The organism is Zymomonas mobilis (assembly GCF_006715975.1).
Lineage (GTDB): Bacteria > Pseudomonadota > Alphaproteobacteria > Sphingomonadales > Sphingomonadaceae > Zymomonas > Zymomonas mobilis_B.
Genome location: NZ_VFOF01000001.1, coordinates 1,820,344 through 1,878,014 on the forward strand (window position 1 = coordinate 1,820,344; position 57,671 = coordinate 1,878,014).

At 45.9% G+C, this 57,671-nt stretch carries 55 protein-coding genes (2 of these 55 only partly in view); 21 read left to right on the plus strand and 34 right to left on the minus strand.

Going from position 1 to position 57,671, the window contains the following annotated elements; translation table 11 throughout:
* The 3 genes from serA to FBY58_RS07945 form a co-directional block, all read left to right on the plus strand.
* Window positions 1-1,097, plus strand: the 3' portion of a protein-coding gene (gene serA / locus FBY58_RS07935) for a phosphoglycerate dehydrogenase (protein WP_141920428.1). 487 nt of this gene lie to the left of the window's left edge; only the last 1,097 of its 1,584 coding nucleotides appear in the window; its start codon lies beyond the left edge, outside the window; it ends in the stop codon at window positions 1,095-1,097.
* Between the two features lie 196 nt (window positions 1,098-1,293).
* A complete protein-coding gene (locus FBY58_RS07940) occupies window positions 1,294-2,409 on the plus strand; it encodes an ATP phosphoribosyltransferase regulatory subunit (RefSeq protein WP_141920429.1) in 1,116 nt (371 codons plus the stop codon).
* A gap of 62 nt (window positions 2,410-2,471) precedes the next feature.
* Complete coding sequence (locus tag FBY58_RS07945; protein ID WP_141920430.1) at window positions 2,472-3,761, plus strand: adenylosuccinate synthase; 1,290 nt, start codon at window positions 2,472-2,474, stop codon at window positions 3,759-3,761.
* 107 nt (window positions 3,762-3,868) lie between these two features.
* Here the strand turns inward: FBY58_RS07945 and FBY58_RS07950 are convergent, their stop codons facing one another.
* Window positions 3,869-4,690, minus strand: coding sequence for a folate-binding protein YgfZ (locus tag FBY58_RS07950; RefSeq protein WP_141920431.1), 822 nt, complete (start codon window positions 4,688-4,690; stop codon window positions 3,869-3,871).
* Between the two features lie 43 nt (window positions 4,691-4,733).
* On the opposite strand from FBY58_RS07950, the gene FBY58_RS07955 reads away from it, so the two are divergent.
* The 5 genes from FBY58_RS07955 (at window position 4,734) to aroC (ending at window position 10,666) form a co-directional block, all read left to right on the plus strand.
* Window positions 4,734-6,074, plus strand: coding sequence for a dihydroorotase (locus FBY58_RS07955; RefSeq protein WP_141920432.1), 1,341 nt, complete (start codon window positions 4,734-4,736; stop codon window positions 6,072-6,074).
* A gap of 451 nt (window positions 6,075-6,525) precedes the next feature.
* Window positions 6,526-7,461 carry a DnaJ C-terminal domain-containing protein gene (locus tag FBY58_RS07960; RefSeq protein WP_141920433.1) on the plus strand — a complete coding sequence of 312 codons (936 nt, stop codon included), beginning with the start codon at window positions 6,526-6,528 and terminating at the stop codon, window positions 7,459-7,461.
* A gap of 291 nt (window positions 7,462-7,752) precedes the next feature.
* Entirely contained in the window at window positions 7,753-8,763 is a 1,011-nt protein-coding gene (locus tag FBY58_RS07965; protein WP_260432158.1) for a YihY/virulence factor BrkB family protein, read from the plus strand.
* A 20-nt stretch (window positions 8,764-8,783) separates the two neighbouring features.
* The gene (fabI, locus tag FBY58_RS07970; protein ID WP_141920667.1) at window positions 8,784-9,590 is read left to right on the plus strand and encodes an enoyl-ACP reductase FabI; all 807 of its coding nucleotides are present in this window, start codon (window positions 8,784-8,786) and stop codon (window positions 9,588-9,590) included.
* The gene (gene aroC, locus FBY58_RS07975; RefSeq protein ID WP_141920435.1) at window positions 9,587-10,666 is read left to right on the plus strand and encodes a chorismate synthase; all 1,080 of its coding nucleotides are present in this window, start codon (window positions 9,587-9,589) and stop codon (window positions 10,664-10,666) included. The genes fabI and aroC overlap by 4 nt, the downstream gene beginning before the upstream one ends.
* A 73-nt stretch (window positions 10,667-10,739) precedes the next feature.
* Here aroC and FBY58_RS07980 read toward each other — a convergent pair whose 3' ends face one another.
* The 3 genes from FBY58_RS07980 to FBY58_RS07990 form a co-directional block, all read right to left on the minus strand.
* Window positions 10,740-13,196: a TonB-dependent receptor gene (locus FBY58_RS07980; RefSeq protein ID WP_141920436.1), complete on the minus strand. Its 2,457-nt coding sequence runs from the start codon at window positions 13,194-13,196 to the stop codon at window positions 10,740-10,742.
* 264 nt (window positions 13,197-13,460) lie between these two features.
* Window positions 13,461-14,000, minus strand: a complete 540-nt coding sequence (locus FBY58_RS07985) for a L,D-transpeptidase (protein ID WP_141920437.1) — start codon at window positions 13,998-14,000, stop codon at window positions 13,461-13,463.
* 164 nt (window positions 14,001-14,164) lie between these two features.
* Window positions 14,165-15,181 (minus strand): zinc-binding alcohol dehydrogenase family protein, encoded by a 1,017-nt coding sequence (locus tag FBY58_RS07990; protein WP_141920438.1) that lies wholly within the window; start codon window positions 15,179-15,181, stop codon window positions 14,165-14,167.
* 114 nt (window positions 15,182-15,295) lie between these two features.
* Here FBY58_RS07990 and FBY58_RS07995 point away from each other — a divergent pair, with 114 nt between their 5' ends.
* On the plus strand, window positions 15,296-15,640 hold the full coding sequence (locus FBY58_RS07995) for a helix-turn-helix domain-containing protein (RefSeq protein WP_141920439.1): 345 nt from the start codon (window positions 15,296-15,298) through the stop codon (window positions 15,638-15,640).
* A 144-nt stretch (window positions 15,641-15,784) separates the two neighbouring features.
* Here FBY58_RS07995 and ribA read toward each other — a convergent pair whose 3' ends face one another.
* Window positions 15,785-16,879: a GTP cyclohydrolase II gene (gene ribA, locus FBY58_RS08000; protein WP_141920440.1), complete on the minus strand. Its 1,095-nt coding sequence runs from the start codon at window positions 16,877-16,879 to the stop codon at window positions 15,785-15,787.
* On the minus strand, window positions 16,872-17,681 hold the full coding sequence (gene xth / locus FBY58_RS08005) for an exodeoxyribonuclease III (RefSeq protein ID WP_141920441.1): 810 nt from the start codon (window positions 17,679-17,681) through the stop codon (window positions 16,872-16,874). Before xth ends, ribA begins: the two co-directional genes overlap by 8 nt.
* Before the next feature lie 656 nt (window positions 17,682-18,337).
* Between xth and FBY58_RS08010 the strand changes: the two genes are divergently transcribed.
* The gene (locus tag FBY58_RS08010; protein WP_141920442.1) at window positions 18,338-18,760 is read left to right on the plus strand and encodes a hypothetical protein; all 423 of its coding nucleotides are present in this window, start codon (window positions 18,338-18,340) and stop codon (window positions 18,758-18,760) included.
* A 3-nt stretch (window positions 18,761-18,763) separates the two neighbouring features.
* Here FBY58_RS08010 and FBY58_RS08015 read toward each other — a convergent pair whose 3' ends face one another.
* Window positions 18,764-19,333, minus strand: coding sequence for a LolA family protein (locus tag FBY58_RS08015; protein ID WP_409373540.1), 570 nt, complete (start codon window positions 19,331-19,333; stop codon window positions 18,764-18,766).
* 187 nt (window positions 19,334-19,520) lie between these two features.
* On the minus strand, window positions 19,521-21,920 hold the full coding sequence (locus FBY58_RS08020; protein ID WP_141920444.1) for a DNA translocase FtsK 4TM domain-containing protein: 2,400 nt from the start codon (window positions 21,918-21,920) through the stop codon (window positions 19,521-19,523).
* A 446-nt stretch (window positions 21,921-22,366) separates the two neighbouring features.
* Between FBY58_RS08020 and FBY58_RS08025 the strand changes: the two genes are divergently transcribed.
* Window positions 22,367-23,584 carry a UbiH/UbiF/VisC/COQ6 family ubiquinone biosynthesis hydroxylase gene (locus FBY58_RS08025; RefSeq protein WP_141920445.1) on the plus strand — a complete coding sequence of 406 codons (1,218 nt, stop codon included), beginning with the start codon at window positions 22,367-22,369 and terminating at the stop codon, window positions 23,582-23,584.
* A gap of 49 nt (window positions 23,585-23,633) precedes the next feature.
* Here the strand turns inward: FBY58_RS08025 and FBY58_RS08030 are convergent, their stop codons facing one another.
* A complete protein-coding gene (locus FBY58_RS08030; RefSeq protein ID WP_141920446.1) occupies window positions 23,634-24,278 on the minus strand; it encodes an LON peptidase substrate-binding domain-containing protein in 645 nt (214 codons plus the stop codon).
* The gene (locus FBY58_RS08035) at window positions 24,278-25,192 is read right to left on the minus strand and encodes a tetratricopeptide repeat protein (protein WP_141920447.1); all 915 of its coding nucleotides are present in this window, start codon (window positions 25,190-25,192) and stop codon (window positions 24,278-24,280) included. The genes FBY58_RS08030 and FBY58_RS08035 overlap by 1 nt, the downstream gene beginning before the upstream one ends.
* A 392-nt stretch (window positions 25,193-25,584) precedes the next feature.
* On the opposite strand from FBY58_RS08035, the gene pyrE reads away from it, so the two are divergent.
* The 5 genes from pyrE to FBY58_RS08060 are packed head-to-tail and all read left to right on the plus strand — an operon-like array spanning window position 25,585 to window position 29,413.
* The gene (gene pyrE, locus FBY58_RS08040) at window positions 25,585-26,172 is read left to right on the plus strand and encodes an orotate phosphoribosyltransferase (protein WP_141920448.1); all 588 of its coding nucleotides are present in this window, start codon (window positions 25,585-25,587) and stop codon (window positions 26,170-26,172) included.
* A 21-nt stretch (window positions 26,173-26,193) separates the two neighbouring features.
* Window positions 26,194-26,964 carry a pyridoxine 5'-phosphate synthase gene (locus tag FBY58_RS08045; RefSeq protein ID WP_141920449.1) on the plus strand — a complete coding sequence of 257 codons (771 nt, stop codon included), beginning with the start codon at window positions 26,194-26,196 and terminating at the stop codon, window positions 26,962-26,964.
* Complete coding sequence (gene acpS, locus FBY58_RS08050) at window positions 26,961-27,365, plus strand: holo-ACP synthase (protein WP_141920450.1); 405 nt, start codon at window positions 26,961-26,963, stop codon at window positions 27,363-27,365. Before FBY58_RS08045 ends, acpS begins: the two co-directional genes overlap by 4 nt.
* Before the next feature lie 44 nt (window positions 27,366-27,409).
* Complete coding sequence (gene lepB, locus FBY58_RS08055) at window positions 27,410-28,285, plus strand: signal peptidase I (RefSeq protein WP_141920451.1); 876 nt, start codon at window positions 27,410-27,412, stop codon at window positions 28,283-28,285.
* A gap of 9 nt (window positions 28,286-28,294) precedes the next feature.
* Complete coding sequence (locus FBY58_RS08060; protein WP_141920452.1) at window positions 28,295-29,413, plus strand: AI-2E family transporter; 1,119 nt, start codon at window positions 28,295-28,297, stop codon at window positions 29,411-29,413.
* On the opposite strand, the gene FBY58_RS08065 is transcribed toward FBY58_RS08060, so the two are convergent.
* The 6 genes from FBY58_RS08065 to FBY58_RS08090 form a co-directional block, all read right to left on the minus strand.
* Entirely contained in the window at window positions 29,414-29,971 is a 558-nt protein-coding gene (locus FBY58_RS08065; protein ID WP_141920453.1) for an FKBP-type peptidyl-prolyl cis-trans isomerase, read from the minus strand.
* A 293-nt stretch (window positions 29,972-30,264) separates the two neighbouring features.
* Window positions 30,265-30,471, minus strand: a complete 207-nt coding sequence (rpsU, locus tag FBY58_RS08070; RefSeq protein WP_011241460.1) for a 30S ribosomal protein S21 — start codon at window positions 30,469-30,471, stop codon at window positions 30,265-30,267.
* A gap of 327 nt (window positions 30,472-30,798) precedes the next feature.
* Window positions 30,799-31,221, minus strand: coding sequence for a biopolymer transporter ExbD (locus FBY58_RS08075; protein WP_141920454.1), 423 nt, complete (start codon window positions 31,219-31,221; stop codon window positions 30,799-30,801).
* Between the two features lie 65 nt (window positions 31,222-31,286).
* Window positions 31,287-31,766 (minus strand): biopolymer transporter ExbD, encoded by a 480-nt coding sequence (locus FBY58_RS08080; protein WP_141920455.1) that lies wholly within the window; start codon window positions 31,764-31,766, stop codon window positions 31,287-31,289.
* Window positions 31,767-31,892: 126 nt separating this feature from the next.
* A complete protein-coding gene (locus tag FBY58_RS08085) occupies window positions 31,893-32,639 on the minus strand; it encodes a MotA/TolQ/ExbB proton channel family protein (protein ID WP_141920456.1) in 747 nt (248 codons plus the stop codon).
* Between the two features lie 163 nt (window positions 32,640-32,802).
* Window positions 32,803-33,534 carry an energy transducer TonB gene (locus tag FBY58_RS08090; protein WP_141920457.1) on the minus strand — a complete coding sequence of 244 codons (732 nt, stop codon included), beginning with the start codon at window positions 33,532-33,534 and terminating at the stop codon, window positions 32,803-32,805.
* 613 nt (window positions 33,535-34,147) lie between these two features.
* Here FBY58_RS08090 and FBY58_RS08095 point away from each other — a divergent pair.
* Together FBY58_RS08095 and FBY58_RS08100 are read left to right on the plus strand one after the other, a co-directional pair.
* On the plus strand, window positions 34,148-34,747 hold the full coding sequence (locus FBY58_RS08095) for a hypothetical protein (protein WP_260432159.1): 600 nt from the start codon (window positions 34,148-34,150) through the stop codon (window positions 34,745-34,747).
* Window positions 34,748-35,486: 739 nt separating this feature from the next.
* The gene (locus FBY58_RS08100) at window positions 35,487-36,497 is read left to right on the plus strand and encodes a fructokinase (protein ID WP_141920458.1); all 1,011 of its coding nucleotides are present in this window, start codon (window positions 35,487-35,489) and stop codon (window positions 36,495-36,497) included.
* A gap of 94 nt (window positions 36,498-36,591) precedes the next feature.
* On the opposite strand, the gene rpoZ is transcribed toward FBY58_RS08100, so the two are convergent.
* From rpoZ to clpS, 7 genes are all read right to left on the minus strand, one after another.
* Window positions 36,592-36,969: a DNA-directed RNA polymerase subunit omega gene (rpoZ, locus tag FBY58_RS08105; RefSeq protein WP_141920459.1), complete on the minus strand. Its 378-nt coding sequence runs from the start codon at window positions 36,967-36,969 to the stop codon at window positions 36,592-36,594.
* Between the two features lie 181 nt (window positions 36,970-37,150).
* On the minus strand, window positions 37,151-37,537 hold the full coding sequence (locus FBY58_RS08110) for a VOC family protein (protein WP_141920460.1): 387 nt from the start codon (window positions 37,535-37,537) through the stop codon (window positions 37,151-37,153).
* A gap of 40 nt (window positions 37,538-37,577) precedes the next feature.
* A complete protein-coding gene (locus tag FBY58_RS08115) occupies window positions 37,578-38,687 on the minus strand; it encodes an S-(hydroxymethyl)glutathione dehydrogenase/class III alcohol dehydrogenase (protein WP_141920461.1) in 1,110 nt (369 codons plus the stop codon).
* Window positions 38,688-38,770: 83 nt separating this feature from the next.
* Window positions 38,771-39,535 (minus strand): peptidoglycan editing factor PgeF, encoded by a 765-nt coding sequence (pgeF, locus tag FBY58_RS08120; protein WP_141920462.1) that lies wholly within the window; start codon window positions 39,533-39,535, stop codon window positions 38,771-38,773.
* On the minus strand, window positions 39,532-39,975 hold the full coding sequence (locus tag FBY58_RS08125) for a hypothetical protein (protein WP_141920463.1): 444 nt from the start codon (window positions 39,973-39,975) through the stop codon (window positions 39,532-39,534). Before FBY58_RS08125 ends, pgeF begins: the two co-directional genes overlap by 4 nt.
* Before the next feature lie 97 nt (window positions 39,976-40,072).
* A complete protein-coding gene (gene murA, locus FBY58_RS08130; RefSeq protein ID WP_141920464.1) occupies window positions 40,073-41,353 on the minus strand; it encodes a UDP-N-acetylglucosamine 1-carboxyvinyltransferase in 1,281 nt (426 codons plus the stop codon).
* Window positions 41,354-41,455: 102 nt separating this feature from the next.
* Entirely contained in the window at window positions 41,456-41,779 is a 324-nt protein-coding gene (clpS, locus tag FBY58_RS08135; RefSeq protein ID WP_011241472.1) for an ATP-dependent Clp protease adapter ClpS, read from the minus strand.
* A gap of 333 nt (window positions 41,780-42,112) precedes the next feature.
* On the opposite strand from clpS, the gene FBY58_RS08140 reads away from it, so the two are divergent.
* Window positions 42,113-43,324 (plus strand): LL-diaminopimelate aminotransferase, encoded by a 1,212-nt coding sequence (locus FBY58_RS08140; RefSeq protein WP_141920465.1) that lies wholly within the window; start codon window positions 42,113-42,115, stop codon window positions 43,322-43,324.
* A gap of 3 nt (window positions 43,325-43,327) precedes the next feature.
* Here the strand turns inward: FBY58_RS08140 and FBY58_RS08145 are convergent, their stop codons facing one another.
* The 4 genes from FBY58_RS08145 to FBY58_RS08160 form a co-directional block, all read right to left on the minus strand.
* Window positions 43,328-43,813 carry a hypothetical protein gene (locus tag FBY58_RS08145; RefSeq protein WP_141920466.1) on the minus strand — a complete coding sequence of 162 codons (486 nt, stop codon included), beginning with the start codon at window positions 43,811-43,813 and terminating at the stop codon, window positions 43,328-43,330.
* A gap of 119 nt (window positions 43,814-43,932) precedes the next feature.
* Window positions 43,933-44,277 (minus strand): DUF2794 domain-containing protein, encoded by a 345-nt coding sequence (locus FBY58_RS08150; RefSeq protein ID WP_141920467.1) that lies wholly within the window; start codon window positions 44,275-44,277, stop codon window positions 43,933-43,935.
* The gene (gene epsC / locus FBY58_RS08155) at window positions 44,274-45,050 is read right to left on the minus strand and encodes a serine O-acetyltransferase EpsC (protein ID WP_141920468.1); all 777 of its coding nucleotides are present in this window, start codon (window positions 45,048-45,050) and stop codon (window positions 44,274-44,276) included. Before epsC ends, FBY58_RS08150 begins: the two co-directional genes overlap by 4 nt.
* A 338-nt stretch (window positions 45,051-45,388) precedes the next feature.
* A complete protein-coding gene (locus FBY58_RS08160; RefSeq protein WP_141920469.1) occupies window positions 45,389-45,931 on the minus strand; it encodes a peroxiredoxin in 543 nt (180 codons plus the stop codon).
* Window positions 45,932-46,122: 191 nt separating this feature from the next.
* On the opposite strand from FBY58_RS08160, the gene FBY58_RS08165 reads away from it, so the two are divergent.
* Together FBY58_RS08165 and FBY58_RS08170 are read left to right on the plus strand one after the other, a co-directional pair.
* Window positions 46,123-47,064, plus strand: a complete 942-nt coding sequence (locus FBY58_RS08165) for a LysR substrate-binding domain-containing protein (RefSeq protein WP_141920470.1) — start codon at window positions 46,123-46,125, stop codon at window positions 47,062-47,064.
* A 381-nt stretch (window positions 47,065-47,445) separates the two neighbouring features.
* Window positions 47,446-48,651, plus strand: a complete 1,206-nt coding sequence (locus FBY58_RS08170) for a hypothetical protein (protein ID WP_141920471.1) — start codon at window positions 47,446-47,448, stop codon at window positions 48,649-48,651.
* On the opposite strand, the gene FBY58_RS08175 is transcribed toward FBY58_RS08170, so the two are convergent.
* From FBY58_RS08175 to metH, 7 genes are all read right to left on the minus strand, one after another.
* Entirely contained in the window at window positions 48,646-49,728 is a 1,083-nt protein-coding gene (locus FBY58_RS08175; protein WP_141920472.1) for a glycosyltransferase, read from the minus strand. The two genes, FBY58_RS08170 and FBY58_RS08175, sit on opposite strands and share 6 nt — an antisense overlap.
* Before the next feature lie 346 nt (window positions 49,729-50,074).
* The gene (locus FBY58_RS08180) at window positions 50,075-50,875 is read right to left on the minus strand and encodes a LytTR family DNA-binding domain-containing protein (protein WP_141920473.1); all 801 of its coding nucleotides are present in this window, start codon (window positions 50,873-50,875) and stop codon (window positions 50,075-50,077) included.
* A gap of 1 nt (window position 50,876) precedes the next feature.
* On the minus strand, window positions 50,877-52,115 hold the full coding sequence (locus FBY58_RS08185) for a sensor histidine kinase (protein ID WP_141920474.1): 1,239 nt from the start codon (window positions 52,113-52,115) through the stop codon (window positions 50,877-50,879).
* A gap of 148 nt (window positions 52,116-52,263) precedes the next feature.
* On the minus strand, window positions 52,264-52,542 hold the full coding sequence (locus FBY58_RS08190; protein ID WP_141920475.1) for a DUF3297 family protein: 279 nt from the start codon (window positions 52,540-52,542) through the stop codon (window positions 52,264-52,266).
* Window positions 52,543-52,592: 50 nt separating this feature from the next.
* Window positions 52,593-54,401 carry a translation elongation factor 4 gene (gene lepA / locus FBY58_RS08195; RefSeq protein WP_141920476.1) on the minus strand — a complete coding sequence of 603 codons (1,809 nt, stop codon included), beginning with the start codon at window positions 54,399-54,401 and terminating at the stop codon, window positions 52,593-52,595.
* Between the two features lie 105 nt (window positions 54,402-54,506).
* A complete protein-coding gene (locus tag FBY58_RS08200) occupies window positions 54,507-55,415 on the minus strand; it encodes a metallophosphoesterase (RefSeq protein ID WP_141920477.1) in 909 nt (302 codons plus the stop codon).
* A 225-nt stretch (window positions 55,416-55,640) separates the two neighbouring features.
* Window positions 55,641-57,671 carry the 3' portion of a methionine synthase gene (gene metH, locus FBY58_RS08205; RefSeq protein ID WP_141920478.1) on the minus strand. It continues 582 nt past the right edge of the window, so the window shows 2,031 of its 2,613 coding nt (coding positions 583-2,613); its start codon lies beyond the right edge, outside the window; its stop codon occupies window positions 55,641-55,643.

A 57,671-nucleotide genomic window follows, 5' to 3' on the forward strand; every position in this document is an offset into this window, starting at 1 on the left:
AAATGAAAGTGGTTGCCTACGATCCTTTCTTAACGCCAGAACGGGCATTAGAACTGGGTATCGAAAAAGCCGATCTCGACACGCTGCTTCATAAAGCCGATTTCATCACGCTTCATGTGCCGTTGACTGACCAGACCCGTAATATTTTGTCCCGTGAGAATTTGGCTAAAACCAAAAAAGGCGTCCGAATTATTAACTGCGCTCGGGGTGGCCTTATTGATGAAGAAGCTTTGAAAGATGCTTTGCTATCGGGTCATGTTGCAGGGGCGGCTTTGGATGTTTTCTTAAAAGAACCCGCCAAGGAAAATCCATTATTCGGCGTTCCTAATTTCATCGCCACGCCTCATTTGGGTGCATCGACGACTGAAGCCCAAGTCAACGTCGCTATTCAGGTGGCCGAACAGATGGCGGATTACCTGTTAACGGGGGGCGTTTCCAATGCGTTGAATATGCCATCCTTGTCAGCAGAAGAAGCGCCACGAGTTAAACCTTACATGGCTTTGGCTGAACAATTGGGACGTCTAATTGGCCAGTTGAAAGGCGATAAGGTAAAGTCCGTTTCGATCGAAGTCGAAGGCGCCGCCGCCCAATTAGATCAAAAGCCGATTACCAGCGCCGTATTGGCTGGGCTAATGGGTGTTTATTCCCAATCCGTGAATATGGTGAATGCGCCTTTCCTCGCCCGTGAACGAGGTTTGGATGTCCGCGAAGTTCGCCATGACCGTAATGGGGCTTATCATACCCTGATCAGAGTTACCCTGCGCGATGACAAAGGGCAGGAAAAATCAGTTGCCGGAACATTGTTCGGTTCAGAGGGCACAAGATTGGTCGAAATCTTCGGTATCAAAATCGAAGCCAATCTGAAAGGCGATATGCTTTATATCGTCAATGACGATGCCCCTGGATTTATTGGTCGTCTTGGAACCCTTTTGGGTAAAGCCGGAGTCAATATTGGCACCTTCCATCTGGGTCGCCGGAATACAGGGGGCGAAGCCGTCTTGTTATTATCAGTCGATTCGCCAGTAACCGCTGGAAAGATGGCAAAAGTGTCTGAATTAGCCGGTGTTCGCGAAGTGAAATCGCTTCACTTCCTGTAAAATCAACAGGAAGCCCGAATGCTTTTATAAAAAATCAGGCCTGATATTACCGTTATTGAGTAAATTCTATCGGTAATATCGGGTCTGATATCTAAAAAATATGTCATGAAACGGTTTTTACGTAAGAAACAGGGTGGAATGTTGTCTCAACATGATTAGAAAGACCTTTGTCCTGATAATAAAAGCTTTTTGATCAATGACGATAGCGCATGGTTTGCTCCCCGAAGGATTACGAGACCGCCTTCCCCCCCAAGCTGAAGCAGCTTCCCGCTTGCTGCATCATGTTATTGTAGCCATCAACCGACATGGTTATGAACGGGTATCCCCACCTTTAGCCGAATTCGAAGAAAGTTTGCTTGGCCGTTTGAAGTCGGCACGCAAACAGGATTTGTTGCGTTTTGTTGACCCTGTTTCACAACGCAGCCTGGCTCTTCGCCCTGATATTACAGGACAGATCGGCCGCATTGCGACAACCCGATTAAATCATCGTCCACGGCCTTTACGTTTGGCCTATGGTGGCACCGTAATGAAATTACGGGCAACTCAGCTGCGGCCGGAAAGAGAATTGATGCAGGCTGGTGCCGAGTTAATCGGTAACGATTCAGTCGCTGGGGTCATTGAAATTTTAGGCATGGCCGTCGAGACCTTAAAAATCGCAGGTGTTGAAAAGATCAGCATTGATCTGACCTTGCCTGATCTGGTTGAAAAACTGGCTGAAACGACGCTGCCGATCGAAGCCTCCAAAAGAGAGAATCTCTTCACAGTTCTGGATGCCAAAGATGCAGGTGGTCTGGCCGAACTGAATGCAACGGGATATCGCCCCTTATTGGAAGCTGCGGGCCCGTTTGATCAGGCGATTGAGAAATTACAACCGATGGCTGAAAAGCTGGGCTTTGCCGATCGATTAAAAGCCCTGAAGACTATTCGGGATTCTCTTGATGAATCTGTGCATGTCACGCTCGACCCAACCGAACGGCATGGTTTCGAATACCAGACATGGATTGGTTTTTCGTTGTTTGGTTCCGGCATTCTGGGTGAAATTGGTCGCGGTGGCAGCTATACCATTATTCATCAGGATAAACGCGAAGAACAGGCCGTTGGCTTTTCTCTTTATATTGATCCTTTGGTCGATTCCGGTCTGGGACAGAAAAAATCCAGAAAGCTGTTCTTGCCGTTAGGTCATAATCCAGAACAGGCACGCGATCTGCGTCAGCAAGGCTGGATTACGATTGCAGCCCTTGATGAAGATGATGATCCTGTTATTCATCAATGCACAGATATTTTAACAAGCGGTGAAATCAAACCGCTCTGATTGAGTGATTCTTGAGGCGCATAACCTGCGCGAATAAAGCAACCAGCAGGAGCAAGAAAAATATGGCCAATGTTACGGTCGTCGGTGCCCAATGGGGTGATGAAGGCAAAGGCAAGATCGTCGACTGGCTCGCCGAACGAGCCGATGTCGTCGTCCGTTTTCAAGGCGGTCATAACGCCGGCCATACCCTTGTCGTTAATGGTGTTACCTATAAATTAAGCCTGTTACCTTCAGGGGTAGTCAGCGGCACGCTGTCAATTATCGGAAACGGCGTCGTTATCGACCCTTGGCATTTCCGTGATGAAATGGAACGCCTGAAAAAACAGGACGTCGTTATCACGCCAGAAACCTTGGCCATTGCAGAAACCAGCCCGTTAATCTTGCCGCTGCATAGCGAGCTGGACGGTTTCCGCGAAGATCGCTCCGGTGACAAAAAAATCGGAACAACCCGTCGTGGTATCGGCCCTGCTTATGAAGATAAGGTTGGCCGCCGTGCTATTCGTTTGTGCGACCTCGCCCATATTGATGAATTAGGCCCACGCCTTGATCGGTTAATCGCGCATCATAATGCGTTGCGGGTTGGCTTTGGCAAACCGCCTGTCGATCGTGAAAAACTGATTAGCGATTTGAAAGAAATCGCCAGTTCGATCCTGCCTTTTGCCAAACCAGCATGGCGGATTCTCGCTGAAGAACAGAAGAAAAATCGTCGTATCCTGTTTGAAGGTGCGCAGGGTGTGATGCTTGATGTTGATCATGGCACCTATCCTTATGTTACCTCGTCAAACACCATTGCAGGTTCTGCCGCTGGTGGTTCAGGTATGGGCGCTTCGGCCGTCGGTTTTGTTCTGGGTATTGCAAAAGCCTACACGACCCGCGTTGGCGCAGGCCCATTCCCGACTGAACTGGATGATGAAATTGGTCAGGCCTTGGGTGAACGTGGCCATGAATTTGGCACGGTTACCGGCCGTCGCCGCCGTTGTGGCTGGTTCGATTCCGTCTTGATGCGCCAATCTGTTGCTGTTGCCGGTATCACGGGCATTGCGCTGACCAAGCTGGATGTGTTGGACGGTTTCGACGAAATCAAAATCTGCACCGGCTATAAAATTGGCGACAAGGTTTTTGATTATCTTCCGCCTTATTATAAAGATCAGGCCGCCGCAAAGCCGGTTTATGAAACCATTGAAGGTTGGAAAGAATCCACCGCAGGCGCCAGAAGCTGGGGCGAACTTCCTGCACAGGCGATCAAATATATTCGCCGGATTGAAGAATTAATCGAATGTCCGATCACGCTGGTTTCAACCAGCCCAGAACGGGAAGATACCATTTTGGTAAAAGATCCGTTCCTCGGTTAATCAAAATCTATTTAGGAAAAAGCCGGAAGTATCTTCCGGCTTTTTTTATGTCTGCTTGGCAGGTTAGCCACGCAGAATTTAGTTTTGAGGAAGGCCATCTGAAAGGTTTATTTTTCGGCTTCTATTAGAGCCTCTTTTAACCATTCAGGTGTGATGATTTCTTGCCCAGCAGGGATAATGTCCCAATCAGATACACGACGTAAAGCAACGGCTATTTGTAAATCGCTATAATAGACTCTGCATTTAGCATCATCCAAGGGCTGTTCTGTCTTGATGACAGCCAGACGACGGTTGATTTTTTGCCGCCAATTCATTCGAGCAGTATTTTCCTGACCGACGTAACAACCCTTTGTAAAGCTAACGCCGTTTAATTCACGCGCATTGGCTTCTAGCCACAGCGTTTTATCTAACCCTAATTCGGCTTGGCCTTCGGTCACCCCCCATGACAAACGATGTTTTTTCCAGAGCAAACTGGCAGATGGTTTATTTTCAGAAACCCTCTCTAACCAGCGGAAACCCAGTTCTGGTAACCTTGGATCATTGAAGGCAGGATGACTATCATCCGGTTTTTCCAGCGACCAATGAACCTCTAAAGTCGGTTCGATTTCGATAAGAATAGCCCGCCGCAACCGATAGAGCGTTAGTCTCCGAATCAAATTATTGGCAATCGCGGCTTCGCAGTCGATAAGAATCGACGAGTCTTCTGCCCATAGAATGAAGTCGTATAAGACTTTTCCTTGGGCTGTAAGCAAAGCCGCCCAGAGAGGCGCGCTCTTCTCCAAGAGAAAAACATCCTGTGTTACAAGCCCTTGTAGGAAATCAAAGACTTCAGAAGACTTATCTTCTGCCATCGGAGATAAACGGATAACAGACCGATCAGCCAATAAAGTGGCTCTATCGGGCATAGTATTATTGTTCGCGGCGCTCATATTAGGATAGTAAAAAATTGGCAGACAAAAAGGAAGGCCGCTGATGCTATATGATCTGATTTTAAAAGGTGGAACGCTCTTTACGCCGGGTGGGCTGGTCTCGAAAGATATTGCTGTAAAGAATGGCAAGATTGCAGCCATCGGAGAATTCCACAAAGATCAGGCAGACTCCTTTTTGTCCTGTGATGGATTGACGGTTTTACCAGGGGCGATTGATACACAGGTTCATTTCCGTGAACCCGGATTGGAAGGCAAAGAAGACCTTGCCAGCGGTAGTAAGGCTGCGGTCATGGGTGGAATCACCGCCGTTTTTGAAATGCCTAATACCAATCCGCCAACGGATACCGCAGAAGCTTTGGCCGACAAAATTGCCCGCGCGCATCGCCGGATGTGGTGCGACCATGCCTTCTATATCGGTGCAACCGCCAATAATATTTCGAAATTAGACGAAATCGAAAGCTTGCCCGGTTGTGCTGGCGTTAAAGTTTTTATGGGATCATCAACCGGAAATTTATTGGTTGATGATGACGAGACCCTGCTTTCTGTTTTGCAATCGGGACGGCGTCGCGTGGCTATCCATGCCGAAGACGAAGCCCGTTTGAAAGCACGGCAAGAATATCGGGTAGAAGGTGACCCGTCATCCCATCCGGTGTGGCGCGATGATGAAACCGCCATGCAGGCAACCAAGCGTATTTTGTCTTTAGCCAAGAAGGCAGGCCGTCCTATCCATATTCTTCACGTAACCACGCCTGAAGAAATGGCTTTGATCGCCCAGCATAAAGATATCGCGAGTTGTGAGCTAACGCCGCAACATCTGACCTTAGCCGCTGAAACCGCTTATCCTGAATTGGGTACTTATGCCCAAATGAATCCGCCTATCCGTTCTGAAAAGCATCAATCAGGATTATGGGATGCCTTGCAGCAAGGTATCGCCGACGTCATCGGTTCTGATCACGCCCCACATACGATTGAAGAAAAACAACGTCCCTACCCTCAATCACCTAGTGGTATGCCAGGTGTTCAGACCTTGCTGCCTTTAATGCTGCATCATGTAGCGGAAGGCCGTTTAAGCCTTGCACGTTTGGTTGATCTCGTATCATCGGGGCCGCAGCGGTTATTCGGACTGTTGAATAAAGGCCGGATTGCGGTGGGTTATGATGCCGATTTTTCTATTGTCGATATGAAAGCATCATGGGTCATCGAAAATGAATGGTTGGCTTCCAAATGTGGATGGTCTCCCTTTGCGGGTAAACAATTGAAAGCCAAACCCGTTGGCACGATCATTCGAGGTCATCGCGTTATGTGGGAAGGTCAACTTTATGGCGAACCCGCAGGTCGCCCATTGCGTTTTCAGGATAGTGTACGGAATGAATTGAAAAAATAGCGGCTTCTATTTTTTGTCCAAGGCCAGTTATAATATAGGTAATTATATTGTAACTGGCCTAATCTTTACCTTCAATTATCTTCATTTCTGTTTAAATCTATAATCAAGTGCTTATAGAAAGCCGCCAGATTCAAGGCTTTTATAAAATAGTCTGGATATTTTTTGAACAAAGGCGGTAGTTAAAAATTCAGGATATAAATCTGTCACAGCAGATTTATTTTCAAAGTAAAAATTATTGTCGTGATGAAGTGTTTTTTAAATTTTGTTCCAATAATTTTATTTTTGAAATATTAGCTAGATAAATATGATTCCATCTTTTGATTTATCCTTTTAATATTCTGACAAAACAGCTTTTTATGGTCAGCCCCCTTGCGATTTTAAGGGGACATACACATTTATGTGGCATATTTGCTACATAAATGATTTCAGATAGAGTGGGCTTAAAGACATTATGGCTGATCTTTACGAAAAACTGGGAGTGACGCGGAACGCGGACGAGGCGGCTATTAAAAAAGCCTATCGCTCTCTGGCGAAAAAATATCATCCAGATCACAACAAGGATAACCCCCAAGCAGCCGAGCGCTTTTCCGAAGTATCAGCAGCCTATGATATTTTATCCGATAAAGAAAAACGCGGGCAATATGATCGTGGAGAGATCGATGAACAGGGTAATCCGCGCTTTAATGGCGCAGGTGGCTTCGGCGGTGCCGGTGCAGGCGGCAACCGTGGCGGTGGCGGCTTTGGCGGATTCAACTTTGGCGGCGGTGGCGGCGGCGACTTCGGTGATATTTTCGAAGGTATTTTCGGTGGTGGCGGCGGTGGTCGATCACAACGAGGCGGGTTCGGTGGAAGATCTGCGCCAAAAGGCAGCAATAACCTTTACCGCTTAAAGGTTCCTTTTGTGGATGCCGCCACGCTTCATCCTCAACGAATTACATTGGGCGATGGCAAAACGATCGACCTCAAACTACCAGCCGGTGTCGAAAATGGTACTCAGATGCGTCTAGCGGGCAAAGGACAACCTGGCCCCGGTGGTGCAGGTGATGCGATTGTTACTATTGATATTCAGCCTCATGCGTTTTTCCAACGCAAGGATGATGACATTATTTTAAATCTGCCAATTTCGCTTGCTGAAGCCGTTGAAGGTGGGAAAGTAAAAGTCCCAACCGCAGAAGGTGCCGTCATGGTATCGATTCCAGCCGGTGCCAGCTCGGGAAAAGTCTTACGTCTTAGAGGCAAAGGCTTTCATAAGAAATCCGGTGGGCGTGGAGATGAACTAATCACTTTGATGATTACTATCCCCGAAAACGATAGCGACTTGAAGCAATTGATCCAAAAATGGGCAGGAAAAGAGTCCTATAATCCAAGAGCAGCTTTGGGGTTGTAATATCCTAACGATAGTAATGATGTCTAAGATTTTAAGACCGGTCGAGATGGCCGGTCTTAATATTTTGACAAAACAGAATAGAATAAGGGGTAAATCCCTCCTCACCCTGTTGTTATTGGACAATAAAATATTTTATTGAGATGAGGTCATTTCAATTCATCTGAATTGAATATTGTAAGTCATCAGGCTGTTGCCAAATAACTCTATTAAAAATAGTTTTTTCTTTTAGCACCAGTGCGGCGTGATTATCTCTTGTTTAATGATGAACGTTAAGAGACCATGCCGGCAATTATGACAGAAGAAAAACAAAACAAGTCGCCGGATCATAAACGACGCAAAAGATATCTATCCATTTTCAGGATTATAAAGCAGGTCATCAGCGGCGTGATTGGCAATGGTTTTCCCCATGCCGGTAATTTTGCCTATATGGCCTTGCTAACGCTTTTTCCTTTTATGATTTTGACCATTATCGTGGCCAGTGCCATTGGGCGCGGCACAGCTGGTTTTGCGGCTGTTCATTCTTTTCTTTCGGCCTTACCTCCAAATGTTTCTACACAGCTTAGTGGGCCTATTTTTCAGGTATTATCAGCGCGTTCTGGGTCTTTGATCTGGTGGAGTGCGATTGTCAGCCTATGGTCTGTCAGTGGGTTCATCGCCAGTATTCGAGAGCTTCTTTATCGAACCTATCACATGGAACCGCCCACGGCCTTTATCCGCTATCGTCTAGGCGCTATGGCTATCAATATCGGTGCGGTTTTGCTCCTGTTTATTATTTTATCGGTGCAGGTGCTTATTGCGACTCTTCAAAATATTTTTGCACAGCGTTTTGGCTGGGTCATGCAATATGCAAAGGATGCTTTGCCGCATATTAGCCTTTCCGATAATCTTAATCTGATAGATCAGCTTAATCTCATTGGCCTTACTAGTGATCGCATACATGCTTTTTTAGATCATATTACTGTATTTTCTATAGTATCTCGGATTGTTTCAGGTGGGCTATTATTTTGTGCCCTCTATATTTTGTTTTATTCGATCACCCCGCCCCAATATAGACAAGCCCGCTATTATAAATGGCCAGGGGCTTTTCTTACCGCTTTTTGGTGGCAGATGGTTACCATGATTCTGCCTATCGCTCTTAATAATATGTTGGATTATAACCGCAGCTATGGCGGGCTTGCGGGCTCGGTCATAGTTTTGATTTATTTCTGGATCATTGGACTGGGCTTGGTTGTCGGTATTCATTTGAATGCAACACTGGCATTTGACAGGGCAACCTCTGTTGCCCCAAAAAGTAGTAAATAATTTTGATAGACGAGGTATGTATGGCCGGATTGATGGATGGGAAAAGAGGACTGATCATGGGGCTTGCCAATGATCGTTCTTTGGCATGGGGAATTGCCTGCGCTCTTAAAGAGCAAGGTGCTGAACTGGCTTTCGCATATCAAGGCGATGCCTTAAAAAAACGGGTGCAACCGCTGGCAGAAAAGTTGGGATCAGATATTCTGATCGACTGTGATGTCAGTGATATGGCGGCAATTGATAACGCTTTTGATAATCTGGCAGAACGTTGGCCAACGATTGATTTTGTGGTTCATGCCATTGGCTTTTCTGACAAAAATGAACTGCGTGGTCATTTTGCAGATACCAGCCTTGAAAATTTCCAGATGACGATGACGATTTCTGCTTATTCCTTGATTGCGGTAACCAGAAAAGCCCGTGACATGATGCCAAATGGCGGTAGCGTTTTGACGCTGACCTATTATGGCGCAGAAAAAGTCATGCCGAATTATAATATTATGGGTGTTGCAAAAGCCGCCTTGGAAACCTCGGTAAAATATCTGGCTGCAGATCTTGGTGACCAGAATATTCGGGTTAATGCTATTTCGGCAGGTCCAATCCAAACGATGGCAGCCCGTGGCATTGGTGATTTTTCTTATATCCTGAAATGGAATCAGCTGAACACCCCATTGAAGCGGACGGTTTCGATCGAAGAAGTCGGGAAGTCATCGCTTTATTTACTGTCCGATCTGGCTTCAGGCGTTACGGGCGAAATTCATCATGTGGATGCCGGATATAATATTGTCGGTATGAAGCGCATTGATGCGCCAGATATTGTGCTCGCAAAATGAGTTTCAACAGCTTTGGTCACCTCTTCCGCTTTACCAGCTGGGGAGAAAGTCACGGCCCTGCCCTTGGTGCTGTGGTGGATGGCTGCCCGCCCGGATTGGCCTTGTCTGAAAAAGATATTCAGCCTTGGCTAGACCGCCGGAAACCCGGTTCTTCTCGCTTTACAACGCAGAGACGTGAAGCGGATGAAGTGAAAATTTTGTCAGGTGTTTTCGAAGGCCAGACAACTGGCACGCCAATCAGCCTGATGATTGAGAATACAGACCAGCGTTCCCGTGATTACAGTAATGTCGCGCAACAATACCGTCCGGCGCATGGTGATTTCGCCTATGATGCAAAATATGGTTTGCGCGATTATCGCGGTGGTGGTCGGTCTTCGGCAAGAGAAACAGCCGCCCGTGTTGCCGCCGGTGCTGTAGCAAGGCTAGTCATTCCGGAAGTGAAAATTCAGGGATATCTAGTTGAACTGGGCGGTGACAAAATTGATCGTCAGGCGTTTGATGAAGCAGAGATCAACAATAATCCTTTTTTCTGCCCTGATAAAAAGGCCGTCGAAAGATGGGAACAAATTGTCGATAATGCTCGAAAAGACGGCAATTCTGTTGGTGCCATTGTTGAATGCGTTGCAACGCAGGTAGCTGCAGGCTGGGGGGCGCCCCTTTATGCCAAACTGGATTCAGAATTAGCCGCAGCCTGTATGGGCATTAATGCTGTTAAAGGCGTTGAAATCGGCGATGGCTTTGATGCTGCACGGTCAACAGGACGCGATAACGCTGATGCGCTGCGCCCTGCCTTAGAAGGACATGGTCAGGCACGTTTCGTATCCAATCATGCAGGCGGTGTGACAGCTGGTATTGCGACAGGACAACCGGTTGTTATCCGCTGCGCATTAAAGCCGACCCCTTCTATTCTGTCACCCTTGCCATCGATCAATCGCGATGGTGAGGCGGTAGAGATCAGCACGAAAGGCCGTCATGACCCTTGTGTCGGTATTCGAGCTGTTCCTGTCGTAGAAGCCATGGTGGCATTAGTTTTGGCAGATCAAAAACTTTTGCATCGCGCCCAGACGGGTCGCTAATATTTCTTTCAAATATAAAAAAAGCCGGAAGTCCTAAAACCTCCGGCTTTTTTTATAGGTTTTGAGTGTAAGCTTAGATACCGCGTTTCAGGGTAATGAAGAAACGACGAGGTGCACCAGCCTGTAAATTCTGAGCATCACCACTGGCAACAAAGCCGGTTGTGCCGATGGTCGAAACATAACGCTGACCCGTCATATTGGTGACGTTACCAATGACCGTCCAGCCCTTCAGATAAGGCACTTCATCACCGAAGTGATAACCGATAGCACCGTTCAAGATATACTGACCGGGGACATGGACGCTGTTCACGGCATCAGCCAAACGATGCACCATAAAGGTACCACCGACCCGCATTAACAAGTGATGGTCGTCATAAACGATATCAGCTTTGAACATGTTCCGCGGAATACCGGGAACCCATTTATTTTTGGTATCGTAAAGAACCGAACCGTTTTCGCCCATTATATTATTGGCATAGGTTGCATGGGTATAAGAATACCCGGCCAAGACAGATAATGGCCGCAAAATGCGATACATGGCGGTGACATCAACGCCATAATTCTTCACACCGCCGACATTATAAACATTGATAGGGGCGTTAGCGCTTTTAGTCGAAGTCGCCAGCAGATTATTGGTTATATAGCTGTAATAGGCAGCAATGCTGGTCTGGAAACGACCTTCATGATACCGCATACCGATTTCATAATTGGTCGATTTTTCAGGCCGAAGCTTGTGATCGCTGGATAAATTATTGAAATTAGCCTGCGAGGTGGCTGCCAAAAGATTGGCATTCATCGCCTGCATATTTTCGGAATAATTAAAGAACAAATCGATGCGGCTATCCGGTTTCCACAAGATACCGAATTGCGGCAAGAACCAATCCGTTGAGTTCAGCTTGCCCGTTGCACGATTGTAATCGGAAAGATTACCGGCGGCTTTATTCTGGCTGGTGGTCTGGAATCCTTTCCATCCACCGGACAAAGTCACCTTACCAAAGTCCATGCGATCAGACACATAATACATCGTCGTTTCGGAACCGATGGTATGCGCCCATTGTGAACTGAAAGGATTGCTTTGATATTGCAAGATATTACGGGATGGCCCGCTTTGATTGGCGGCTAAATCGTAATAATCAGTGGCCTGATGGCTCGTGCTGGATTCATACCAGCCACCGGCTTCCAAATGGTTTTTGAAGATTGAGAAATCATGATCCCATGCAACATGACCGGTAACGCCACCACGATTCTGGGTCGAGGTCACGCCCATAACGGATAATGAAGAGCCGCCCGGGGTTGCAACATAAGGATTATACATCAAATCCTGACCATATTCGCGGTTGTAATAACCAGTCAGGTCAACACTGATTTCTTTGGTCACATGCCGTTTGAAATGCAGACCACCAATATAATCACGTCTTAAAGTCGATGCACTGTAATAGGTGTCATTGACCGAATTGTAAGGCGATGGATAAGCATTGCTGCCATTCTGGTAGGCTGTTCCCATTTGCTGGGCGACATCCCAGTTATGGGTATAATCGGTATCGGTGCCCAAGCCTTTTTGCATGTCATAACTACTATTCATGTAGTTATTTTCACGAAGGCTGGAATAGTCGAAGAAGACACCGACTTCGCCATCATAGCCATCATGCAGATCCTGCGTGATTTTGGCGTTGACCTGATGCTCTTTTTCTTTACCCCAACCGCGGCTTTTACCGCTGGTTAAATAGCCATAGCTGAAAGATCCGCGCAAACCGTTTCCGGTGACGTCACCGCTTTCAACACGGGCAAAGCCACGCCATGTATTGTTAGAGCCATAGGTGCCTGAACCGACGATATCGAGTTTATCACCCGGACGGTGTGATGCGAACTGAACCGAGCCACCGACATTATTATTAGCCGCTAAACCAAGGCTGCCCGTCGAGGAATTGACCGTCACGCTGTCGATATTTTCAGGCATGATCATCCGGTTGATCGACAAGCCATTGCTGCTGTCCATCATATTACCAAGAGGCACACCATCAATCGTAAAACCGATCTGATCCTGTGAAAAGCCACGGATAGTCAGGTTACTGGATTTTTCATCCAGACCGAAAGAGTCAGCAGACTGGAAATTAACACTTGGCAAGGTGGCCATGACACTGAGTGCGGATGTACCAGGGGTCATCCGGCTGAAATTGTCTTGTGTTATAGTTATTTGCTGGCGGGTTTGTCCAAAACCGATATTGGCAATATCATCCCGTCCGACCCGACGGCTGATTAAGCCACCAGCGCCATCATCTTTGGCGGGCGGTTGCGTGATATCGACTTTCCGAAGCATGGGTCTATCAGGCACAGGATGCGAAACAGCGGTCGGCGTCTGGCCTCTTGTGCCGGCACCGGTTGTTTGCGCGGGCGCCGGATAAGCAGCGGAAGATGGCGGATTGCCCGTAGGATTATTCGGTTTCTTATATTGAACCCCCTGCGCGTAAGCTGATTGCACACAAGCAAGAAGGGCGGTACCTGCCAGTAACTGACAAAAATATCTTGTCATTCATCCTCTCCTTTACCGCAATATGACCGGATTTTTCCGGTTCCTGCAGATATTCTTTTAGTCTTTTTATTGTATCCAAGAGAATGGATGGATGACATTATCAGACCACCCCATTTCATTCCCCTGATAGATAACTGAAACGTCCTGTTCTGTAGGCTATATTAGCGAAAAAGCAAAAGCCTAACAGCGAACAAAATGTCCAGTGACAATTTGTTATAAAGCTGTGCTGTGATGTCTACATAGCTGTTATTAGGCTTGATAGCTTTAAAATATCTTAAGACTATCCCCTAATTGTAATCTGATGAGCAGATTCTCTAAGAAATCTGGCATAACAGCCACACATCCAGCCGTTTGACGACCAAAAATACGACAATGTAGGAAAATCGCACTGCCTAAATAGGGAAAAGCCGGTCGGTCGTTATAACCAAGCGTGATAATAATGTCGTAGAGAGAATCTTGACGCCACAAAGACTCAGCTGACCCTGAAAAAGGCAAAGTCACGGGTCGGTTATAGCAGGGATATTGGCTGTCATCGCACCAACCATCATTGGGACGAATCCAGCGCCATGGGATTTTGATATCCTGAACATTAAAAGGCGGATGAGCGGCGGTATTAAAACGGTCAGGCCGTAATAACGCTCCCCGAATAGGCCAACATCCAAGCGGGGTTTTATTGTCCCCTTCCCGTTTAGCCTCCGCTGCGACAACCCCGTTTTTCCCCAAGGCGCAGGAAGTCTGATAGCATTGACCCTTCCGGTTTTCGGTCAGGATTCGAGACTGACTGTCGATGTAGATTTCTACCATTATCGGGAAGAATGCCTTCTATTATCCTGCAACATTACGAGCTGTTTATTAAAATACCCCAAAATCTATTCAAGCACCGTTTAGAAACTAGCTGATTAAAATAAAGGTAGCGTTAAAAGATTAACGCTACCTCAAAATAGTTTAATTTAGAAAACGACTATCTTTTAGAAGCCTTCAAGAACGATCTTGCCTTTACTATGTCCCGCTTCGATAAATTGATGCGCCTGTTTAAGATTTTTGGCGTTAATAACCCCTAAATTTTTTGTAAGGGTTGTTCTGATGCACCCTTCATCCACAAGATCACTTAACTTATTCAAAATGGAATGCTGCTCGGACAAATCGGCAGTTTCAAACATTGAGCGGGTGAACATACATTCATAATGAAGAGACAAAGATTTTGCCTGAAAAATATCAATATTCAGGAGTCCCGGCTCATCAATCAGAGCAAAACGGCCTTGAGGTGCCATCAATTTGGCAGCTTCCTCAAAATGTTGATCGGTATGATTGGCTGAAAAAACAAAAGGTAGAGCGCCTTTGTTAAGTGCCTCTATCTGGGGAGATAAGGCTTTACTATGATCGATAACATAATGAGCGCCCATCATAGTAACCCATTCACTGCTTTCTGGTCGGGAGGCCGTGGCGATAACCGTTGCATCGCTTAACTGGCGCGCTAGTTGAATTGCGATCGAGCTGACACCACCACTGCCGCCGATAATTAAGATAGCGGGTTTAATACCGGCAACAGGTTGATGGATATTAAGCCGGTCGAATAAAACTTCCCAAGCGGTAAGTGTGGTTAACGGTAAGGCCGCCGCTTCTGCCCAGTTAAGGCTTTTGGGTTTTTTGCCTACAATTCGTTCATCGACAAGCTGAAATTCTGCATTACTGCCGGAGCGATTCAAAGTCCCTGCATAGAAGACTTCATCGCCCACTTTGAATAATTGTGCCTCATCGCCCGTTTCGACGACAACACCCGCAGCATCCCATCCTAAAATTTTCCATTCTTCCCCTGCCTTAAGAGGCATCTTCTGTCTTACTTTTGCATCAACCGGATTAACGGAAACCGCTTTTATCTCGATTAATAAATCACGGCCTTTGGATTTTGGCCTAGGAATCTCGATATCCACCAAGGAGTCAGGCTCTGTAAGGGAGAGCGGTTTTTGATAGCCAACTGCACGCATAATGTATTCCTTTTACAGTTTGAGGCTATCAATATCTATCTTACCTTCATAAAGAACAAGAACGCACATAAAAGGCCTATAGTATCTAAAAGGATACTGTAAAAGGAAATGATAATGCCTCGTATCCGACATAAAAGCTTTGAATGTAACGCGGGTTGCCCCGTGGAAGGGACGCTCAATTTGATTGATGGCAAATGGAAAGGCGTTATTCTCTATCATCTTTTTGAGAAAACATTGCGTTTCAACGAGTTACGCCGCAGACTTCCTGATATTACGCAGCGTATGCTCACCAAACAATTAAGAGAATTAGAGAAAAATAATCTAATTATCCGAACCGTTTATCCTGTCATTCCGCCCAAGGTTGAATATAGTTTGTCTGAATTGGGGCGTAGTCTTGAGCCTGTTATAGCGGCGCTTAAAACATGGGGTGACCGATATTTGAGCAGTAATGAGGTATAGATCGGAAGATGATAAGAGCCTCCAAAGGATTGTCTCTGCTAGGCCTTATCATTACCCCTTGAATAACAGATATGCGGCCATATTAAGAATGTAGCAAGGCAGCCAACACATCACCGCATATCCAAGATTAGAGAGCCTATTTTTTTATAGTTGATGACCGCTACGGTCGCGCTTGGTTTCAAGATAGGCCTGATTATGGGGATTGGGTTCGATTTTCAAAGGCAATCGTTCGACAACGTCAATGCCTGCGTTTTTGAGCCCCTGAACCTTATCGGGATTGTTGGTCAGCAATCGGATTTGTTTCACTTCTAATTCCTGCAACATTTGGGCAGCGAGCCTGAAATCACGGGCATCATTGACAAATCCCAATCGAACATTGGCATCTACCGTATCGAAGCCCTGATCTTGCAAGCTATAGGCGCGCAATTTGTTGATAAGTCCGATACCGCGCCCTTCCTGCCGTAAATAAAGCAGGATACCATAGCCGGAATTATCCATAATCCGCAAAGCCTGATGAAGCTGGGGGCCGCAATCGCATTTAAGCGATCCGAAAACATCGCCGGTTAAACATTCGCTATGCAGACGAACAACGGGTGGCTGTCCATCAGGATGACCGATAATGACGGCCACATGTTCAACAGCATCGGCATTATTTCGAAAAGCGACGATCTGACTGTTTTCGATCGCTTTACCATGATCGCCCAAGGAAATCGGCAACCGCGCTCTTGCTGCGATATAGACGCCCTGCCCTTGGAAAAAATCGACAATGTCTTCAGCGGGCACCGTTAAAAGCGCCTGATTGGAGTTACCTTCCTGCACAAAGAAAGCCGGTAAAAGACCCGCCATTCTGGCTAAATCTAAGGCAGAGGCCGCAGCTTGTTTGGCAGGAGTTTTTCTAACTTTGAAGGGGCCTTTCATAGGCTTTTCAAGATCCATAGAAGGATCAGCCAAAGCCAAAGCCGAAGAACAGTCAATCCAAGGCGTTCTGGCCAAGGTCACTGGCTGTTCAGGCGTGGCGGCTTCTTTGTCATTAGCGAGATTCAAGATGGCTGCCCGTGCCGCCGAAAGGAGCACATCTGCTTTTTTATCTGGATCAAAGACTTTTAACCGCTGATCGTCTGCCCGTTCGATAGCCAGCAAACTTAAGACATTTTCCTTATCCGCTATTGAGATAGGCCAGCCTCGACGCAAGGCATCAATGGCCTGTGCGATGACTATCGCTTTACGATCCTCAACCATTAAAATTAAACTCCGTTAGCAGAGGAACATGATCAGAAGGTTTTGTCCAACTGCGGCAAGATTCATAAACTTTATGGGCGACAAGATTTTCTAAGAGAGAGGGGCTTGCCCACATATGGTCGAGACGCCTGCCCCGATCAGATTTCGTCCAGTCTTTCGAACGATAACTCCACCATGTATATAAACGGTTGGGCGCTGGGTGAAAATGCCGGCCAAGGTCTATCCAGTTATGGCTGGATTGCAGACGTGTGAGATGATCGACCTCTATCGGGGTATGGCTGACCACTTTTAAAAGCTGTTTATGGCTCCACACATCAGATTCCAAAGGCGCGATATTAAAATCACCAACCAGAATAGTCGGTTTTTCCAAATGGGATGACCATTCGATCATACGGCTTATAAAATCGAGTTTTTGACCAAATTTAGGATTAAGATCCCGATCGGGAATATCACCGCCGGCTGGAATATAAACATTTTCGAGGCGCACACCATTTTCAAGCGTGATGCCTATATGGCGGGCTTCCTGATTATTTTGCCAATCATGACGGGTCATATCAGAAGGAGAAAAAGCAATCCGGCTGAGAATGGCTACGCCATTATATCCGGGTTGGCCATGCACGGCCTGATGAATATAGCCGAGATCATGGAAAAGACCGGACGGGAAAACATCATTTGTTGCCTTGGTTTCTTGCAAACAAAGAATATCCGGCTGTTCTTCTTTCAAGAAACGCTCAACATGCACCAATCTGGCACGTACTGAATTGATATTCCATGAGACTATACGCAAAATATTTCCTGCCATTTATGACCAACAGAATACCACGTTATGGCGTCTTGTGACGTGAAAGACAGCCTTTATCCGGCCAGTATTCAGCTAAAATGGGCATGATTTAAGCATAGAGAATGCTTGCCTAGCAAGCGGATATTCATATAGATTTTTCAACAAGATAAAAAAAGGCCCTCGCTTCGGGGGCGTGAAGCGAGGGCTGACCTACATATTGGTCACGCGAGGTGGCCTAGGCTGACAGACAACAGGGGGGAATTCTGCCAGCGGATTGACCACAGAAAAGTCACTACACCTTAAAAGCTGTCACTAAGATGAATAAAAGACAATCTTTTATTTAAATTTTCCAAATTTTTGCCGTTAATATATATCCTTAAATTTTACATATAAAAAAAATACAAAAATTATCTAAAATTAGACATCTAATTTCAAAAATATAGTTTGGAGTTAAGTCCTTTTAATAAGGCAATAAAAATCCTTGGATTTAGCGGTCAAGGATGTCAAAAGATAAGAATAGGCTTTCTGGATTATCCATTTTCATATTAAATATATTTATTTTTAAAATATAAACGAAAGTGAAATAATTTTATTATATTTTTATATTTTTGAAAATAATGTTTATTTTTTAATAAAAATACCAATATTTTTATTAGTTAAAAATAAATGGAAAAAAGATGAAAATAAAAACCACCAAAGAGATAAAAAGTATACTTTTGAACATGGTCGATATTCTTATCGAGAATAAAGACTATTGTCGGGGAAGAATTCTTTATCACTTTGCGGATAAAATCGAGAAAGAGCCTAACTACACCCGCCAGAACATAAAAAAATTATACGGGCATTTTGGCAATTTTTTTGACCTTGAAAATAATAATGAGTTCAAAATATTAAAAGATAGGCTTCACGCCTTCCTGTTCAGGGATTTCCAATTGGTTACCCAAACAGCCCATTCTGACGTGATACAGGAAGAATATAAAATGAAACCACTTAATCAGGACAACAAAAGCCCCATCTCGCCAGTCAATGCCGTAATAAACCGCATTGCGAAAATCAAAAATGACGTTCGCAGAACATATTCATTTCTTTTTAAAAAATAGCCTTTAGCGAGGGCCATTATTGCCGCGAGGATCATTCCAGCGGAACATATTGTTCGAAACAGGTTGATTAAACTTTTGTTCGGACAAAATAATTTGCGAGCGGTTATTCTGGGCATCAATAACCGTCCAGCCCATTAACATTAATTGTGCTGGTGCCGAGCGATCTCGTTGGAAATCAATCGCAATCGTTCCGAAATCAGGATGTTTCGGATCACGACCGGTAATGATAATATTTTTGCCGTCATCGGATGTCAGCGTCGCATAGCCAGCGATATCCTTTGAAGGATCAATCAAAATAGATAACGGGGAATCCCCGATCGGCCAGCGAGAAACCTGCCTGACCGAATAATCGATCATCACCAAAGCTTTACCGTCCCCGACGACGAGTAAGGGCACATCTTTTTGATATTGGAAACGGATTAAGCCCGGCTTTTTCAGGGTTAAGTTTCCTTCAAGCGCCTGCCCGTTTCTATCCACCTGAATAAAATGAGCGGTCATGGTAGAAACTTCCCGCAGATGTTTTTGTATCTGCGGAAAAATAGTAGAAGAGGCTTCATTTGCAGGCGCGGCCATCGCCGGAAGCCCTGATAGACAGAAGCCTGCTGTCAAAAACGTGGCAGCAACAGCCTTGCAAAAAAACCGTTTTGAATTTGACCGAACCAACTCTTCCACGTTTTTCTAACCCTTCAACGATAAAAGATTAAAGACCTTTATCTTTCTTGCTCATGAGCAGAATTCAGGTGAACTCAACGTTAATTAGCTACAGTAACGAAACAAGTTCATCCGCCTGAATAAGCACTTCCCGCCGTCCGACATGGTCAGCCGCCGAGACGATCCCTTCTTTTTCCATACGTTCAATTAAGCGAGCCGCATTATTATAGCCAACTCGTAATTGGCGTTGGAGCCAACTGGTTGAAGCTTTTCGGCTTTCGACAACCAACTGGACAGCATCGCGATACCGTTTTGTTTCGGGATCATGGTCGCCATCAGGTTGGCCTTCGAGTTTATAGCCACCATCTGCAGGTTCTTCTGTGACTGAAGAAATATATTCCGGCGTGCCTTGCTCCCGCCAATGATCGGCAACGGCCTGCACTTCGCCATCACTGACAAAAGGACCGTGAACACGTAAGACCTGTTTTCCACCCGGCATATAGAGCATGTCACCCTTGCCCAAAAGCTGTTCAGCTCCCTGTTCACCGAGAATAGTGCGGGAGTCGATTTTGGACGTCACCTGAAAACTGATACGGGTTGGCAAGTTGGCTTTAATCACACCCGTAATAACGTCAACGGAAGGCCGCTGCGTTGCCATAATGAGATGGATACCGGCGGCACGGGCTTTCTGTGCCAAACGTTGGATAAGATATTCAACTTCTTTACCTGCCGTCATCATCAAATCGGCCAATTCGTCAACAACGATAACGATTTGCGGCAAAGGTTCATATTCTAAGGTTTCATCTTCATAAATCGGCTGGCCGCTGACCTTGTCATATCCGGTTTGCACCTTGCGGCTAAGCGGTTCGCCTCGAGCCTGTGCTTCTTTCACTTTTTGATTGAAACCGGCAAGGCCACGAACACCGGCAGAAGCCATCATCCGATAGCGTTCTTCCATCTGCTCAACAGCCCATTTCAAAGCCCGAACGGCTTTTGCCGGTTCGGTCACAACTGGAGAAAGAAGATGGGGAATGCCGTCATAGATAGAAAGTTCCAACATCTTTGGATCGATCATGATCATGCGGCATTGATCGGGTGTCAGGCGATATAACAATGACAAAATCATGCAGTTGATACCAACCGATTTACCAGAACCGGTAGTACCCGCAACCAGAAGATGAGGCATTGGCGCAAGATCGGTAATAACTGGGTCACCAGCAATATTTTTACCGAGGATTAGAGGTAATGACCCTTGCTGGTTGTCATAGACTTCTGATCCAACCAACTCCCGAAGCGAGACCATATCTCTTTTGGGGTTAGGTAATTCGATACCAATAACCGTCCGCCCCGGAATAACCGCAATACGGGCGGATTCAGCCGACATATAACGTGCGATATCATCCGCCAGAGCGATAACGCGGCTGGCTTTGATACCAGCGTCGGGTTCCAGTTCATACATGGTAACCACGGGCCCCGGACGGATTTCTACAATCTGGCCACGGACATGAAAATCTTGAAGAACGGTTTCTAGCAACCGAGCATTACGTTCCAAGGCGTCATGATCAACTGCATGCACAGAATGAACCGGAATTTCCTGTAAAAAGTCGATGGTAGGTAAGGCGTAATTTGTTTGCTCGTGGGGTGTTTTTCTTTTGGCTGGATCACTGGAATCTATTTTGGGTGAATAGGTCGTAATAATTGGGCGAGAATCCGATTTTTCGACTGTTTTTTCTTCCTCGGCGAGGATTTCTTCCAGTTCAATATTCTCCACTTCCTTGCTGCCGCCTAAGCTGGGGGAGAATAAAGGTTCCTTAGAAGCTATCCGTTCATTTGAAGCCGGTTGATTATTTTTAGCTGATGATTTTTGCTTTTCTGTTTTCTTCGAACGGAAACGTAAGCCAGAAAAGACGCGACGTAAAATCGCCTTTTCATAGGCATCAAAGCCCAATCCCCATAACCAGACAGCACAACCGCCTGCCAAGCAAAGACAAAACGCAAAACCATGGATAGCGGAAGAAAAGGAAGGCGAAAAAAATGACTGTATTTTATACGTAACCGCGTTGGTTAATAAGCCAATACCGCCGCCCCATCCGGCGGGTAAGCCGCTTTGGCTGTCATTCATTAAACCAGCCGAAGCGGAGACCAGCATTATGCCTAAAATCATAAAAGCAATATGCCGGAAAGGATGCTCTTGCTGCACATTACGCCATAGGCGAAAAGCAATTACCAGCATCGGGGGCAAAACCATTAAAACAGGCAGCCCGATAAAGCTTAGCAAAAGATCCGAAAACCATGCCCCGATATCGCCCGTAATATTACGAGCAGGCCCTGCGGCGGCAGTATTAAAGGCAGGATCAGTTGAATTATAGCCCATTAAGGCAGCAAAAAGAAAAGCCGCACCGGCAAATAAAGCAACCGCCATAATAAAGCTGGCGCTGCGTGCCGTTACATGACGCATCCGTGCTTGCCATTCCGATCCGGTTATTTCGGAAATGATGCCTGTGGCCATAGATGAATTCAACCTCGATTTTTAAAATTGCGAATGATGTAGCCTAGCAGAAATATACATTTCATCCGGCCTTCAATAGAAATTTTTCAAGCCTTTATGCTTGATATATCTTATCTCAAAATCAACTAACATTATCACTGAATAACTATAAAATAATAGCCATATCAAATTTAACGATTGTTTCCTTTTTCCTTTTAAAAAACTCTATATATGACAGGCTATATAACAGTAATGATATAAAAATTTATCTTTACCAGTTAGTAATATTACATAGTTATCATATAAAAAAATTTGATAAAGATTAGCTATAAAACAATCATTTTAGAATAAATTTCCTTACTATATTCTGGATATAATAAACAGCTTGCCACGTTCTTCATAGACTGGACTGTTTTTGTATAAGCATCACGCTATAGGATAGGAAGCTGCCAGCAGGAGAAATCACCATGCATTTAAAAGCGGATGTTTTGATATTGGGTGGCGGTTTTGCCGGTATGGCGCTCGCTGTTGCCCTTGATCGTTACAAAATCTCTTCTGTGGTGGTGGATACATCCGATCCTGTCAAAATGCTGGAAAAGAACTTTGATGGACGAACCACGGCTATCGCCAGTTCTTGTTGGAAATTATTACAAGCTATCGGTTTAGACAGTCTTCAAGATAAAGGCTGCCCCATTCAAACCGTTCGTGCAAGCGACCAGCTAAAAACGCCTGACCTGTGCTTCAAATCATCAGAATCTACCGGCCCGTCGGGCTATATGTTGGAAAATCGTTATTTGCGGCAGGCGCTTTATGAAGCAACTTTGGCAGCCGAGCATGTCACCTTATTACAGCCAGCCCATGCGGTGGAAGTAGAACGTCATCATGATGGTGTTTCTGCGACATTGGAAGATGGCAGAAAAATAACAGCCCCCTTGCTTGTCGGTGCCGAAGGGCGAGGCTCTCCCACGCGTCAAGCGGCGGGCATAAATTTAACGCGCTGGAATTATAATCATGCCGCCGTTATCAGCACACTGTTTCATGAAAAGCCCCATCATCATATCGCGCATGAGATTTTCTATCCCAAAGGACCGATTGCCCTTTTACCGATGCAGGATGAAGAGGGTCGCCATCGTTCTGCGTTAGTATGGACAGTGCCTCGCCAAGAAGCCGAGGCCGTCAAAAACTTACCTAAACAGCCTTTTTTGATAGAAGTATCGCGTCTGACAGGCGATATCTTGGGCGAGCTGGACTTCGCATCCCAGCCGGTCGCTTATCCTCTCTCTTTTCAATTCAGCTCGAAAATGACGGATCTTAGACTGGCATTAATTGCGGATGCTGCCCATGGTATTCACCCGATCGCTGGACAAGGTTTAAATTTGGGCTTGCGCGATGTCGCCGCCTTAACAGAAGTCTTAGTTGAAGGGCGACGGCTCGGCATGGATTTGGGCGATGCTATATTATTAGAACGCTATGAACGGTGGCGTAGCCTTGATAATTTTACTATCGCAGCAGGCACGGATGCCCTTGTCCGTTTGTTTTCTGTGCCAGGGCCAATGGCTTCTTTTGTCAGAAGGATCGGTTTTAAATTTATTAACCGCCTAGACTTTATCAAAAGCTTTTTTCTAGCCGAGGCACGTGGGGACAGTGGTAAATTACCGCGTTTATTAACGGGTAATAGCCTTTAAAAATACAGACCGGCCCTGTTACGAATCCCGTAATCAGGCCGGTTTGTTTTTAATGAAGCGTCATTCTTTTATCTTCGCCTTGCTGATGACCAAAGAAGTTAAGCGCACTCATTAAGAGCCCTGCCCGTTCTGTTAGATCAGTGCTTTCCAGCAAAGCTTGTTTGATAGCGGTATCGAAAGGTGAAAGCTGGATGATGTTATTCATCAAAGATTCGTCATCCAATTGGTCGGCAGATTGCCAATCAATATTCAGGCCTTGTGTTTGAGCAAACCAATGCGCCCTTTCTTCAATCTGGCACCGAAGTGCTAGATCGAGCGGGCTTGGCATTTTTTTGTCATCAAAGCCTTCAAGCGTGGCCTCTACCTGACGAAAAGGTGTATCTGACTCTACTTCATTCACGAGATTAAAACGGCTGATACCTTCTAGCACAAGGTTGAAGCAGCCATCATCCAAAGCTTCGACATCGGTAATCTGGCCGACACTTCCAACGGAATAAAGCGGGGTTTCGCGTTTCAGGCTTTCTCCAATACCCAGACGTGGCTGAATAATGCCAATTCTGCGATCACGGACAAGCGCATTTGAAACGAGCGTTCGATAGGGCATAGCAAAGACATGCAAAGGCAGTACCGAACGCGGAAACAGAACGATCCCCGGCAATGGAAAAATAGGTATTGTAAAGGTCTTTATAGTCATTAGCGAAATAATACAGCTGACAAACGACGCCGCTGGGCTGCCACCCAAGGGTCTTCAATGCCAACAACCTCAAAAAGTTGAAGAAGTTTAGTGCGTGCTGCCCCCTCATTCCAGTCACGATTATGTGCCAGAATAGCCAATAATTGATCAGCCGCACCGTCCCGATCACTAACAGCTATCAGATCACAAGCCAGTGCGAAACGGGCTTCATCATCATCCGGATAGTTTTCAACCTTGGCACGCAGGTTTTCGAGCTGGTCAACATTAACAGACATCGCCTGTTTTGCCAAAGCCAGTGCAGTATCGGCGCGGTGGATATCCGGTTTGTTTTTCATTTCTTCGGGCAAAGCTGCCAGTAAGGCTTCTGCTTTTTGAAGCTGCCCTGCCAAAATAAGCGCCCGCGCATATGAGCCCGCGACCACAGCATCTTCCGGTGTCATATCATAGATCTGACCGAAAACAGCGACAGCCGTCTCTGCATCACCATCTTCAAGCGCTTTATTACCTATCGGCAGCAGTTGTTCGATATCACCCGAAATGTCGTTATCGGCAACAACTGGTAGCTGTTTTAATAATTGATCGAGAGCTTCTTTAAGCTGCTGTTCGCTATTGGCCGGAGTCAGGTCAGCAACCAACTGCCCTTGGAATAAGGCATAAACGGTAGGAACCGATTGCACCCTTAGCTGATCTGCGATGATTTTATTTTCATCGATATCGAATGTGCATAAAACAACGCCCCTGCTGGCGTAGCTTTTGGCCAAATTCGCCAGCATCTCCCCGAATGTTTTACAAGGGTTAGACCATGCTGCTGTAAAATAAAGCAGAACAAGCTTTGTCTCGGATGGCTCAACCGCTTCACGACGAAACTTCTCAATCGCTTTTTGATCAGTGCTGCTTAGTCCTAATGTTGACACAATCAGCGTCCTTTTTATTACCCGTTCATTGTGTATTTATGTGGGGAAAGAAAAGAAATTGCCAACCCCCGCCCAGGCTTGATTGGGGATGAAATTATCAATGCGGTTATCTTTGAAATAGATATGTTTTCAAAGGACCCCGATCAAATTCCAGCAATGTCTTTTCCAAAAAGGCGATAGGGTTATCCTGCCTTGTTCGCGATGATTTTTCATAAGTTATAAGCGATTTTAAGATAACCAATTGATCTTGCTAACAAATGGACATTCGTTACAGGAAAAGGCTAGTAGAAGAATAACAAGAACGATAAGACCGGCTGCGTTTTATGCCGGAGCTATCTTGATCCAAATAACCATTCCGGCTTCGTCCGATTACATCTAACGAAAGATCGAACATGACAGATGCAGAGATATTAGCTGAATTCCGCGATGCGGGTGCCTTATTGGAAGGTCATTTTATTCTTTCATCCGGTTTAAGATCGCCTCGTTATCTGCAATGCGCCCGCGTTTTGATGAATCCGGCACGGGCTGGACGGCTTGCTTCCACTTTGGTGTCACGAATCCCTGACAGCCTGAAACAGGAAATTTCTGCCGTTATTTCTCCTGCCATGGGTGGCATTATCATCGGTCAGGAAGTTGCCCGTGCGTTGAATGTCGATGCCATGTTCATGGAACGCCCAACCGGTGTTTTTGAACTGCGTCGCGGTTTCTCCATCACCGAAGGTCAAAAAATCTTGATGGTAGAAGATGTCGTCACGACGGGCTTGTCATCACGTGAAACAATCAATGCGATAGAAAAGGCTGGCGGCAAGGTTATTGCGGCGGCTTCTTTGGTAGATCGTTCTAATGGGAAAGCGGGCTTTGATGTTCCCTTCTTTCCCTTGCTGAAACTGGATGTCCCGACCTATGCTGTCGATGAGCTTCCCCCGGAACTGGCCGCGATTCCTGCGGTAAAACCCGGCAGCCGGGCTAAGCCCGCTTAAAATTAGGCTCAAGAGGACGAAATGACTAAGAGAATAAGGCTTGGGGTCAATATTGACCATGTTGCCACTATTCGTAATGCCCGTGGTGGAGAACATCCCGATCCGGTAAGAGCCGCTCAATTGGCGGCTCATGCGGGTGCCGATGGTATTACTACCCATCTTCGGGAAGATCGCCGTCATATCAGCGATGATGATCTGAATAATCTGGAGAAAGGGATTACTCTTCCCTTGAATCTGGAGATGGCAGCAACAGAAGAAATGCTGGAGATAGCTCTCCAACATCGTCCACATGCCGTATGCCTTGTTCCTGAAAAGCGTGAAGAGCAGACGACCGAAGGCGGTTTGGATGCCGCTGGCCAGATCAATACGTTAAAGCCGATTGTTGAAAAGCTAACGGCTGCGAGTATTCGGGTAAGTTTGTTCATTGAACCCGACGAAACCCAAATCAAAGCGGCAAAGGCGCTGAATGTGCCTGTTATCGAGCTTCATACCGGCCATTATGCCAATAGCGTTAATGAAGAGCTTGCCTCTGAACTGATTCGCATAGAGCAAGCTGCTAAGCTTGCAAAAAGCCTGAATATCGAAGTTCATGCGGGTCATGGGCTGACATATGAAAATGTGATGCCGATTGCAGCATTAGATGAAATCGCCGAATTGAATATCGGGCATTTCCTGATCGGTGAAGCAATTTTCATAGGGCTGGAAGCCAGTATCAAGCGGATGCGCTATCTGATGGATGCCGCGCGTGCTGAAGATAAGCTTGATTTCTTGGTTAAACATATTCCCCTATGATTATAGGCATTGGCACAGATCTTTGTAATATTGATCGTATCGCGACCATTCTTGATAAAAAGGAAAGCGGGCGTTTTTTAAAACGCCTGTTTTCTTGTGAAGAAATTGAAGCATCCTCGGCTTTTTCAATGACAAAGGCCGGTTTTTTTGCCAAACGCTTTGCAGCGAAAGAAGCTTTTGTAAAAGCTTTGGGGACGGGCTTTCGCCATTCGATATCTTTTCAAGATATCAGCATATCGAATGACAAGTTAGGCGCACCACGTCTTAATATATCGGGAAAGGCTGCGCTTTTACTTGAGGAAAAGAAACCGCCACGGCATAACATCTCCATTCATCTTAGTCTGAGTGATGACCAACCGTGGGCATTAGCTTTCGTTGTAATCGAAGCCTACCCTGAATAACTTCAATGATATAATTAACCTGACTCAAAAAGGTAAAAGCCTGAATGAATCACGATAAAAGTTTAGACAACGGCGAGATGAGCCAGTCACCAGAGGACATGCCAAAAAAATTCAATTTATGGCATGAGATCAAAGGCATTTTTTATATTTTACTTTTAGTCGGTATCGTTCAGAGCTTTCTAGTAAAACCTTTCTACATTCCGTCAGAATCAATGATGCCGACCTTGTTAAATGGGGATCGTTTGGTCGTTTCCAAATATCCTTATGGTTGGTCTTATGCGTCACCGATTTTTCATTTTCTGCCTTTTTTCCATGGTCGGCTTTTTGGCCATATGCCAAAACGAGGCGATGTTGTTATCGTTGTGCCGCGTGGTCAGAAAAGTGATTATATCAAACGCGTTATCGGTTTACCGGGTGACACACTTTCGGTTGAGAATGGTATTCTGATTATTAATGGTAAGCCCGTTAAACGGAAAATGATGGCACCGGCCATGATTCCGATAGATCAGAACATGCCTTGCGAAAGCAATGGTTACCTCGCCATGGAGCAGGTGACGAAAGATGGGCGGCTTTATTGTAAAATGCCACGCATCGAGGAAACTCTACCGAATGGCGTTCGTTATGAAACCTTGGATCTGGGGTACATCCCGCAGGCAGATGACTATGGACCGGTCACAATTCCGGACGGTTATGTCTTCTTGATGGGTGATAATCGCGATCAATCGGCAGATAGTCGTTTCCCGTTGGAAGAGCATGGATTAGGTGGCCCCGTTCCGGTCGAAAGTCTGGGGGGACGAGCCGAATTCATTACTTTTTCACTGGATGGCTCTGCTAAACTTTGGAATCCGCTGAGCTGGTTTAAATCTTTCCGTGCCGGTAGAAGTGGTGTCAATCTTCATCCAACCGCAGCCAAACCATAAGGTTTTTAAATGCCGGAAACAAAGAAGCGACCACCGGAAAAGCCCGGTCCTAGTGATCTCTTCCATGATTTCACGACGCGGGAATTTAAAAAGGCCGCAGTCTGGATTTCAATGGCGGGAGGTGCAGCATTGCTTTGCCTCCTTATCCAGCCGATCCTTCTTATCATTGCCGGTCTGGTTTTTGCTTCTCTATTGGATGACGGCACGCGCCTGTTAGGCCATGTCCTAAAAATAGGACGTGGATATAGATTGGCGATCGTCTGCATCTGTGTAGCTATTTTTCTGGCATTCACTTTATATCTGGCGGTCTATCAATTAGGCGGCCAGCTGGATGCTTTGCAGTCCACTTTATCCACTCAATTTATTCATATTCGCGACTGGTTAGTCAGCAATGGGTTGATGTCGCCCCATGTTTCCAGCAGCGATATTGCCCAGCGGCTTTTTGGTTCATTCGGTGAAGTGAGCGCCTTTGTTGGCAACGCCCTTGGTGCGGTCTCTGGCGGGGCGATGATTTTAGTCATTGGTATTTTTGTTGCCATTGAACCGCATCTTTACGAACGGGGCTTTGCATGGATGATCCCGATTGCCAAACGCCCAGATTTTTACCGTATCTTTAATATCGCCAATAATAACTTACGGCGGTTAATGGCCGGACGCCTTCTAGGCATGGCGATAGAGGGCGTAGGAACGTGGTTGCTGTTATTGGCTACTGGCGTCCCAATGGCAACACTTTTGGGCTTGTTGACGGGCTTGCTGGCGTTCCTGCCTAATATTGGCGCGTTGATATCAGGTCTGTTGATATGTTTGGTTGGATTTAGCCAGAACGTTCAGACCGGTCTTTGGGCTATGGGTGTCTATGCCATCGTGCAAATGATTGATGGCTATCTGATTGTGCCTATCGTTGCACGCCGCTCTGTCAACCTACCTCCGGCCTTGGAATTAGGCGCCCAGATTTTGCTAGGCGCTCTTTTTGGCGTGATGGGGTTGGCTTTGGCTGACCCGCTCGTTGCTATCGCGAAGGTATCGCTTGAGGAATATTCAAAAATCGTGACTGAGCGGGAAGAACATCAGCAGCGTAATCATGTTAAACAATTTATGTTTAACAAAGAGAATAAAAACAAAGATTGATTATTGTACTGAAGGTAGGTCGATAGCCCCCGCAGGCGGTGCGGGCACAACAGAGACAAGTTTCACATCGAAAATAAGTACAGCGTTCGGCGGAATAACGCCCCCTGCACCTTCGGCACCATAGCCAAGCTGAGGAGGAATCCAGAAGCGGTATCGACCGCCCTGCTTCATCAGCTGCAAAGCTTCGGAAAAGCCGGGAATTACTCTTGCAACCGGCATCATGACCGGCGCGCCCCCATTACGGGCTGTAGAATCAAAGACTGTGCCGTCTGTCAGGCTGCCCTGATATTCGACAGAAACCACATCATTGATTTTAGGCTGAGCGCCTTTTCCGTTTTTGATGACTTTGTATTGCAAGCCGGATGGTGTTTTTTGAACGCCTGAATGGTGTTCATTATCAGCCAAAAATTTTTCAGGTGATTGCGCTAGCCGCGAAGGCGAAGCTGTCCCAGCCAAAGCAAGACCCGCTCCGGCGACAGCAAGAAAAACCGCACCCAGTAATGGTAAACGTATTGCACGCCCGATAGACGTCAAGGAAGAAGACTGATCAGAGGCCATGTCATTCCTTAAATATTATTATCGTTACCAAGGACGATTTTCAGCATCACACTGTTGGGTAAAGTAAATGACAACCTGAACTGATTTGATCAGGAAAGGCAATTGCCACAACTCGCCCGTTAGCGTTGAACGAAACAAACGTCATCACTTGTTATTCATTTTTTCGGGAGTCGTTAAAACATCCCGAATAAATGAAAACAAATCGCCACCCCATAAAAGGGAGGCGATTTATCATATGAAACAGGCACGCTTCTTGGATCAGGTTAGATCAAGAAGGTGTATCCAGTTAAAACTTAACGGATACCATCACGTTCTGCCCGTTTACGTTCCAGCTTGCGGGAACGACGGACAGCAGCAGCACGTTCACGCGCGCGCTTTTCAGAAGGCTTTTCATAGTGACGACGCAGTTTCATCTCGCGATAGACACCTTCACGCTGTAATTTTTTCTTAAGGGCGCGAAGAGCTTGATCGACATTATTGTCGCGAACGATGATCTGCATAAGAATTCATATCTCCTGCTAGACAGAAAAATACCCCAAAGGACTCCCCTTCGAAATACCTGTCGCATAAATTCGTTAATATACCAGACATCCGGCATACATATTCAGATGGGGCGCTTATCAAAATACGAATGATTCCACAAGCAATTCTGCGCCATCTTTCGGCAAATTCAAAAAATTTATAGCATATGGTGTTAAAAAAAACAGTAAAAACAATGCCGAAAATCTTGCGATAGAAAACTCTATCCAGATTTCCGGCATTACTTTCCCGATATACTAGCGGCACTTTAGAAAAATCTGGCTATATCGATAGAATCGATTGGCCTATCAAAAAGCGCGATATGCTTCATTTCCGACAAAGCCCATTTTTTCTACCTGAGCTTTTTTGCATTCGGCGAGAACCTTATCCACAACGTCATAGCGAACCTGCGGATCTGGCTGGATCTGCAATTCTGGAATAGGATTCATCGTCTGGCTTTCGTCCAGATAACGGCGCAAATCAGCAAGTTCCGTCGGCTTGCCATTCCAGAAAATGATCCCCGATGCGTCGATCATAATTTTGTTTTTAACCGGATCAATCGGATCCTGATTTTGCGAGTTATTCTGCGGAAGATTTAATTTTACAGCGTGAGTCTCAATCGGGATGGTAATAATGAACATAATCAGCAACACCAACATGACATCAATAAGTGGTGTCGTATTGATATCCATCATCGGTTCGTCACTGTCGCCGCCGGCCGATATCGCCATAGCCAAAACTCCTTAAATTAAATCATCGATAAGATGATACGGAGAAAACGAAATAAGTGTTTGCTCTATTCATCTGCCGGTACAGGTCCGGGAGGCGGTTCAGAAATAAATCCGACCTTGGCGAAACCGGCTTCCTGCATGGTATAGATAACACCCCCGATACAACGATAAGGCGTGTTAACATCCCCGCGGATATGAACTTCCGGTAAAAGCAGTCCCGGCGTATGGGGGCCACCCTGACGATCGATCTCGGATTTTAGTTTTTTGACAGCCCGATCACTTAAATCCTGCGAATTAACACGCGTCAAATTCCAATAGACTTCACAAGCATCGTTAGGGCCGGCTCTGACCGAGAGAGCAACGTCTTCCGGTTGAGTTCGAGCTGGTTCATAACGGGTGTCCGGTAATTTAACCGGCACCGTTTCAACCACCACCGGGACCGTAATCAGAAAAATGATGAGCAACACCAGCATAACATCCACAAGGGGCGTTGTGTTGATGTTTGACATTGGGGCATCATCATCCCCTCCTAAGCTCATTCCCATTGGTGATAGTTCCTATAGCATCAATTGTCTGGTCATCCTTGAATAACAGTCTTGGAGAAGACGTTATTTTTGAAGGAATGTGACCGGAGGAAGAAAATTTTCCTCCGGTCAAAAAACGGCCGGGGCTTAATGCTTAACCGGAGCCGGTTTGTTCGCGCTTGCAACAGGTGAAGCTTTCTTGAACTCAGGACGGACTGCGCCGCCTGAAACCAGATAAGCATGAACATCAATGGCAAAAGAACCGATCCGTTCAGCAATAGTTTTGTTCCGACGGCTCAACCAGTTGTAGCCCAAAACAGCAGGCACAGCGACGGCAAGACCGATGGAAGTCATAATCAGAGCTTCACCGACAGGACCGGCAACTTTACCGATAGAAGCCTGACCAGAAGCACCAATCTGAACCAAGGCGCCGTAAATACCGTTAACGGTACCGAACAGACCAACGAACGGAGAGGTTGCACCAACCGTTGCGAGAATGGCCAAACCGGAACCAAGACGAGCATTAATAGAAGCAACGCTGCGTTCCAGTGAATCATTCAGCCATTCATGCTGATCGATAGCATTCGGAATTTTGACGTATTGTGCATCGGCATCCAGACCATCTTCAACAATCTGACGATAAGCCGTATTTTCTTCGAGTTTTTTGCCAGCGTCTTTCAAAGACGAGGCGTTCCAGAATGCTGCACCGATTGCGCGGCTTTGAGCTAGAACGCGGTGCTGCTCCCACAATTTGGTAAAGATTACGTACCAGGAAGCGGCAGACATCAATACCAAGATAATAAGAACCGTCCATGTCGGAGCACCCCCCTGTTGAAGGGCACCGGTAAGACCGTAAGCACTGGCATCGACGGCAGGAGCTGCTGGGGTAGCCATGACTAGTATTTCCTCTTAGCAAAATATAGATGATATCAAGATTAAAATGAGAATTTGCGAAGCACTTTTTAAAAAGTAAATCGCATTTTCTTAAAATATTACACTATCAAATGCGCAATTTTGTGAACCAATTTTACGCATTATTATAGTCAAGTTATCCCGATCAATCATCCGGAATACGCCAAATAATGCGCTGTACACCAGTACTTGCGACAGGATCACCGGAAGCTGTTTTTGCCGGATAATAACGCGCACGCATTGTGAAGTATTTACAAGTTGCCTCGTCAAGTTCGGGAGTCCCGCTTGATGAAGTAACATGGCATTGTGAAACACGCCCATCGGTTCCAATGGTGAAGGCAATGGCGGTTACACCGGATTTACCATCACGCATGGCTCGGGATGGATAATCATCCTGAGTAACCCACTGGGTTTGATCACCATGTGGACGGGCGGCGGATGCTACACCACCACTTTGTCCCGTACCATCGGGTGTCCCGACCGAAGGTGGACCAATTGGCCCTTTACCGACTGGCCCGGCAAGTGCGGTCATCGGTGCCACGGGTTGACTAGTAACCGTCTGAATAGCCGGAGCCTCGACATGAGGAACATCGACTTTGACAGGAGGCGTTACAATCTGTGGCGGCGTGGTCTGTTTCGGCTGTGGTGTTGGTTTTTGAACAATTTTTGGCTGTTCTTTTTTGGGCGGTTCAGGCGGCTTTGGCGGTGGTGGCGGTGTTTTAACATCAAACACCTTCAAATCTGTTGTGGCATGTTTATAGACTTTGACCGCTAAGCCAGAGACCATGCCATAAATAAGTATTATATGAACCACCACCACTAAGCCGATAGCGACGATTTTACGTCGGCTCATTGGTTGTTGATCAGCGTAAGCCATTCAGGAAATTTACTCCCTCCAGTCCTCAAGCTGTGGCACCCGCCAGACAGTCGAATTTATCGAATCCCCCATAACGAGCACACACGCAAGTTCCGTGATTGTCGATAACCATTCATGTTCCCTATCATAAATGGAATCTTAGACGACCATGGCCGCGAACGGCTCTACGTCCCGATCTTATCGTGACAAGGGGAGACATGCAATTGCTTTATCATATGATTACAAGAGTGTATTTTATTAAAAATCAAGAGGGTATTTTTTAACAAAAAAAGTTTTCATTTTTGTTACAAATGATAAAATCAAATAAAAAATAAACTATAAATCAAGTCATAAAATAAATATCAAGGAATGACATAATGAAATGGATGAGAAATGTATTTTTACTAACAACTTTAAGTTTATCACCTCTTATGGTGGCGCAAGCAGAAACGAATCAGGAAGTAAAAATTATATCTGAATCGTCTTTTACTTATGCCGACTTTGTGGATATTACCCTTATGTCTCCGATTGTTGCTTCAATCGAGGTCACGAGAGCTAAAAATTATCCTCGAAACTCGCACCTGATTTACCAGAAGGTAAAACCCGATTTTATATTGAAGCCAAAGTTTCCACATTGATTCGCGGTGCCGACGGAATTGCTAACAATATTTCTTATCTCCTTGATGTCGCGAATGATAACAAAGGGCGTGCAAAACGCATTCCTGAAAAAACCCGTTTTTTAATATTTGGACAGCCGGTATCAGGGCATCCTGATCAAATCATGCTGACCCGACCAGACTCCAATCTTGATTGGGATGCGAAGAGTGAAGCGGTCGTAAGTGGGATCACCCGTGACCTTCTTTCAAATGCACCTGCACCTCAGATCACATCTATCACGAGTGCCTTTTACGTGCCGGGTTCAGTACCGGGCGAAAGTGAAACCCAGATCTTTTTGCAAACCGTAAGCAAGCAACCGATCTCTTTGAATATTTTACGCCGACCACAGGAAAAGCCGCAATGGGCTGTTGCGTTAGGTGAAATGACAGATGAAGCCGCAACGCCCCCCGCTCCGAATAGCCTTTTATGGTATCGGTTGGCCTGTGGATTACCTCGGAATATTCCACAATCCGTTTTATCGACATTATCCGAGCATGATATGATGGCCGTCATTGATGATTATAAAGTTGTTCTCTCTGGATTGGGTTCGTGCAGTCGCAACCATCATTTTAAATAAAAAATTAGAATATTGGGAAATATTCGAAAAACTTTTGTGCCTGAATGCCGGTATTCTGAATTATCTATTATAAGGATTGAGAATACCGGTGCGTGAAAGCTCATCATTTTCAAAAACAACGATTTTTTTATTAAAACACAAAATAAAATTTACTTTTTTACAATAAAAATCATCGTCTTTCATTTTATCAAAAATCAAAATTACTTATTTTTTCATCCAAAACAAATATTTCATGACAACGTTGACAAAAAAACTTTTATTTTTTCCATAAAAAAACACAAATAATACAAGAGAGAATTATTTACAGGCAAGAAAATCACAGAAAAATAACAAAATATTACTTTAAAATCGACAACACTTCTTTCGATAAAAAGAAAACCATCCGAGATTCACGATATCCAAATTATTTCCATAAAAAAACAAAATACATCTAATTCCCTATTAATTTACTTTTAAATATATACAAAAATATAATTTTTACTTCAAACTTCTCAAAAAAAATTAACATTACTTTAATTAACAAAAGAAAATATTTGGAAAATATTTTTGATATCTTCCTTAATTAAGAAGGAAAACTTAGTTATAATCCTATCAGTTGGCCGAATCGCTGGTAGTCAATTTTGATTTATTGGAAATGCCTTTTGACATATCTGAAAAATCAAAACCGCCTACATAATTTAAAGCGAACGGACAGCATTTACCTCCGTGATACGGGGTGATTTTGTGAGTGGTGAGAATAATGAAAAACGATAAAAAAATTTATGGATGCATTGAAGGCGGCGGAACGAAATTCATGCTCGCCCTTATCGACTCTGACCGGCAGGTCTTGGCTGTGGAACGTGTTCCAACCACAACCCCTGAAGAAACGCTTGGTAAAAGCATTGAATTCTTCAAGAAAGCCCTTCCCGATTATGCTGATTCCTATGCAGCTTTCGGTATTGCGACTTTTGGCCCGCTTTGCTTGGATCGCAAAAACCCGAAATGGGGTTACATCACGAATACCCCGAAACCTTTCTGGCCAGATACTGACGTTGTAACGCCTTTCAAAGAAGCGTTCGGATGCCCGATCGAAATCGATACGGACGTTAACGGTGCAGCTATCGCTGAACATTGCTGGGGTGCATCGCAGAACACCGGCACATCGGTTTATGTCACTGTCGGCACCGGTTTCGGTGGTGGTGTATTAATTGATGGTAAGCCAATTCACGGTCTGGCTCATCCTGAAATGGGTCATGGCATTCCTATCCGTCACCCTGATGATCGCGATTTTGAAGGCTGCTGCCCATTCCATGGCGGTTGCTATGAAGGTCTTGCCAGCGGCACGGCTATTCGCAAACGCTGGGGTAAAGCGCTTAATGAAATGAGCCCTTCGGAATTTGAAAAAGCAAGAGAAATCATTGCTTTCTATCTGGCTCATTTCAACGTAACGCTTCAGGCCTTTATTTCACCAGAACGTATCGTTTTCGGCGGTGGCGTCATGCATGTTGAAGGTATGCTGGATTCTGTCCGTCGTCAGACGGCTGAAATTGCCAATGGTTATTTCGGTGGTGCAGACTTTAGCAAAATCATCGTATTGCCAGGATTAGGCGATCAGGCCGGTATGATGGGTGCTTTTGCTTTGGCATTGGCCGCAAAAAATAATGTGGACAAGCCTTCCAATGCACAGCTTGCAGATGTCAAAGAAGGTTTTGAAGATGTAGGTGGTTTATCCTCTTCTTCGACCATTACTTCCAGACAGCCTGCAGAATAATTTCCTGATATATTAATCAGGATCGGAAAAATAAAAGCCGCTTCTTTTTAGAAGCGGCTTTTATTTAACTTAAGCTATTCAAAAAATAGCAAGATCAGTCGTAATCGACCGCCGCAGCTGCGGCAGCTGCGGCAGCTGCACGACGGGAAGACGTCTGGTTACGAGCCGGTGTTTCCGCAGTTAAGCGTAAAGCTTCGGCAGAAGCCGAAAGCGAACCGACTTCATCCGGCACATCATCATCGTCCAAGTGAACCTGCTGAAGATCATTCAGCAAAGCCTCACGTAATTGCACAGGTGTAACTGTTTCTTCTGCGATTTCACGCAGAGCAACTACTGGATTTTTATCACGATCCCGATCAAGCGTCAGTTCAGCACCACCGGAAATCTGGCGAGCACGCTGAGCTGCTAATAAGATCAAATCGAAACGATTATGAACTTTATCGATACAGTCTTCGACAGTTACGCGCGCCATAGCTCGCTCCATTTATATGCAAAGAAGGATGGTGAAAGGTATCAGACTTTTACCTAAAAATCAAAAATATTCATCACCAAAAACAGCCCTGATAAATTTATTATCAAGGCGAAAGCAAAAATGACAAATATCACCACCAAAAAAGCAGGGCTATTTATTTATAGCCCTGCGTTAATAGGCGTTATTTAAAATTAAAGGCGCAAATTTTGTTACCATCGGGATCGTATAAATAAGCCCCGCGAGAATTATTAGCAGCTGGACGTGGGCCTGGTTCACCGGCGTCTTTACCACCATTGGCTAATCCAGCTTCATAGAAAGCATCAACGGCCTGATCGGAAGGAGCGGCTAAACCGATCGTTATGCCATTTCCGGCGGAAGCGACTTCTCCGTTAATAGGTTTAACAATAATGATACGGCCTTCTTCGCCGTCTTTTCCATAAGCAAGACGCTGTCCTTCGACCTCGCGAATGAGCTTAATTCCGAGAGGTGCCAAAATGGCATCATAAAACGCACGCGCTTTTTTCAGATCATTTGAACCGATTGTCAGATGTGTCAGAATACTACTCATTGAACCGACCTTTATATCCACAGGTTAACAGGACAGGTAATCAGAAAAGAACAACAGAACGGATTGATTTGCCTTCATGCATCAGATCAAAGCCTTTGTTGATTTCTTCCAAAGACAATACATGGGTAATCATCGGGTCAATTTCAATTTTGCCCTTCATATACCAATCAACGATTTTCGGGACGCCGGTTCTGCCTTTTACGCCACCGAAAGCTGAGCCTTTCCAAACGCGTCCAGTAACCAATTGGAATGGCCGAGTCGAAATCTCTTTCCCAGCGTCAGCGACCCCGATCACAACGGAAACGCCCCAACCCCGATGGCAAGCTTCTAGCGCCTGACGCATGACGTCAGTATTGCCTGTGCAATCAAAGGTATAATCCGCGCCGCCTTCCGTTAATCGGATCAAATGCGAAACAATATCTTCGTCAATTTTGTTCGGGTTAACAAAGGAGGTCATCCCAAAACGATGTCCCCATTCGGCCTTTGAATCGTTGGTATCGACGCCAATGATCTTGTCAGCACCAACCATTCTAGCCGCCTGAATAACATTGAGACCAATGCCCCCCAGGCCAAAAACGACGACATTCGCACCTGCTTCGACCTTGGCTGTATTGATGACGGCACCAACGCCGGTCGATACCCCACAGCCACAATAGCAGGCCGATTTAAAAGGCGCATCTTCACGAATTTTGGCAACCGCAATTTCAGGTAGCACCGTAAAATTCGAAAAGGTTGAGCAACCCATATAATGATAAATAGGTTGTCCTTTATAAGAGAAACGGGTGGTGCCGTCAGGCATAACGCCCCTACCCTGCGTTTCACGAATAGCGGTACAGAGATTAGTTTTGCCCGATAAGCAGCTTTTACATTGCCGACATTCTGGCGTGTAAAGAGGGATGACATGATCGCCCGCTTTCACTGACGTCACGCCTTTTCCGACGTCTCTCACGATACCGGCACCCTCATGCCCCAAAACAACAGGAAAGATACCTTCGCTATCAAAACCACCCAGAGTATAGGCATCTGTATGGCAAATACCGGTTGCCATGATTTCGACTAGGACTTCACCCTCTTTGGGCCCTTCAAGGTCAAGTTCGACGATTTCCAAGGGTTGTTTTTCGGCAAAAGCGACAGCAGCACGTGTTTTCATGAAAGGCTCCCTGACCGTCAATCTTCTATAAGAAGATGAAAGGCACTGAAATATTTACGCCTGAAATAAGAGTCTAAGCTATTTTACAGCGCAATAATTGAAACTTGGCGCCCATAATCGGGCTCACCGGAAAGGCAGGCACGACGATAACTGAAAAATGCCTCACTATTTTGACAAGTATCCAGCGAAGATCGGCTAATCATACCCAACCCAGCTTTTTTAAGCCGTTTTTCAACATAGGCCGGTAAGTTGAATTGCCAATGTCCGACACGTCCCTTCAAAAAGAAGGCTTGGTTGCCTAAATTATCGGCGACGAATTTTTGATAGAAACTGTCATCGACTTCATAAGAAGCCTGTTGAATGGCAGGGCCAATGGCAGCGACGATATTATGCCTTAATGCGCCCTTTTCGACCATAAGATCGATCGTTGCATCCGTGACACCAGCCACAGCACCTTTCCACCCCGCATGAGCCGCACCAATCAGACCAGAAATGGGATCTGCAAATAGAACGGGCACGCAATCAGCCGTCAGAATACCCAATCCCAGATTGGGCCGATTGGTAACCATAGCATCCGCGTCAATGCGATCATCATCGGCAACGGGCTTATCAACAAAAACGGCGGTAGCAGAATGAACCTGCCGTAAAGTGACCAACGCCGCAGATGGCGCAACCGCAAAAATAGCGCGTTGCCGATTTTCGGCAATATCAGCGCGGCTATCCTTTGTGCCTAAACCGATATTCAAGCTTTGATAAATACCTGTGGAAACGCCGCCCTTCCGACCTAAAAAGCCATGCGCAATTCCAGACAGAACAGAGGATTCATAAAAAGGTGGTAAATTACTCATCCAATGCGTCCCCAAGGTAGCAGATTAAAAGCCTGTCCTACTGCCCAAAGGGAGAGACCAAAAAACAGGCAAGGCAGCATCAGATCCCTTACTAAAAAAAGCGCTTTCAGTTTGGGGAAGATGACCGCACGGATAACAAAATTCCGCATATTACGAGGCATTCGAGACCATAAAACAAAAAAGGTCAGGAAAGAAGGCGCCCAAGTCAATCTTGCGAGTCCCATCGCATGGGCAGAAGGACCTAGTCGCCAGCTTAAAGCTGCCAGCAACCACGCAAGAGCGCCCATTAGGAGCAAAAATAGACGTTGTTTATGAAAGCGACGAATAGCGGCCGCTTTAGCGGCGGGCTCAAGCTGATCATAGGGGTCTTCTTCTGGTAACGGAGCCTTATTTTCCGCTGGATTTATTTTATGATCGTCCAAATGCGCAGACCCTGTCATTAGCTACTCGATACAAGAAAAGAAAAAAGAATGCGTAATATCCGCTCGTCTTATTTTGAAAGCGGAAGAGCTGGAAGTTAATCCAGCTCTTTGAGGATTAACCGCCAATACGTTCAATATCAGCACCAACAGCCGAGAGTTTTTCTTCCAGCCGTTCGTAACCGCGATCAAGATGATAGACACGGTGGACTTGCGTTTCACCTTCGGCAGCGAGCGCCGCGATAATCAGGCTCATGGAAGCTCTTAAGTCCGTTGCCATAACTTCGGCTCCGACCAAGCCAGAGACGCCTTTCACAACAGCGACCCGCCCTTTAACCTGAATATCAGCCCCCATCCTTACTAATTCAGGGACATGCATATAACGGTTTTCAAAGATGGTTTCAGTGAGAACGCTGGTACCCTGTCCTAAAGCCAGCATCGCCATAAATTGCGCCTGCATATCGGTCGGGAAGCCAGGGAATGGCGCAGTAGACAAAGTTAGGCCCTTTAACGGGCCATCAGCCTGAACACGGATGCCCTCTTCTTCTACGGAGATATTGAGGCCGCTTTGTTTCAGCTCGACCAAGACTTCGGCCATGTCAGCAGAACGCGCGCCCTGCAATAAAACGTCACCGCCTGTAATGGCCGCAGCACAAGCATAGCTTCCTGCTTCAATCCGGTCAGGCATAACCACATGGGTGGCGCCATGGAGACGATCACAACCATGAATAACCAGACGGCTGTTCCCGACTCCGTCGATTTTTGCACCCATTGCAATGAGGCAATGGCAAAGGTCAACAATTTCAGGTTCACGGGCGGCATTGTTAATGACGGTTTCGCCATGGGCCAAAACAGCTGCCATGACGGCATTTTCAGTTGCACCGACAGAAACTACCGGAAAGCTAATAATACCACCACGGAGGCCACCGTCAGGAGCCCTTGCCCGAACATATCCGGCAGCTAATTCAATATCAGCGCCCAAGGCTTCTAATGCACGGAGATGCAAATCGATCGGACGATTCCCGATAGCGCAACCACCCGGTAAAGAAACAGTGGCTTCGCCTTCTCTTGCCAATAAAGGCCCAAGAACCAGAATCGAAGCGCGCATTTTTCGAACGATATCGTAAGGCGCAATCGTTGAAGCGATAGTATCCGCCGTCAACGTAATTTCGCGTCCGGGATGTGCGCCTTTACTACGGGCGACCATCGTTGAAACGCCTAATTCATTCAACAGATGGCAGCAGCTATCGACATCCGCGAGACGCGGAAGATTGATAAGCGTCAAAGGTTCACTGGTTAAAAGACTGGCAGGCATTAACGCCAAAACGGCATTTTTAGCACCGGAAATAGGGATTTGGCCTTTCAAGCGATGGCCACCGCGAATTTTGATACGATCCATAGCCCGTTTCTATCTTCAAACTATCGCAGCGCCAAGCATTTAGCCTAGAATATCAGAGAAAATTACAATCCTTTTGATCCAGTTGCCTGCCAGAAAATAGGGTCAGGCCTTTTCCAAGGTGCATTGTAAAGGATGTTGATGCTGACGGGCAAAATCAACAACCTGATTAACCTTGGTTTCGGCTACCTCATAGGTAAAAACGCCGCAAATACCGACGCCACGCTGGTGAACCTGCAACATTACTTTGGTTGCATCTTCAATGCCCATACGAAAAAAACGCTGAAGACAAAGCACCACAAATTCCATGGGTGTGTAATCGTCGTTCAGCATCAAGACCTTATAGGGTTGTGGCTTTTTCGTTTGGGGCGTGGTGCGGGTAATGACTGTGACATCACTATCCTTATCAAAATCCTTGTCGCCGCTCATAAAACCCCCGGATTGTAGATTGTTAATATATAAGACGGCATGCCAGAACTCTGGTTATACAAAGAGACGACCGCCAATTTCGGGTTTAAAATTTGTCAATGATATGACACCGCTCTTTATCAGAAACAAGGTGATCTGAACGCTATTATTCATAAAACACGACAAAAAATATCTTGGAAACGTCTTTAGGCAACATAAAATTTTTGCCAGTTTTTTTTAAAATTCCGAATAGTATCTTACTATCTATTATAGAAAATCCTATAGTCACGCTCCCCGAATAAAAGCATATCGTTAAAACAAAGAACCAATTTATTATTCGGCCAAGGAGTAAAAATGTCCGAGCCATTCTACCGCATCCGTCGCTTGCCCCCTTATGTTATCGCCGAAGTAAACGCGATGCGGGCCGCTGCACGGGCGGCAGGAGAGGATATTATTGATCTTGGTATGGGCAATCCGGATCAACCACCCCCCTCCCATGTTATTGATAAATTAGCAGAAGTTGCCAATAAACCGGATGCACACGGCTATTCTGCATCCCGTGGTATCCCCGGTTTGAGAAAAGCACAGGCTGCTTATTATCAGCGCCGTTTTGGTGTCGATATTGATCCCGATAGTGAAGTCGTTGTGACTTTGGGATCAAAAGAGGGGCTGGCCAATCTGGCACAGGCTATCACTGCACCGGGTGATGTCATTCTGGCACCGAATCCGAGTTATCCGATTCACATGTTCGGTTTCATCATTGCGGGTGCAACGATTCGTTCTATCCCGACCACTCCGGATGAAAATTTCTTTAAAGATCTGGAGCGCGCGGTTAATTTTACGGTTCCAAAACCGAGTGCGATGGTTATCGGCTATCCATCGAATCCGACCGCAGAAGTGGCCAATCTGGCTTTTTACGAACGAGTTGTTGATTTTGCCCGTCGGCATAACATCTGGGTATTGTCCGATTTAGCCTATTCCGAAATATATTTTGATGGCAATCCCCCGCCCTCGATTCTTCAGATTCCCGGTGCAAAAGATGTCGCTGTAGAGTTCACCTCTTTGTCGAAAACCTATTCAATGGCCGGTTGGCGTATTGGTTTTGCGGTCGGTAACAAAAAATTGATTGCGGCTCTGACCCGCGTCAAAAGCTATCTTGATTATGGTGCGTTCACGCCTATTCAGGCCGCTGCCGTTGCCGCAATCAATGGCCCACAAGAGATTATCGAAAAGAACCGCGAATTATACAAACGGCGGCGTGATGTAATGGTGGAAAGCTTTACCCGCGTGGGTTGGCCAATTCCGGCACCAAAGGCGTCAATGTTTGCATGGGCACCCCTGCCAAAAGAATTAGCGCATTTAGGTAGTCTCGAATTTTCAAAGCAATTGCTTACCCATGCAAAGGTCGCTGTTGCGCCTGGTGTAGGCTATGGTGAGAAAGGCGAAGGCTATGTTCGTTTGGCTTTTGTCGAAAACGAACATCGTATTCGTCAGGCTGCCCGTAATATTAAACGCTATTTCTCGTCACTGGGTATTAACACCAATGACAGTATTGCGGCTGAATAAATCTTAATGCCAACAATATTGGGTAATGCGGGAAAGCTGACGGTTATTCTGCATTACCCATTTTTGAGATTTACTGCCTTCGAAGGTGACAGAAGTCGTTCCAGAGGATAATTTTTTAATAAAGCTATCATGGGGTTTGAAGACCAGCGTCATCTTGCCTTTTTCATCTGGAATAAGCGTGTAATGTTCAGAGAAACCACGCGCTTCGATATGCAAATGGGAATCAGAATAGCTATTGAAAGTTAAAACAAGGCGTTGCGCGGCCTTGTCGCATTTTACCGTAAAAGATGAAGCATCATGGGCATTGAGGAAATCCGCTTGGGATTCCTGAATATTTTGCCAATGGCCATAGGTAGAATATTTTTGGTGAAAAGCCGAAGCCTGCGCCAATAAGCCAACAGGAATGGCCAATAATAAAGGCAAAATATAAAGTGTATGAAACCGCCCTTTGGTAGACAGATGAAAACCAGAATCGGTATTTTCTAACACTACAGCCTTTTCCTTAGCAGTTATTCCTATTCTTGTTCATGCAGCAGAAAGGAAAAAGACACAAGAAAAAGCTAAATTTTTAATAAAATTTTAACAATGATAAATAACAATAAACGGATTCAATCAGCAATAAGCTTGATCAGACGGCGCTCTATAGGCGCCAACACATTCCCCAATTCATGCGAACGTTTTAGAACTTGTCCTCCTTCGCCATACAGAATCCACATACCCTGCTTTAACCGAAGAGCTGGTTGTTTTTCGATCCGACATTCAGGATGCTCTGCTGTTCGACGAAATGCCGCAAAAGACGCCTTGGAAGATTCAAAACTAAGGGCATAATCACGCCAGTGACCAGCTGATACCATGCGCCCGTAGATATCCATTAACCGTAAAATTTCAGGTCGCGTGAAGCCGACTTGGCTAGATGAGCGCGACAGGGAAGAAATTGGCGTAACAACACTCATTCGGCAGGAAAGCTTTCTCCACCTTTTTTATCAAGGCGAATCTTGTCAGGAATGACCTCTGGTAAATTTTTATCAGAATCATGAACGCGGTCTGTTTTTTCTTGAGAAGCAACAAAGCTCGCTATTTTTTGCTTCAGCGCATCAATTTCAGCATGAATTTCATGGAGTTCCTGAAGATTAGGATCTTTGCGGTCATCACAAGGCGTTCCATAGGGGACAAATTCAGTCTTGGGAGTTTCTGATTTTAGATCGGAGGTTTCTTCATGAATCGATCGTGCAGGAATGCCCACCATAACGGCATTTTTTTCTACATCGCGCGTTACCACAGCATTGGCACCGACACGGGCGTTTTCGCCTATCTCGATAGGCCCCAATATTTGCGCCCCCGATCCAACAATAACGCCATCACAAAGAGTCGGATGGCGTTTCCCACCGATACCATTTGAAGGATCGGTGCCTCCCAATGTCGAACATTGATAGAGGGTCACATTATCCCCAATGCGCGCCGTCTCACCGATCACGACAAAACCATGATCAACAAAGAAATTACGACCTATTTTAGCGCCTGGATGGATATCAATACTGGTTAAGAAGCGGCTACAATGATTGACGATTCGAGCCAGAAAATACAATTCCCCCTGATATAACCAATGTGCCAAGCGATGAAAAACCAAAGCCCAGACACCGGGATAGAGCAGGATTTCCCAACGCGAACGCGGCGCCGGGTCACGCATTTTAATGGATTCAAGATAAGAAACAAAAGAATTGAACATAAACTGGCTTCTCTTTGAAAAGAGATGTTCGATCAAGACGTCTAATATATGACGTCTTTTTTATAATCTGAAACAGCTCTTTTCGTAAAAATTTGATCCATCTAAAAAATGGAAAAGATATCAGATCCTCTCATTGGCGCTTCGTTACAAAGAGGAAGCTGTAGTTTTAGAAAAAAAATCTATCTTTGGCCATAAAAAACGAAAAATTTTATTCCAAGAAAAGATGAAAGCCTGTTTCTTTGCGCATCTCATATTTTAGACTGAGGACACAAAAAAAGCAGCCCGCTAAAAATCGGACTGCTTTTATAAAGTTAAACTAGGAGGGGTAGTTTTGGCTATTAGGCGTTCGGGTCAAGAACCTCTTCGCCTTTATGCCAGTTGCAAGGGCAAAGGTCGTCGGTCTGCAGCGCATCCAAGACACGCAGAGCTTCCGCTGGATTACGACCAACATTCAAAGAATTGACTGTTACATGCTGGATCACATTGTTCGGATCAACAATGAAGGTAGCCCGATAAGCAACGCCGGCTTCTTCATTCACAATACCCAAAGCAGAGGCGAGCTTTTTGGAATTATCCGCAATCCACGGGAAATCAGCATTGGCAAGACGTTCGTCTGACTTCCGCCAAGCGTAATGGACAAAAGCGGTATCACAAGAACCACCGATCAAAACGGCATCGCGCAGAGCGAGGTCTTCTTTGATGTCATTATAGCCGACGATTTCGGTCGGGCAGACAAAAGTGAAATCCATCGGCCAAAAAAAGACAACCTTCCACTTGCCATTTGTCTCACCAAGGTCAATAGTTTCGCCATTCGGCAAGGCTGAAACACCCTGCTGAACAGGTAATTTCAAGGCAGGAAATTTATCACCAACAGTAAGCATTTCTAATACTCCCAAATTTCAAAATACGATTGATATCGGCTATAATGTTACAAGCGTAAAGCCATTCAATCAAAAACACAGTCACAAGCTATCGTAAGGTCATATTTGTTTTACAACTGATGTTATAAATAACAGTTGCTCTTCTGTGATCAAATTGATTATGAAGCTTGCATTGATCGAGAGGGACAATAATGACGACTTACCTCCCTACGCTCAAACAACTGCAGTATCTGGTCTCCCTCAAGGATCACGGACATTTCGGACGGGCAGCCGATGCCTGTTTCGTAACCCAGTCAACCTTGTCGGCAGGACTGCGTGAGCTTGAGTCTCTGATTGGAGTTACGCTGGTTGAAAGAACACGCCGCGTAGTCCGTTTTACCCCGCTGGGGTTGCGTATCTCAGAAAAAGCACAACGTGTGCTTCGTGAAGCTGAAGAATTAAGTGATATGGCGCGCGCTGCAGGCAAACCGCTTTGTGGCGAACTGCGGATGGGCGTTATCCCGACGATAGCGCCTTTTCTATTGCCGCGTATTTTGCCAGATTTAAGAGCGGAATGGCCCGAGTTAAAACTTTTTCTTCGGGAAGAAACCACAAATGCAGCCTGCGATTCTCTGCATCGTGGGCATGTTGACTGTGTTCTCTTAGCTTTGCCTTATCATTGTGGTGACATTGCTTCGGTCGATTTATTTGAAGATCGGCTCTATGTGGCTTTCCCGCAGGGCGAAAATCCTAATCTGCCTGACGTAATTACGCCTGATCAGATCGACGAAAAACGGCTTTTGTTATTAGAAGACGGTCATTGTCTGAAAGATCACGCTCTTGCAGCATGTAACCGTCCTGAATTAAGGGCGGAAGCAACAATGATGGGAACCTCTTTGCACACGCTGGTGCAAATGGTCGATAACGGTCTTGGGATTACATTGTTGCCTAAAATGGCAATTGATGCAGGCTTATTGGATAATACCCATATTGATGCACGGCCATTGGCGTCTCAGCATCCTTCCAGAACGATTTCTTTGGTATGGCGTAAAGGTAGCCCCTGTGAGAAAGAATTCCACTTGCTCGCAGAAACACTGACTAACATTTACCAGAGAAAATTTGGACTTTTGGAAGAAGCCAGCGGCGCTGCTTAAAAAGATTTTCAAATTTTTAAAGATTAAAAAGTCGGTTTCTTTCACAATGGAAGAAGCCGGCTTTTTTATTATTAAAAGCTCATGATCTTTCAATTTTCACATCAAAAGATATCTTTTTTAAAATTCTTAAAAATAGAAAAAAGATAGTTTTGATAATTTATTTTATTCTCTTGAATTTTATTTTCAAATTTAAAAATATTTTGTCATAAAATCGGCTTTTTTAGATTTTAGATAACGGTCTTGTAAAAAATAATAGCAAAGATGGATAAACAATCGAGATCAGCTAAAGTCAGATAGTCATAGAGAATGATATCCGGTCTTTCACATGATCCGAATAAAAATGTTTATACAGAATTCCTGTTTTTAGGGACGACTTAAAGCATGGCCTCTGAATCAATTAGAATTGCATTTTTATTTAATCACGATCAGGCACATCAAATTGCCCATGCTCTCCCTACGGCTATCGCTCTGATGCAGCTTGCGCCTGAGCTGGATATTATCATTGCAACAACTAACGATCATCTGACGCAGGAAATCAGACGGCTTGCGGCCAAATTACAAAAACCAGATATTCCCATAGTTGAATTAAAGCTGGTGAATCCCGTTACTCGGCTTGCCGCCTACACACTTGAAAAATTTCTTCCAGCTAAAAAGCTTGGCATTTATAAGGACAATCTTGATTTTTTTCGGTCTTTGGACATTTTGGTTGTCTCGGAAAAGACATCCCTCATCCTAAAAAGCCGCTACAATCTAGAACATTTAAAGATCATTCATACGCGTCACGGTGCAGGAGATCGAGCAGTAGGATTTGATAAAGTAAGTGCCTTATTTGACCATGTGTTGGTTTCTGGCGCCAAAATCAAAGACCGTCTTATTCAAGATGCGGGTGTCAGCCCTGATAAAATTTCAGTAATCGGCTATCCCAAATTTAGTATTTTACCCGAAAAACCGCCTTTATTACCCATACAGGCCAATGGTCGCCCAACGGTCTTATATAATCCGCACCCTGCACCTCATCTTTCTTCATGGTATGAAGATGGACGAAAAGTGCTCGATTATTTTTTGAATAGTGATCGCTACAATCTGATTTTTGCGCCGCACGTCATGCTGTTTCATCGGCCTTTTGTTCTGACAATTGACCAGCTACGCCTGAAAAGACCTGGAAAAATCGAGAAAAAATACTGGGATGCGCCCAATATTCATATCGATCTTGGAAGCTCTGCCTCGAATGATATGACCTATACGATGGCGGCAGATATCTATCTGGGAGATGTGTCTAGCCAGATCTACGAATTTTTATATCACCCACGCCCCAGCATTTTCCTTAATAGTCATCACGTAGACTGGGAAAATGATCCCAATTATCTCCATTGGAAAACTGGGGATGTGCTGTCTGATATAGAGAATCTTGATACAGCTTTGGCAAATAGCAGCCAAAGACATGCTGATATTTATAAACCTGTCCAAGAATTCCTATTCGATCAGAGTTTTAATCTTACGGAAGAAAGCTCGGAAGCCAGAGCCGCGCAGGCTATTTTAAAAATAGCCCGTGACATGGAGAAAAAGCGGCAGAAGCAAAGCTCATAATTTTTGAAGAGCGGAAACAATTTTAAGTCCTGTTCTTTCAAAATTTTCAGGATTTAAAAACCGGAATAATTTTTGACGCCCTTTCTGTCCCATGGAGAATAGCTTTTCTGGTTGTGCCAAGGCTTCCAGAAAAGCCTTTTCCAAAGCCTCTTTATCATAGGGAGGTGCCAAAAAACCGGTTTCACGATCATCGACAGAATGAGGAATTTCACCCACGGCTGAAGCGATGACAGGAAGACCGGCCTGTATTGCTTCATGGACGGCGACACAGAAACCTTCCCAATAAGAAGGCTGAACATAAAGATGGAGGCCAGCCAGAAATTTTTGTGGCTGGTCAACATAGCCCACTAAACGGATTGTATCTTGTAAACCGGCTTCTTTGATAGCGGCTGATAATTTGGCTTCATCTTGCCCTTCCCCGCCAATATCGAGGGTAAAGGGAAGACGCGTTTTGGCTTTCACTTCTTTGATGGCTTCAATCAGAAGGTCATAGCCTTTGCAAGGATGGAGCCGCCCCAATGTTCCTATCCGTAAAACTTCGCCAGAATGCCATTCTTTGGCTGTCGGGGCATCAGGATTTGCCCGAAAAATTGGCCAGCAGAAAAGACGCGAAGCTGGGATGTTCAACCTTTCGCCTGTGAGTTTTGTTACCTGTTGAGAATCGCCAATCCAAAAAGCCGATCGCTTTTGAAAATGGCGCAACAGGAAAGCATTGATCTTTTTGAGGCGGGCAGAATGTTGCCAGCTGATAACCGGCAAATGATAATGATGTCCGACCATTTGGCCTAATAATGTCGCACGAGAGAGCGACGTCCAAATATGGGTCGCGCCCCAAGCCTCAATTTGCTTTTTAAGCCAGAAATAGGCGACTAAATGATCTTTCTCACCGCCTTCGCGTACAACAACATCAAGGCCCGCTTGTTGGATGGCGCCTAATGCCCGACCATTGCGGCGCGTCAGGGCAAAAATACGCAGATCTGCGCCGCCTTTTTGGATGACTTGACCAATGGAAGGCACAGGAAGCGCGGCGCCGCCGCCTTCAACCGAATTGATAACATAGGCTATTTTGAAAGACATAAGAGGAGTCTGATCATTAAAAGGGACAAAAACAAGAAAAGAAAAACGAAAGCCGTTAATCTATCTGGCTTATCTGATCATGCCCGATAGATATCAAGGCGCTGGGTAAGGTGGTTTGGCAAAGCATGATAAAAGCCATACCGAGAAAAGATTTCAGATTTGTAGAACAATATCAAAGGCAGGACGCCAGCCCGCAACCGTCTATCTTTTGGGATAAAAGACGGACGATAATCTGGCAGCCATAGTTGAGACCATGTTAATTTTAGCTTTGTGAGAGCACAGCAGAACAGCCGAAAGGCATCGACAGAGAGGATAGCCGCGCTACCTTATCGAGGCGGGGTTCTGCCTAATAGACGAAACGGGCGACGACTTCACGATAACTACGGCTGACTTTCACTTCTGCACCCGATTGGAGAATAAGAAAGCATTCGCCATTGGTATGGGGGCGGACTTGTCGCACCAGATCAAGGTTGACGATGGTTGAACGATGCACCCGTTGGAAGCGGCGGGGATCCAGGCGGCGTTCGAGGTCTTTCATCGTTTCCCGCAGAATCAGGGTATTATCGCCGGTATTGATGCACATATAGTCACCGGCGGCATCAATGCGTTCGATGGTATCGACATCGACCCGAAAAATCTGTCCGCGATCTTTGATATTAATGATTTTTTCGTAACGGCTGGCCGTCGGTTGTTTATTGATATCTGTCAGATTTTCAGCGGCATCCGGTGCCACTTCAGCCAGAACTTCTTTTAACCTTGCTGCTTCATCAACAGCGCGACGATTTTTCAGACGCCCTCTCACCCGTTCCAAGGTATCGGCAAGACGTTCGGTTTCAACCGGCTTCATCAAGTAATCAACCGCGTTGGCTTCAAAAGCCCGTAACGCATGGTCGATATAGGCCGTCACAAAGACGACCAAAGGGGGTTCAACCTCCATAATGCCTTGCAGCACCGAAAATCCGTCAAAGCCCGGCATCTGAATATCCAGAAAGACAAGGTCGGGTTTATGGGTTTTGATCGCCCGAATAGCTTCCCGCCCATTAAGACATGTTTCGATGATCTGGATATCAGGATATTCTTCTAGCCTAAGCTGCAAGCCTTGGATCGCGAGCGGTTCATCATCAACAATAATGGTACGAATAGCCATATTACTTCCTGACTGGTTTATCTTCCGTCTGGTAAGGTATTTCTATAACAACAGCAAAACCACCTTCTGGCCTGTTAAAGGTCTGAAAGCTTTGTTCTGTTCCGTATGTCTGGAAAAGCCTATCCCTTATATTAGGGAGACCGACGCCTGTTGAAGCTGAGATAGGGTGTTTTTTTGGGTTTACTATCGGCTTTGGGGCATCGGCTTCCAGATTTTTATGTGGAATGATAGCCGTACTGCTCTTTTCCGGCTGTATGGCGGATGAATCTTCTGGCTCGATGATGATTTCTTCATCATCATCATCTTCGTCGATTGCACCGGGGCCGCTATCAATAACATCAATGCGGACGTGACCATTTTCGAAACGAGCGGTGACTGAAATATCGGCGCCGTTTTCGCAAGGCGTTACCGCATATTTGATCGCGTTTTCGATCAAAGGTTGCAGTAGCAAAGAAGGCAATCGAACCTGCGCCACCGCTGGGTCAATATCGAAATGCGGCCGCAAGCGGTCTTCAAAGCGCATCTTTTCAATTTCGAGATACAGCTTGAGCGTTTCAACTTCTTGTTCCAGCGTAACCATCGCTGTGGGTTCATTCGCCAAGGTGTAACGCAAGAAAGAGGATAATCGAGAAAGCATCGCATTGGCACGGCTGGTTTGTTTCAACAGCACCAGCGTGGAAATTGAGTTCAGAGTGTTAAACAGAAAATGAGGATTAAGCTGGTAGCGCAGCATCGCAAGCTGGGCAGCAGAAGCCTGTGCTTCGATACGGTGAATCCGTCCCATATGTTTTTCAAGCATCAGATAATAATTGATGCCATAATAAAGGGCAGACCATGCGATCAGAAGTGCGAAATCGAGCAGAATAGCGCCCAGAAATTCGATACCTGCCGGCATTGAAACCGAACGGTAGAAAGTGGCATGCGCCCAGACTTCGATCATCGAGAACAGTGCCGATGCCGTCACCAAAATAAAGATGGAGATGCTCCATGTTATTAAGGGTTTGGCGTGAATTAATTGGCGGTAAGCAACCGACATCAATAAAGTGATGGAATAGCCGGTAACGGTCGCAAGCGCCGTCGGCACAATATAGAGCAGCCCCATCGAATTGGCGAGGCCACCCAAAGCCCTTAAGACAAAATAGCCCGTCCAGCCGACGGATTGAAGCATCCAGAAGGCACGGTTTTTATCTTCGAAAAAAGGTTGTGAACGCAAATCGACAAGCGGGAAACCTGCGAACATCAGCTTTTGGCTCCTGAATGAAAGCTGTTATCCGTATAAGATAAACAACGCCGGAGATCATGTCCGGTCAAGAGAACACCATTCTCATAACAGGCCAAAAAGAGCCGCTTGTCAAAATGCGTTTCAAAGGTCGTCTTTTTCCTTGTTTTTATGATGCCTGACTATCTTCAGCCGCATCGTCTTTCTGTTCCATATCCTGATAAAAAGATTCTACCGGACCCGTTAATTTGACCGTCATCGGACGACCAAAGCGGTCGCGACTGCGTCCAGCGGCAACCTTAACCCAGCTTTCGGAGATGCAATATTCTTCGACATCCGTCCGTTCTTGACCTTTGAAACGGATACCGACGCCACGGCGCAATGCGTCGGCATCGAAGAAGTCGCTGTCAGGAAAAACGGAAAGATGATCTGGAGGCGTATCGGTCATAAATAGATTCCTTGAATTGAACTTGTAACTTGGGAAAAGGTAATAATAGATTAACTATCATCACCCATTCGTAAAGCGGCGATAAAGGCTTCTTGCGGGATATCAACACTGCCATATTGCCGCATCCGCTTTTTACCTTCTTTCTGCTTTTCCAGAAGTTTCTTTTTACGGGAAATATCACCGCCATAACATTTGGCCGTAACATCTTTCCGCATAGCGCCGATAGTTTCGCGGGCAATCACCTTGCCACCGATGGCAGCCTGAATCGGAATTTTAAACAGATGACGAGGAATGAGGTCTTTCATCCGCTGGCACATCTGGCGCCCACGGCCTTCGGCCGCATGACGGTGAACGATCATAGACAGAGCATCGACCACTTCGCCATTGACCATAATGGTCATTTTGACGAGGTCACCCTGTTTATATTCGGTCTGATGGTAGTCAAAGCTAGCATAACCACGGCTGATTGATTTCAAACGATCATAAAAATCAAAGACAACTTCGTTCAACGGCAATTCGTAGATTAACTGCACCCGACCGCCTACATAGGTCATATTTTTTTGAATGCCGCGCCGATCCTGACAAAGCTTCAAAATCGCGCCGAGATATTGGTCTGGCACGTAGATTGTGGCTTCAATCCACGGTTCGTCAATGGATTCAATGCGGGTAACATCAGGCATATCCGCCGGATTATGAAGGTCAATGCTGCCTTCGCCATGCGTCATATTAAGATGGTAAACAACGGATGGTGCGGTCGTGATAAGATCAAGATCATATTCGCGAGACAAACGTTCTTGAATAATTTCAAGATGAAGCAAGCCAAGGAAACCACAACGGAAACCAAAACCCAAAGCCGCAGAATTTTCAGCTTCAAAAGAGAAAGAAGCATCATTCAAACGCAGCTTGCCAAGCGATTCTTTTAATTTGTCAAAATCAGCGGCATCGACAGGAAACAAACCGCAGAAAACAACGGGCTGAACTTCTTTAAAGCCCGGTAATGCTGTCTTTGTCGGATTCTTGGCATCGGTAATCGTGTCACCGACAGCGGTCTGGCTGACTTCTTTGATCTGAGCGGTGATAAAACCAATTTCACCGGGTCCCAAGGAATCCAGTATTTCGATTTTAGGACGGAAGCAGCCGACCCGATCAATAAGATGGGTCGTGCCCGCCTGCATGAAGCGGACTTGCTGTCCTTTTTTCAAAGAACCATCGATGATGCGCACCAAGATGACAACGCCCAGATAGGGGTCATACCAGCTATCAACCAGCATGGCTTTCAAAGGTGCGTTGATATCGCCTTTAGGTGCCGGAATACGTTCAACCAAGGCTTCTAAGATATCATCAATACCGATACCAGATTTAGCCGAAGCCAAAACAGCACCGTCAGCAGGCAAGCCAATAATTTCTTCGATTTCCTGCTTTACCTTTTCAGGTTCAGCCGCAGGCAAGTCGATTTTATTGATGACCGGCACGATTTCATGATCATGCTCTATCGATTGATAGACATTCGCCAATGTTTGAGCTTCGACACCCTGTGAGGCATCAACAACCAGCAAAGCCCCTTCACAGGCCGCAAGAGAGCGGCTGACCTCATAGGCAAAATCGACATGGCCAGGGGTATCCATCAAATTCAGGACATAGGTTTGTCCATCCTTTGCGGTGTAATCAAGACGCACCGTTTGTGCCTTGATCGTGATACCCCTTTCCTTTTCGATATCCATGTTATCAAGCACTTGTTCGGACATTTCGCGAGCGGTCAGGCCGCCAGTTGTCTGAATTAAACGATCAGCCAGCGTCGATTTACCGTGATCTATATGTGCAATAATCGAAAAATTGCGGATATGGTCGAGTGGAGTCACAGATTACCCATCAGGTGAGAGCAAAAAAGAAAGTTAGCCTTTATCGTATTTTGTGCCGGAATAAAATCATCCTCTTCCGAGCAGCGTGGAAAGACCAAGCCATAATCAGAAAGCCTTGAGGATAAAGGGCAAGCGCCCTTCTTTCAAAGAATCTGCCCCGACAACGCCCGGTTGTCCCGAAGCCAGCAACCAGCGTGATCGCCCTTCAAGCCCGACCGACGTCAAACGCCCCGAAGTTGTATAAGCGCCGGTATCAATACCGATACGGTTTACACGGATTTCCGGTTCTGATCGCATGCTGTGGCCATGGACGACAACGACACCATGATCGCGGCGATCTTTCAGAAATTGCCCCCGAATACGCCGGAGATCATCACTTTTCTGATTTTCGACAGCAATACCCGGTCGAATACCGGCATGAGCGAAGAAATAATCGCCGAATTGCAGATAATCCGGCAGAGAAAATAAAAATTCGAAATGGGCGGGTGGAATTTTGGCGCGCCATGACATCAGCAATTTATCAGCAAATTCCAAAGTCACATGTTTGGATTTCAGTTGCAGAGCCGCATTGTCGATTTCGCCCGCAGCAATGCCATAGCTGATCATGGTTTCTCGTCCCCCATAGCGAGAAAGCCAATCGGCCAATTTTTCGGGTGATACTTTTCGAGGCGCAGACGAAAAAATTTCGATCATCGCGGTTTCATGATTACCGCCGATAAAATGCCAATGGAAATCAGACGGTTGTGGATTGAGAAAGAAATCAATCAACCCTTTGGAATCCATACCGCGATCAATATAGTCGCCCAAAAGAACAATATGCGTGCCGCCACGTCCGGCAGAACCACGTAAACCATTATCTTCGGTAATTTGTTTTAATAGGACGTCGAAGCGGTCTTTCCGTCCATGCACGTCACCAATCGCATAAAGGCGCATTCCGGCCGGTAAAGTTGGAGCACGACCGCCCGCAACCATTTCCCCCATAATATCAATACTATCTTGCCCCCTTTTAGGCATTAGCCTCTCCTCAAGTATTATCCGGCCGAGGCAATGATATCGTCCCAGTCAACCATCAACAGACGATCAATCTTGTTGCGAGAAAGCCCCCGTTCTCAGCCCACAAATATCTTATGTTAAAAGATGCCGAAGGGAAGCCTTTGCGAGAATATCGGCCGACCGCTACCACCCTGACATTCATATAATCGGTTTAGTGATAAAAATCACGAAAACTAATCTGAATTTTTACAAGTTCGGTGTCAACCATCTTCTCGCTATATCGAGTTCAACGCCGCGACGAACCGCATAATCTTCCAATTGGTCTTCACCTATACGGGCAACACCAAAATAACTGGATTGCGGATGGCCGAAGTAAAATCCGGAAACGGCGGCGGTTGGCCACATCGCCAAGCTGTCTGTCAGAGTAATATTGATAGAGCGTGTTACGTCCATCATATCAAAAAGGATCGTTTTTAGACTGTGATCGGGACAGGCTGGATAACCAGGGGCTGGACGGATGCCTTTGTATTTTTCCTGTATCAAAGCGAGATTGTCGCAATCTTCCTCAGCCGCATAGCCCCAAAGGGTCGTTCGGACATATTGATGCAGCCTTTCAGCCAAGGCTTCAGCGAAGCGATCAGCCAATGCCTTTAACAAGATATCGCGATAGTCATCATTTTCAGCCCGAAAACGTGCGAGATGGGGTTCAATGCCGTGGCCGGTTGTAAGCGCAAAGCCGCCGATCCAGTCATCTTCTTCTGTGATGAAATCGGCGAGGCACATATTGGCGCGATCCGCTCTCTTTGCCATTTGTTGGCGCAGCATCGGGAGACAGATTTCTTTTCCGTTATGGTTCACCAAAACATCATCGCCACGACGACGACATGGCCATAATCCGACAACGGCCTGTGCCGTAAGCCATTTTTCTTCGATAATTTGATCAAGCATGGCCTGTGCATCTTGATAAAGTGAGCGTGCGGTTTCGCCGACCACTTCGTCATCAAGAATGGCTGGGAAATTACCTGCCAATTCCCATGCACGGAAGAAAGGTGTCCAGTCGATATAAGAACGTAATTCAGCCAAATCCCAATCTTTAAATTGGTGAATACCGGCCTGTTTCGGCGCAGGCGGTTTCAGATTAGGATCAATAACAAAGGCATTTTTGCGGGCTTTTTCAATCGACAGCAGCTGTGATTGTTTGCTGCCCTCTCTCGTTTCCCTGATTTTTTGATATGCCTCGGCGGTATCGGTTACAAATTGGTCATGTTGGGTATCGGACAACAAGGCCGAAGCGACACCGACCGAACGGGAGGCATCCAACACATGGATGACGCAACCCGAATAAACGGGATCAATCCGTAAAGCGGTATGCGCCTTTGAAGTGGTAGCGCCGCCGATCATCAGAGGAATCGTTAATCCGGCACGTTCCATTTCCGTTGCAACGGTAACCATTTCATCCAAGGAAGGCGTAATCAATCCAGATAGACCGACGATATCGGCATCATGTTCCTTGATTGCTTCAATAATGGTTTCCCATGGCACCATCACGCCAAGATCAATCACTTCATAGCCGTTACATTGTAGAACGACGCCGACGATATTTTTGCCGATATCATGCACGTCACCTTTGACGGTTGCCATGATGATACGCCCTTTGGCACGGGCATTTTTGTCTTTGGCGGCTTCGATATAAGGCAGCAAATGAGCTACGGCTTTTTTCATGACACGGGCGGATTTCACCACCTGAGGCAGGAACATTTTTCCGCTGCCAAACAGATCTCCGACAACATTCATGCCGTCCATTAAAGGCCCTTCGATCACTTCGATCGGGCGCTCGCTGACTAAACGGGCTTCTTCGGTGTCTTCAACAATATGGGAATCAATGCCTTTGACCAAAGCATATTCAAGGCGTTTGCGGACTTCATAACTACGCCATTCTTCGGTCTTTTTTTCCTGTTGCCCACCATCATGACGGAAATTTTCGGCAAGCGTGATCAGCCGTTCGGTCGAATCTTCTCGACGATCCCAGATGACATCTTCGCAGGCTTCGCGAAGCACCGGATCAATAACGTCATAAACATCAAGCTGTCCGGCATTCACAATTCCCATGTCCATACCGGCCTGAACCGTATGGTAGAGAAAAACGCTATGCATGGCTCGGCGGACAGGCTCATTCCCACGGAAAGAAAAGGACAGATTGGAAACCCCACCCGAAATATGGGTGTGAGGGCAAATCCGTCTAATTTCCTTACAAGCTTCGATGAAATCAATGGCGTA

Excerpts from the sequence above, each read along its gene's own strand:
- xth (WP_141920441.1), bottom strand. The coding sequence starts at position 17,681 with ATGGCAGGAAATATTTTGCGTATAGTCTCATGGAATATCAATTCAGTA.
- lepB (WP_141920451.1), top strand. The coding sequence starts at position 27,410 with ATGAATCACGATAAAAGTTTAGACAACGGCGAGATGAGCCAGTCACCA.
- pyrE (WP_141920448.1), top strand. The coding sequence starts at position 25,585 with ATGACAGATGCAGAGATATTAGCTGAATTCCGCGATGCGGGTGCCTTA.
- FBY58_RS08085 (WP_141920456.1), bottom strand. The coding sequence starts at position 32,639 with ATGGCTACCCCAGCAGCTCCTGCCGTCGATGCCAGTGCTTACGGTCTT.
- FBY58_RS07950 (WP_141920431.1), bottom strand. The coding sequence starts at position 4,690 with ATGAGCGCCGCGAACAATAATACTATGCCCGATAGAGCCACTTTATTG.
- FBY58_RS08045 (WP_141920449.1), top strand. The coding sequence starts at position 26,194 with ATGACTAAGAGAATAAGGCTTGGGGTCAATATTGACCATGTTGCCACT.
- FBY58_RS07995 (WP_141920439.1), top strand. The coding sequence starts at position 15,296 with ATGCCTCGTATCCGACATAAAAGCTTTGAATGTAACGCGGGTTGCCCC.
- FBY58_RS08115 (WP_141920461.1), bottom strand. The coding sequence starts at position 38,687 with ATGAAAACACGTGCTGCTGTCGCTTTTGCCGAAAAACAACCCTTGGAA.
- FBY58_RS08010 (WP_141920442.1), top strand. The coding sequence starts at position 18,338 with ATGAAAATAAAAACCACCAAAGAGATAAAAAGTATACTTTTGAACATG.
- FBY58_RS08020 (WP_141920444.1), bottom strand. The coding sequence starts at position 21,920 with ATGGCCACAGGCATCATTTCCGAAATAACCGGATCGGAATGGCAAGCA.
- FBY58_RS07955 (WP_141920432.1), top strand. The coding sequence starts at position 4,734 with ATGCTATATGATCTGATTTTAAAAGGTGGAACGCTCTTTACGCCGGGT.
- FBY58_RS07985 (WP_141920437.1), bottom strand. The coding sequence starts at position 14,000 with ATGGTAGAAATCTACATCGACAGTCAGTCTCGAATCCTGACCGAAAAC.
- acpS (WP_141920450.1), top strand. The coding sequence starts at position 26,961 with ATGATTATAGGCATTGGCACAGATCTTTGTAATATTGATCGTATCGCG.
- FBY58_RS08185 (WP_141920474.1), bottom strand. The coding sequence starts at position 52,115 with ATGTTCGCAGGTTTCCCGCTTGTCGATTTGCGTTCACAACCTTTTTTC.
- FBY58_RS08190 (WP_141920475.1), bottom strand. The coding sequence starts at position 52,542 with ATGACCGATACGCCTCCAGATCATCTTTCCGTTTTTCCTGACAGCGAC.
- FBY58_RS07965 (WP_260432158.1), top strand. The coding sequence starts at position 7,753 with ATGACAGAAGAAAAACAAAACAAGTCGCCGGATCATAAACGACGCAAA.
- FBY58_RS08110 (WP_141920460.1), bottom strand. The coding sequence starts at position 37,537 with ATGAGTAGTATTCTGACACATCTGACAATCGGTTCAAATGATCTGAAA.
- rpoZ (WP_141920459.1), bottom strand. The coding sequence starts at position 36,969 with ATGGCGCGCGTAACTGTCGAAGACTGTATCGATAAAGTTCATAATCGT.
- epsC (WP_141920468.1), bottom strand. The coding sequence starts at position 45,050 with ATGTTCAATTCTTTTGTTTCTTATCTTGAATCCATTAAAATGCGTGAC.
- rpsU (WP_011241460.1), bottom strand. The coding sequence starts at position 30,471 with ATGCAGATCATCGTTCGCGACAATAATGTCGATCAAGCTCTTCGCGCC.
- murA (WP_141920464.1), bottom strand. The coding sequence starts at position 41,353 with ATGGATCGTATCAAAATTCGCGGTGGCCATCGCTTGAAAGGCCAAATC.
- FBY58_RS08150 (WP_141920467.1), bottom strand. The coding sequence starts at position 44,277 with ATGAGTGTTGTTACGCCAATTTCTTCCCTGTCGCGCTCATCTAGCCAA.
- FBY58_RS08140 (WP_141920465.1), top strand. The coding sequence starts at position 42,113 with ATGTCCGAGCCATTCTACCGCATCCGTCGCTTGCCCCCTTATGTTATC.
- fabI (WP_141920667.1), top strand. The coding sequence starts at position 8,784 with ATGGCCGGATTGATGGATGGGAAAAGAGGACTGATCATGGGGCTTGCC.
- FBY58_RS08180 (WP_141920473.1), bottom strand. The coding sequence starts at position 50,875 with ATGGCTATTCGTACCATTATTGTTGATGATGAACCGCTCGCGATCCAA.
- FBY58_RS08065 (WP_141920453.1), bottom strand. The coding sequence starts at position 29,971 with ATGGCCTCTGATCAGTCTTCTTCCTTGACGTCTATCGGGCGTGCAATA.
- pgeF (WP_141920462.1), bottom strand. The coding sequence starts at position 39,535 with ATGAGTAATTTACCACCTTTTTATGAATCCTCTGTTCTGTCTGGAATT.
- FBY58_RS08075 (WP_141920454.1), bottom strand. The coding sequence starts at position 31,221 with ATGGCGATATCGGCCGGCGGCGACAGTGACGAACCGATGATGGATATC.
- FBY58_RS08025 (WP_141920445.1), top strand. The coding sequence starts at position 22,367 with ATGCATTTAAAAGCGGATGTTTTGATATTGGGTGGCGGTTTTGCCGGT.
- FBY58_RS08080 (WP_141920455.1), bottom strand. The coding sequence starts at position 31,766 with ATGGGAATGAGCTTAGGAGGGGATGATGATGCCCCAATGTCAAACATC.
- FBY58_RS08060 (WP_141920452.1), top strand. The coding sequence starts at position 28,295 with ATGCCGGAAACAAAGAAGCGACCACCGGAAAAGCCCGGTCCTAGTGAT.
- FBY58_RS07990 (WP_141920438.1), bottom strand. The coding sequence starts at position 15,181 with ATGCGTGCAGTTGGCTATCAAAAACCGCTCTCCCTTACAGAGCCTGAC.
- FBY58_RS08100 (WP_141920458.1), top strand. The coding sequence starts at position 35,487 with ATGAAAAACGATAAAAAAATTTATGGATGCATTGAAGGCGGCGGAACG.
- FBY58_RS08090 (WP_141920457.1), bottom strand. The coding sequence starts at position 33,534 with ATGGCTTACGCTGATCAACAACCAATGAGCCGACGTAAAATCGTCGCT.
- ribA (WP_141920440.1), bottom strand. The coding sequence starts at position 16,879 with ATGGTTGAGGATCGTAAAGCGATAGTCATCGCACAGGCCATTGATGCC.
- FBY58_RS08015 (WP_409373540.1), bottom strand. The coding sequence starts at position 19,333 with ATGGCCGCGCCTGCAAATGAAGCCTCTTCTACTATTTTTCCGCAGATA.
- FBY58_RS08165 (WP_141920470.1), top strand. The coding sequence starts at position 46,123 with ATGACGACTTACCTCCCTACGCTCAAACAACTGCAGTATCTGGTCTCC.
- FBY58_RS07960 (WP_141920433.1), top strand. The coding sequence starts at position 6,526 with ATGGCTGATCTTTACGAAAAACTGGGAGTGACGCGGAACGCGGACGAG.
- FBY58_RS07980 (WP_141920436.1), bottom strand. The coding sequence starts at position 13,196 with ATGACAAGATATTTTTGTCAGTTACTGGCAGGTACCGCCCTTCTTGCT.
- aroC (WP_141920435.1), top strand. The coding sequence starts at position 9,587 with ATGAGTTTCAACAGCTTTGGTCACCTCTTCCGCTTTACCAGCTGGGGA.
- FBY58_RS08200 (WP_141920477.1), bottom strand. The coding sequence starts at position 55,415 with ATGCCTAAAAGGGGGCAAGATAGTATTGATATTATGGGGGAAATGGTT.
- FBY58_RS07940 (WP_141920429.1), top strand. The coding sequence starts at position 1,294 with ATGACGATAGCGCATGGTTTGCTCCCCGAAGGATTACGAGACCGCCTT.
- FBY58_RS08175 (WP_141920472.1), bottom strand. The coding sequence starts at position 49,728 with ATGTCTTTCAAAATAGCCTATGTTATCAATTCGGTTGAAGGCGGCGGC.
- FBY58_RS07945 (WP_141920430.1), top strand. The coding sequence starts at position 2,472 with ATGGCCAATGTTACGGTCGTCGGTGCCCAATGGGGTGATGAAGGCAAA.
- FBY58_RS08170 (WP_141920471.1), top strand. The coding sequence starts at position 47,446 with ATGGCCTCTGAATCAATTAGAATTGCATTTTTATTTAATCACGATCAG.
- clpS (WP_011241472.1), bottom strand. The coding sequence starts at position 41,779 with ATGAGCGGCGACAAGGATTTTGATAAGGATAGTGATGTCACAGTCATT.
- FBY58_RS08030 (WP_141920446.1), bottom strand. The coding sequence starts at position 24,278 with ATGACTATAAAGACCTTTACAATACCTATTTTTCCATTGCCGGGGATC.
- FBY58_RS08160 (WP_141920469.1), bottom strand. The coding sequence starts at position 45,931 with ATGCTTACTGTTGGTGATAAATTTCCTGCCTTGAAATTACCTGTTCAG.
- FBY58_RS08125 (WP_141920463.1), bottom strand. The coding sequence starts at position 39,975 with ATGACAGGGTCTGCGCATTTGGACGATCATAAAATAAATCCAGCGGAA.